Source organism: Enterobacter sp. KBR-315C3_2022, assembly GCF_041399425.1.
Taxonomy (GTDB): domain Bacteria; phylum Pseudomonadota; class Gammaproteobacteria; order Enterobacterales; family Enterobacteriaceae; genus Enterobacter.
This window is the reverse complement of record NZ_JBGKEB010000015.1, coordinates 1-56,318: the sequence shown is the minus strand read 5'-3', so window position 1 is coordinate 56,318 and position 56,318 is coordinate 1. Positions and strand designations below refer to the sequence as shown.

At 60.1% G+C, this 56,318-nt stretch carries 52 protein-coding genes and 4 tRNA genes (1 of these 56 running past the window's edge); 35 read left to right on the top strand and 21 right to left on the bottom strand.

Annotated elements, in window-relative coordinates; genetic code table 11:
• On the bottom strand, positions 1–185 hold the 5' end (the start) of the coding sequence (locus tag AB8804_RS16070; protein WP_371187872.1) for a MarR family winged helix-turn-helix transcriptional regulator. The gene continues 223 nt to the left of window position 1, outside the view; the window shows 185 of its 408 coding nt (coding positions 1–185); its start codon is at positions 183–185; the stop codon falls past the left edge of the window.
• A 172-nt stretch (positions 186–357) separates the two neighbouring features.
• Here AB8804_RS16070 and AB8804_RS16065 point away from each other — a divergent pair, with 172 nt between their 5' ends.
• From AB8804_RS16065 to AB8804_RS16055, 3 genes are read left to right on the top strand one after another with little or no spacing between them, the layout of a single operon-like run.
• Entirely contained in the window at positions 358–960 is a 603-nt protein-coding gene (locus tag AB8804_RS16065; protein WP_371187870.1) for a non-oxidative hydroxyarylic acid decarboxylases subunit B, read from the top strand.
• Complete coding sequence (locus tag AB8804_RS16060) at positions 950–2,377, top strand: non-oxidative hydroxyarylic acid decarboxylases subunit C (RefSeq protein ID WP_371187868.1); 1,428 nt, start codon at positions 950–952, stop codon at positions 2,375–2,377. The genes AB8804_RS16065 and AB8804_RS16060 overlap by 11 nt, the downstream gene beginning before the upstream one ends.
• Before the next feature lie 10 nt (positions 2,378–2,387).
• Positions 2,388–2,609, top strand: coding sequence for a non-oxidative hydroxyarylic acid decarboxylases subunit D (locus tag AB8804_RS16055; protein ID WP_003862116.1), 222 nt, complete (start codon positions 2,388–2,390; stop codon positions 2,607–2,609).
• A 121-nt stretch (positions 2,610–2,730) separates the two neighbouring features.
• Here the strand turns inward: AB8804_RS16055 and mutS are convergent, their stop codons facing one another.
• The gene (gene mutS, locus AB8804_RS16050) at positions 2,731–5,292 is read right to left on the bottom strand and encodes a DNA mismatch repair protein MutS (protein ID WP_371187863.1); all 2,562 of its coding nucleotides are present in this window, start codon (positions 5,290–5,292) and stop codon (positions 2,731–2,733) included.
• A gap of 113 nt (positions 5,293–5,405) precedes the next feature.
• The gene (locus AB8804_RS16045; protein ID WP_371187861.1) at positions 5,406–5,636 is read right to left on the bottom strand and encodes a SymE family type I addiction module toxin; all 231 of its coding nucleotides are present in this window, start codon (positions 5,634–5,636) and stop codon (positions 5,406–5,408) included.
• A 175-nt stretch (positions 5,637–5,811) separates the two neighbouring features.
• On the opposite strand from AB8804_RS16045, the gene AB8804_RS16040 reads away from it, so the two are divergent.
• A complete protein-coding gene (locus AB8804_RS16040; protein WP_371187859.1) occupies positions 5,812–6,156 on the top strand; it encodes a nitrous oxide-stimulated promoter family protein in 345 nt (114 codons plus the stop codon).
• 6 nt (positions 6,157–6,162) lie between these two features.
• On the opposite strand, the gene flhA is transcribed toward AB8804_RS16040, so the two are convergent.
• From flhA to hypA, 6 genes are all read right to left on the bottom strand, one after another.
• Positions 6,163–8,235 carry a formate hydrogenlyase transcriptional activator FlhA gene (flhA, locus tag AB8804_RS16035; protein WP_371187857.1) on the bottom strand — a complete coding sequence of 691 codons (2,073 nt, stop codon included), beginning with the start codon at positions 8,233–8,235 and terminating at the stop codon, positions 6,163–6,165.
• A gap of 61 nt (positions 8,236–8,296) precedes the next feature.
• Complete coding sequence (hypE, locus tag AB8804_RS16030; RefSeq protein WP_371187855.1) at positions 8,297–9,307, bottom strand: hydrogenase expression/formation protein HypE; 1,011 nt, start codon at positions 9,305–9,307, stop codon at positions 8,297–8,299.
• The gene (gene hypD / locus AB8804_RS16025; RefSeq protein ID WP_371187853.1) at positions 9,304–10,425 is read right to left on the bottom strand and encodes a hydrogenase formation protein HypD; all 1,122 of its coding nucleotides are present in this window, start codon (positions 10,423–10,425) and stop codon (positions 9,304–9,306) included. Before hypD ends, hypE begins: the two co-directional genes overlap by 4 nt.
• Positions 10,426–10,428: 3 nt before the next feature.
• Positions 10,429–10,701: a HypC/HybG/HupF family hydrogenase formation chaperone gene (locus AB8804_RS16020; RefSeq protein WP_371187851.1), complete on the bottom strand. Its 273-nt coding sequence runs from the start codon at positions 10,699–10,701 to the stop codon at positions 10,429–10,431.
• Entirely contained in the window at positions 10,692–11,555 is an 864-nt protein-coding gene (gene hypB / locus AB8804_RS16015) for a hydrogenase nickel incorporation protein HypB (protein WP_371187849.1), read from the bottom strand. Before hypB ends, AB8804_RS16020 begins: the two co-directional genes overlap by 10 nt.
• Positions 11,556–11,558: 3 nt before the next feature.
• Positions 11,559–11,909 (bottom strand): hydrogenase maturation nickel metallochaperone HypA, encoded by a 351-nt coding sequence (gene hypA, locus AB8804_RS16010; protein WP_371187847.1) that lies wholly within the window; start codon positions 11,907–11,909, stop codon positions 11,559–11,561.
• Between the two features lie 210 nt (positions 11,910–12,119).
• On the opposite strand from hypA, the gene hycA reads away from it, so the two are divergent.
• The 9 genes from hycA (at position 12,120) to hycI (ending at position 20,054) form a co-directional block, all read left to right on the top strand.
• On the top strand, positions 12,120–12,584 hold the full coding sequence (hycA, locus tag AB8804_RS16005) for a formate hydrogenlyase regulator HycA (RefSeq protein ID WP_371187845.1): 465 nt from the start codon (positions 12,120–12,122) through the stop codon (positions 12,582–12,584).
• Positions 12,585–12,656: 72 nt separating this feature from the next.
• Positions 12,657–13,265 (top strand): 4Fe-4S dicluster domain-containing protein, encoded by a 609-nt coding sequence (locus AB8804_RS16000; RefSeq protein ID WP_371187843.1) that lies wholly within the window; start codon positions 12,657–12,659, stop codon positions 13,263–13,265.
• On the top strand, positions 13,262–15,076 hold the full coding sequence (gene hycC / locus AB8804_RS15995) for a formate hydrogenlyase subunit 3 (RefSeq protein ID WP_371187841.1): 1,815 nt from the start codon (positions 13,262–13,264) through the stop codon (positions 15,074–15,076). Before AB8804_RS16000 ends, hycC begins: the two co-directional genes overlap by 4 nt.
• Before the next feature lies 1 nt (position 15,077).
• Positions 15,078–16,001 carry a respiratory chain complex I subunit 1 family protein gene (locus tag AB8804_RS15990; protein WP_371187839.1) on the top strand — a complete coding sequence of 308 codons (924 nt, stop codon included), beginning with the start codon at positions 15,078–15,080 and terminating at the stop codon, positions 15,999–16,001.
• A gap of 15 nt (positions 16,002–16,016) precedes the next feature.
• Positions 16,017–17,726 (top strand): formate hydrogenlyase subunit HycE, encoded by a 1,710-nt coding sequence (gene hycE, locus AB8804_RS15985; protein WP_371187837.1) that lies wholly within the window; start codon positions 16,017–16,019, stop codon positions 17,724–17,726.
• Positions 17,727–17,859: 133 nt separating this feature from the next.
• Entirely contained in the window at positions 17,860–18,402 is a 543-nt protein-coding gene (locus AB8804_RS15980) for a formate hydrogenlyase complex iron-sulfur subunit (protein ID WP_371187835.1), read from the top strand.
• Positions 18,402–19,169, top strand: a complete 768-nt coding sequence (locus AB8804_RS15975) for an NADH-quinone oxidoreductase subunit B family protein (RefSeq protein WP_276851643.1) — start codon at positions 18,402–18,404, stop codon at positions 19,167–19,169. Before AB8804_RS15980 ends, AB8804_RS15975 begins: the two co-directional genes overlap by 1 nt.
• Positions 19,166–19,576, top strand: coding sequence for a formate hydrogenlyase maturation HycH family protein (locus tag AB8804_RS15970; RefSeq protein ID WP_371187833.1), 411 nt, complete (start codon positions 19,166–19,168; stop codon positions 19,574–19,576). Before AB8804_RS15975 ends, AB8804_RS15970 begins: the two co-directional genes overlap by 4 nt.
• A complete protein-coding gene (hycI, locus tag AB8804_RS15965) occupies positions 19,569–20,054 on the top strand; it encodes a hydrogenase maturation peptidase HycI (RefSeq protein WP_371187831.1) in 486 nt (161 codons plus the stop codon). Before AB8804_RS15970 ends, hycI begins: the two co-directional genes overlap by 8 nt.
• A 92-nt stretch (positions 20,055–20,146) precedes the next feature.
• Here hycI and AB8804_RS15960 read toward each other — a convergent pair whose 3' ends face one another.
• Both AB8804_RS15960 and ascF read right to left on the bottom strand, forming a co-directional pair.
• Positions 20,147–21,571, bottom strand: coding sequence for a 6-phospho-beta-glucosidase (locus AB8804_RS15960; protein ID WP_371187829.1), 1,425 nt, complete (start codon positions 21,569–21,571; stop codon positions 20,147–20,149).
• A 16-nt stretch (positions 21,572–21,587) separates the two neighbouring features.
• On the bottom strand, positions 21,588–23,009 hold the full coding sequence (ascF, locus tag AB8804_RS15955) for a PTS cellobiose/arbutin/salicin transporter subunit IIBC (protein ID WP_371187827.1): 1,422 nt from the start codon (positions 23,007–23,009) through the stop codon (positions 21,588–21,590).
• 214 nt (positions 23,010–23,223) lie between these two features.
• Here ascF and AB8804_RS15950 point away from each other — a divergent pair, with 214 nt between their 5' ends.
• From AB8804_RS15950 to AB8804_RS15935, 4 genes are all read left to right on the top strand, one after another.
• Complete coding sequence (locus AB8804_RS15950; RefSeq protein WP_371187825.1) at positions 23,224–24,237, top strand: LacI family DNA-binding transcriptional regulator; 1,014 nt, start codon at positions 23,224–23,226, stop codon at positions 24,235–24,237.
• A 133-nt stretch (positions 24,238–24,370) separates the two neighbouring features.
• Entirely contained in the window at positions 24,371–24,916 is a 546-nt protein-coding gene (hydN, locus tag AB8804_RS15945; protein ID WP_371187823.1) for an electron transport protein HydN, read from the top strand.
• Between the two features lie 6 nt (positions 24,917–24,922).
• Positions 24,923–27,145, top strand: coding sequence for a carbamoyltransferase HypF (hypF, locus tag AB8804_RS15940; RefSeq protein WP_371187959.1), 2,223 nt, complete (start codon positions 24,923–24,925; stop codon positions 27,143–27,145).
• Position 27,146: 1 nt separating this feature from the next.
• Positions 27,147–28,169 carry a HoxN/HupN/NixA family nickel/cobalt transporter gene (locus AB8804_RS15935; protein ID WP_371187821.1) on the top strand — a complete coding sequence of 341 codons (1,023 nt, stop codon included), beginning with the start codon at positions 27,147–27,149 and terminating at the stop codon, positions 28,167–28,169.
• Between the two features lie 89 nt (positions 28,170–28,258).
• On the opposite strand, the gene norW is transcribed toward AB8804_RS15935, so the two are convergent.
• Positions 28,259–29,392, bottom strand: coding sequence for an NADH:flavorubredoxin reductase NorW (norW, locus tag AB8804_RS15930; protein ID WP_371187819.1), 1,134 nt, complete (start codon positions 29,390–29,392; stop codon positions 28,259–28,261).
• Complete coding sequence (gene norV / locus AB8804_RS15925) at positions 29,389–30,831, bottom strand: anaerobic nitric oxide reductase flavorubredoxin (protein WP_371187817.1); 1,443 nt, start codon at positions 30,829–30,831, stop codon at positions 29,389–29,391. Before norV ends, norW begins: the two co-directional genes overlap by 4 nt.
• A 187-nt stretch (positions 30,832–31,018) precedes the next feature.
• On the opposite strand from norV, the gene norR reads away from it, so the two are divergent.
• Complete coding sequence (gene norR, locus AB8804_RS15920; protein WP_371187815.1) at positions 31,019–32,530, top strand: nitric oxide reductase transcriptional regulator NorR; 1,512 nt, start codon at positions 31,019–31,021, stop codon at positions 32,528–32,530.
• On the opposite strand, the gene gutQ is transcribed toward norR, so the two are convergent.
• Positions 32,523–33,488, bottom strand: a complete 966-nt coding sequence (gene gutQ / locus AB8804_RS15915; protein ID WP_371187813.1) for an arabinose-5-phosphate isomerase GutQ — start codon at positions 33,486–33,488, stop codon at positions 32,523–32,525. The genes norR and gutQ overlap by 8 nt on opposite strands.
• A gap of 186 nt (positions 33,489–33,674) precedes the next feature.
• Here gutQ and mltB point away from each other — a divergent pair, with 186 nt between their 5' ends.
• From mltB to luxS, 17 genes are all read left to right on the top strand, one after another.
• The gene (mltB, locus tag AB8804_RS15910; RefSeq protein ID WP_371187811.1) at positions 33,675–34,775 is read left to right on the top strand and encodes a lytic murein transglycosylase B; all 1,101 of its coding nucleotides are present in this window, start codon (positions 33,675–33,677) and stop codon (positions 34,773–34,775) included.
• A 289-nt stretch (positions 34,776–35,064) separates the two neighbouring features.
• Complete coding sequence (locus AB8804_RS15905; RefSeq protein ID WP_371187809.1) at positions 35,065–35,718, top strand: metal ABC transporter ATP-binding protein; 654 nt, start codon at positions 35,065–35,067, stop codon at positions 35,716–35,718.
• Positions 35,715–36,575, top strand: coding sequence for a metal ABC transporter permease (locus AB8804_RS15900; RefSeq protein WP_371187807.1), 861 nt, complete (start codon positions 35,715–35,717; stop codon positions 36,573–36,575). The genes AB8804_RS15905 and AB8804_RS15900 overlap by 4 nt, the downstream gene beginning before the upstream one ends.
• Positions 36,576–36,589: 14 nt before the next feature.
• On the top strand, positions 36,590–37,468 hold the full coding sequence (locus tag AB8804_RS15895) for a metal ABC transporter substrate-binding protein (RefSeq protein WP_371187957.1): 879 nt from the start codon (positions 36,590–36,592) through the stop codon (positions 37,466–37,468).
• A 129-nt stretch (positions 37,469–37,597) separates the two neighbouring features.
• Entirely contained in the window at positions 37,598–38,095 is a 498-nt protein-coding gene (gene pncC / locus AB8804_RS15890) for a nicotinamide-nucleotide amidase (RefSeq protein WP_371187805.1), read from the top strand.
• A gap of 89 nt (positions 38,096–38,184) precedes the next feature.
• Positions 38,185–39,243, top strand: a complete 1,059-nt coding sequence (recA, locus tag AB8804_RS15885; RefSeq protein WP_112009664.1) for a recombinase RecA — start codon at positions 38,185–38,187, stop codon at positions 39,241–39,243.
• A gap of 68 nt (positions 39,244–39,311) precedes the next feature.
• The gene (recX, locus tag AB8804_RS15880) at positions 39,312–39,812 is read left to right on the top strand and encodes a recombination regulator RecX (protein ID WP_371187803.1); all 501 of its coding nucleotides are present in this window, start codon (positions 39,312–39,314) and stop codon (positions 39,810–39,812) included.
• Positions 39,813–39,943: 131 nt separating this feature from the next.
• Positions 39,944–42,571 carry an alanine--tRNA ligase gene (alaS, locus tag AB8804_RS15875; protein ID WP_371187801.1) on the top strand — a complete coding sequence of 876 codons (2,628 nt, stop codon included), beginning with the start codon at positions 39,944–39,946 and terminating at the stop codon, positions 42,569–42,571.
• A 241-nt stretch (positions 42,572–42,812) separates the two neighbouring features.
• The gene (gene csrA, locus AB8804_RS15870; protein ID WP_000906486.1) at positions 42,813–42,998 is read left to right on the top strand and encodes a carbon storage regulator CsrA; all 186 of its coding nucleotides are present in this window, start codon (positions 42,813–42,815) and stop codon (positions 42,996–42,998) included.
• 340 nt (positions 42,999–43,338) lie between these two features.
• A tRNA-Ser gene (locus tag AB8804_RS15865) sits at positions 43,339–43,431 on the top strand.
• A 4-nt stretch (positions 43,432–43,435) separates the two neighbouring features.
• Positions 43,436–43,512, top strand: a tRNA-Arg gene (locus tag AB8804_RS15860).
• A 64-nt stretch (positions 43,513–43,576) separates the two neighbouring features.
• Positions 43,577–43,653: transfer RNA gene (locus tag AB8804_RS15855), tRNA-Arg, on the top strand.
• 64 nt (positions 43,654–43,717) lie between these two features.
• Positions 43,718–43,794: transfer RNA gene (locus AB8804_RS15850), tRNA-Arg, on the top strand.
• A 250-nt stretch (positions 43,795–44,044) separates the two neighbouring features.
• Entirely contained in the window at positions 44,045–44,611 is a 567-nt protein-coding gene (yqaB, locus tag AB8804_RS15845) for a fructose-1-phosphate/6-phosphogluconate phosphatase (RefSeq protein ID WP_371187799.1), read from the top strand.
• Positions 44,608–45,036 carry a YqaA family protein gene (locus AB8804_RS15840; protein WP_371187797.1) on the top strand — a complete coding sequence of 143 codons (429 nt, stop codon included), beginning with the start codon at positions 44,608–44,610 and terminating at the stop codon, positions 45,034–45,036. The genes yqaB and AB8804_RS15840 overlap by 4 nt, the downstream gene beginning before the upstream one ends.
• A gap of 83 nt (positions 45,037–45,119) precedes the next feature.
• On the top strand, positions 45,120–46,664 hold the full coding sequence (gene gshA, locus AB8804_RS15835) for a glutamate--cysteine ligase (protein ID WP_371187795.1): 1,545 nt from the start codon (positions 45,120–45,122) through the stop codon (positions 46,662–46,664).
• A 152-nt stretch (positions 46,665–46,816) separates the two neighbouring features.
• Positions 46,817–47,332, top strand: a complete 516-nt coding sequence (gene luxS, locus AB8804_RS15830; RefSeq protein ID WP_006178155.1) for an S-ribosylhomocysteine lyase — start codon at positions 46,817–46,819, stop codon at positions 47,330–47,332.
• A 109-nt stretch (positions 47,333–47,441) separates the two neighbouring features.
• Here luxS and emrB read toward each other — a convergent pair whose 3' ends face one another.
• The 7 genes from emrB to proV all read right to left on the bottom strand — a co-directional run bounded on the left by emrB (position 47,442) and on the right by proV (position 55,820).
• Positions 47,442–48,989 carry a multidrug efflux MFS transporter permease subunit EmrB gene (gene emrB, locus AB8804_RS15825; RefSeq protein ID WP_371187793.1) on the bottom strand — a complete coding sequence of 516 codons (1,548 nt, stop codon included), beginning with the start codon at positions 48,987–48,989 and terminating at the stop codon, positions 47,442–47,444.
• A gap of 16 nt (positions 48,990–49,005) precedes the next feature.
• A complete protein-coding gene (gene emrA / locus AB8804_RS15820) occupies positions 49,006–50,178 on the bottom strand; it encodes a multidrug efflux MFS transporter periplasmic adaptor subunit EmrA (protein WP_371187791.1) in 1,173 nt (390 codons plus the stop codon).
• Positions 50,179–50,304: 126 nt separating this feature from the next.
• Positions 50,305–50,835, bottom strand: coding sequence for a transcriptional repressor MprA (gene mprA / locus AB8804_RS15815; RefSeq protein ID WP_371187789.1), 531 nt, complete (start codon positions 50,833–50,835; stop codon positions 50,305–50,307).
• Between the two features lie 313 nt (positions 50,836–51,148).
• Positions 51,149–52,333, bottom strand: coding sequence for an MFS transporter (locus AB8804_RS15810; protein WP_371187787.1), 1,185 nt, complete (start codon positions 52,331–52,333; stop codon positions 51,149–51,151).
• A 216-nt stretch (positions 52,334–52,549) separates the two neighbouring features.
• A complete protein-coding gene (gene proX / locus AB8804_RS15805; RefSeq protein ID WP_371187785.1) occupies positions 52,550–53,545 on the bottom strand; it encodes a glycine betaine/L-proline ABC transporter substrate-binding protein ProX in 996 nt (331 codons plus the stop codon).
• Between the two features lie 9 nt (positions 53,546–53,554).
• Positions 53,555–54,625: a glycine betaine/L-proline ABC transporter permease ProW gene (proW, locus tag AB8804_RS15800; protein ID WP_371187783.1), complete on the bottom strand. Its 1,071-nt coding sequence runs from the start codon at positions 54,623–54,625 to the stop codon at positions 53,555–53,557.
• Positions 54,618–55,820, bottom strand: coding sequence for a glycine betaine/L-proline ABC transporter ATP-binding protein ProV (proV, locus tag AB8804_RS15795; RefSeq protein WP_371187781.1), 1,203 nt, complete (start codon positions 55,818–55,820; stop codon positions 54,618–54,620). The genes proW and proV overlap by 8 nt, the downstream gene beginning before the upstream one ends.
• Positions 55,821–56,318 lie beyond the last annotated feature (498 nt).

The following is a 56,318-nucleotide window of genomic DNA, read 5'->3' as shown; positions in this document are numbered from 1 at the left end:
AGCGTCGCTTTGGTGCTTACCGCCACCTCGGTCAGCGCGACCTGCTCAATGCCCGGATGTTCGGCAATCGAGCGCATCACCGCGTACTGCGGCTTGGTCAGGTCCGGCAGGGCGTGCTGCCACCGCGCGGTATGCTGCTGAAAAAGCTGACGTAACAGGTGGAACGCTTCTTGTCTTAGCTCCATGACCACTCCGACGGAAAAATGTCCCTCTATGATAGCCGCTTATCGGCGGGAATTTAACGCGCCATTTTTTAACATTCCATGCGATCGTGTACGAACGATCTTGTCACCGCGCTCATCCGGGTATAGTTTACTCATTATGTTCGTATACGAACGAAATGTAATGAGGTACTGAATGAGATTGATCGTTGGGATGACGGGTGCCACGGGCGCACCGCTGGGCGTCGCGCTGCTGCAGGCGCTGCGTGAGATGCCGGACGTTGAGACGCATCTGGTGATGTCGAAGTGGGCGAAGACCACGATTGAGCTGGAAACGCCCTTTACCGCCCAGGACGTCGCCGCGCTGGCGGACGTCGTTCATAGCCCTGCCGATCAGGCCGCCACCATTTCATCCGGCTCGTTTCGCACCGACGGCATGATCGTCATTCCGTGCAGCATGAAAACGCTGTCGGGCATCCGCGCGGGATACGCCGAAGGGCTGGTGGGACGCGCGGCGGACGTGGTGCTGAAAGAGGGGCGCAGGCTGGTGCTGGTCCCGCGGGAGACGCCGCTGAGCACCATCCACCTCGAGAACATGCTCGCGCTTTCCCGCATGCGCGTGGCGATGGTGCCGCCCATGCCTGCCTACTACAACCACCCGCAAACCGCCGACGACATTACCCAGCATATCGTGACCCGCGTGCTTGACCAGTTTGGCCTGGAGCACAAAAAGGCGCGCCGCTGGAACGGCCTGCAGCAGGCGAAACAGTTTTCACAGGAGAATAAAAATGGCATTTGATGATTTGAGAAGCTTTCTTCAGGCGCTCGATGAGCAAGGGCAGCTGCTGAAAATCGAGGAAAAGGTGAACGCCGAGCCGGATTTAGCGGCGGCAGCGAACGCCACCGGCCGCATCGGGGACGGCGCGCCCGCGCTGTGGTTTGACAACATTCGCGGTTTTACCGATGCCCGCGTGGTGATGAACACCATCGGCTCCTGGCAGAACCACGCCATCTCGATGGGGCTGCCGCCCAACACGCCGGTGAAAAAGCAGATCGACGAGTTTATCCGCCGCTGGGATAAATTTCCCGTTGCGCCGGAGCGTCGCGCCAACCCGGCCTGGGCGCAGAACACGGTAGACGGTGAGGACATTAACCTGTTCGACATCCTGCCGCTGTTTCGCCTGAACGACGGAGACGGCGGTTTCTATCTTGATAAAGCCTGCGTCGTTTCGCGCGATCCGCTCGATCCCGATCACTTTGGCAAGCAGAACGTCGGCATCTACCGCATGGAAGTGAAGGGCAAGCGCAAGCTCGGCCTGCAGCCGGTACCAATGCACGACATCGCGCTGCACCTGCACAAGGCGGAGGAGCGCGGCGAGGATCTGCCGATTGCGATCACGCTCGGCAACGATCCGATCATTACCCTGATGGGCGCCACCCCGCTGAAATACGATCAGTCCGAGTATGAAATGGCCGGCGCGCTGCGCGAAAGCCCGTACCCGATTGCCACCGCGCCGCTCACCGGGTTTGACGTGCCGTGGGGTTCAGAAGTGATCCTGGAAGGGGTGATCGAGGGCCGCAAGCGCGAGATCGAAGGGCCGTTCGGCGAGTTCACCGGGCACTACTCCGGCGGGCGCAACATGACGGTGGTGCGCATCGATAAAGTTTCGTACCGCACTAAGCCGATTTTTGAATCGCTGTACCTCGGCATGCCGTGGACCGAAATCGACTACCTGATGGGTCCGGCGACCTGCGTGCCGCTCTATCAGCAGCTGAAGGCGGAGTTCCCGGAAGTGCAGGCGGTAAACGCGATGTACACCCACGGGCTGCTGGCGATTATCTCCACCAAAAAACGCTACGGCGGCTTTGCCCGCGCGGTAGGTTTACGCGCAATGACCACGCCGCACGGGCTGGGCTACGTGAAGATGGTCATCATGGTGGATGAAGACGTCGATCCGTTTAACCTGCCGCAGGTGATGTGGGCGCTGTCGTCGAAGGTGAATCCGGCGGGGGATCTGGTGCAACTGCCGAACATGTCGGTGCTGGAGCTTGACCCTGGCTCAAGCCCGGCGGGGATCACCGACAAGCTGATTATTGATGCCACCACGCCCGTCGCGCCGGATAACCGTGGCCACTACAGCCAGCCGGTGCAGGATCTGCCTGAAACCAAAGCCTGGGCCGAGAAACTGACCGCGATGCTGGCCGCACGCCAATAAGGAGGAAAAGATGATTTGTCCACGTTGTGCCGATGAGCATATTGAAGTGATGGCGACGTCGCCGGTGAAAGGCGTCTGGACCGTTTACCAGTGCCAGCACTGTTTGTATACCTGGCGCGATACCGAGCCGCTGCGCCGCACCAGCCGCGAGCACTATCCGGAGGCGTTCCGCATGACGCAGAAGGATATCGATGAGGCCCCGCAGGTGCCGACGATCCCACCGCTGCTGTAAAAAAAGCCTGGTAGATAATATCGTGCGCTTTGTTTTGCCGGGTGGCGGCTTCGCCTTACCCGGCCTACAAAACCCGTAGGCCCGGTAAGCGCAGCGCCACCGGGCAAAAGACCGCAGAGAACTAAACCAGACTCTTCAACCGATAAATCCACTCCAGCGCCTGACGCGGCGTAAGCGAATCCGGATCGAGATTTTCCAGCGCTTCCACCGCTGGCGACGTCTCCTCAGCAGGGGCCAGCAGCGACATCTGGGTTCCGTCGATCTGCGTTGCCGCCGCGTTCGGAGACAGGCTTTCCAGTTCGCGCAGCTTCTGACGCGCGCGCTTAATTACTTCCTTCGGCACGCCCGCCAGCGCGGCCACGGCCAGGCCGTAGCTCTTGCTTGCCGCACCGTCCTGCACCGTGTGCATAAAGGCGATGGTATCGCCGTGCTCCAGCGCGTCGAGGTGGACGTTCGCCACGCCCTCCATTTTCTCCGGCAGCTGCGTCAGCTCGAAGTAGTGCGTAGCAAACAGCGTCAGCGCCTTGATTTTGTTCGCCAGATTTTCCGCGCAGGCCCAGGCCAGCGACAGCCCGTCGTAGGTTGAGGTGCCGCGTCCGATCTCGTCCATCAGCACCAGGCTGTGCTCGGTCGCGTTATGCAGAATGTTGGCGGTTTCGGTCATCTCCACCATAAAGGTTGAGCGTCCGCTGGCCAGATCGTCCGCCGCGCCCACGCGCGTGAAGATGCGGTCGATGGGGCCAATCTCAACGTTTTGCGCCGGGACGTAGCTGCCGATATAGGCCAGCAGCGCAATCAGCGCCGTCTGGCGCATGTAGGTACTTTTACCGCCCATGTTGGGGCCGGTAATAATGAGCATTCTTCGCTGCGGCGACAGGCTTAGCGGGTTGGCAATGAAGGGCTCGTTCAGCACCCGTTCCACCACCGGGTGGCGGCCTTCGGTGATGCGAATACCGGGCTTATCGCTAAAGGTTGGGCAGGTGTAGTTCAGCGTGTCGGCGCGTTCCGCCAGGTTGACCAGCACGTCCAGCTCCGCCAGGGCGGCAGCGCTTGACTGCAGGTCGGCAAGATGCGGCATCAGCATATCGAACAGTTCGTCATACAGCTGTTTTTCCAGCGCCAGGGCTTTGCCCTTGGAGGTCAGGACTTTGTCCTCATACTCTTTCAGCTCCGGGATGATGTAGCGTTCGGCATTTTTCAGCGTCTGGCGGCGAACGTAGTGGATAGGAGCCAGATGGCTCTGGCCGCGGCTAATCTGAATGTAGTAGCCGTGCACCGCGTTATAGCCGACCTTCAGCGTATCCAGCCCGAGGCGCTCGCGCTCTCGGATTTCCAGCTTATCGAGATAGTCCGTTGCGCCGTCTGCCAGCGCGCGCCATTCGTCCAGCTCTTCGTTATAGCCCGGCGCGATCACGCCGCCGTCGCGTACCAGCACCGGCGGAGCGTCGATGATGGCGCGCTCAAGCAGCTCGCGCAGCTCGGTAAACTCGCCCATCGTTTCGCGCAGCGCCTGCACCGGCGCGCTGTCGACGTCGCCAAGCTGGGCGCGCAGCTCCGGCAGCTGCTGGAAGGCGTGGCGCATCCGCGCCAAGTCGCGCGGGCGCGCCGTGCGTAGCGCAAGCCGCGCCAGAATACGTTCCAGATCGCCCACCTGACGCAGCACCGGCTGCAGTTCGGTATAGCGCTCCTGCAGGGCAGCAATGGTCTGCTGGCGGCCGACCAGCGTGGCGGTGTTGCGGATGGGCATATGCAGCCAGCGCTTGAGCATGCGGCTGCCCATCGGGGTGACGGTGCTGTCCAGCACCGCGGCGAGGGTATTCTCCACGCCGCCGGCAAGGTTCTGGGTGATCTCCAGATTGCGGCGCGTAGCGGCATCCATGATGATGCTGTCCTGCTGGCGTTCCATCGTGATGGAGCGAATGTGCGGCAGGGTGGTGCGCTGGGTGTCTTTCACGTATTGCAGCAAACAGCCCGCGGCGCACAGGCCGCGCGGGGCGTTCTCAACGCCAAAGCCAATCAGATCGCGGGTGCCAAACTGCAGGTTCAGCTGCTGGCGCGCGGTGTCAATTTCAAACTCCCACAGCGGACGGCGGCGCAGGCCGCGACGCCCCTCAATGAGCGCCATTTCCGCGAAGTCTTCGGCATACAGCAGTTCCGCCGGGTTAGTGCGCTGCAGCTCGGCGGCCATCGTCTCGCGGTCGGCGGGTTCGCTCAGGCGAAAACGTCCGGAGCTGATGTCCAGCGTCGCGTAACCAAAGCCTTTGTTATCCTGCCACAGCGCAGCTAGCAGGTTATCCTGGCGCTCCTGGAGCAGGGCTTCGTCGCTGATGGTGCCCGGCGTAACGATGCGCACAACCTTGCGTTCAACCGGCCCTTTCGACGTGGCCGGGTCGCCAATCTGCTCGCAAATCGCAACGGACTCGCCCTGGTTCACCAGCTTCGCAAGGTAGTTTTCTACCGCGTGATGCGGGATACCGGCCATCGGAATCGGTTCACCAGCCGAGGCGCCGCGCTTGGTCAGGGAAATATCGAGCAGCTGCGATGCGCGTTTGGCATCGTCATAAAAGAGCTCGTAAAAATCGCCCATACGGTAAAACAGCAGAATTTCCGGATGCTGTGCTTTCAGCTTCAGGTACTGCTGCATCATCGGCGTATGTGCATCTAAATTGTCGATTGTGCTCATGGAGTTATGATATCCATTTCTTTGATAATGATGTTCTTTATGCGGCTCAGAGGCCGCTGGTTTCCTCTATTGTCGCATGAAAAAATAGCCCCGCGCAGAAAAAAGTCGCGACTTTACGAGACGCCTTCCGGCATCAGTTCAATGACGATTTTTCCGTGTTCAACGTCCACCCGAACCTGCGAATTTGTGGTAAATCCTGCCTTTTCAAGCCAGTCGCCTTTTAAGCTCAGCGCGGCGTGCACGCTGTAGCGGGTCGGGATTTTGGTTTTCCTGTCTTCATGGCGTTTTCGGAAGTAGCCGACCTTCAGGTGGCGATGGGGTTTGGCGATGACGATCTCTGGCATACGGCCTCCGGTTTATACGTGCGGCGTGGGTTCTTGATGCCTGTATAAAATACCAGTAATTTCCTCGTTGAGTCGGCCCAAAACTGGAAGGCGTCTTCAGAAAATAAAATGCAACGACTGAAAGCCGCTGCATAAAGAGGTATTATCTATGCATGTTTTGAAGGGGTAATGACCTATGTCCGGGAAACGCATCGCACGAGAAAAAGAGACGATCGCTAAAATGATCGCCCTGTATGAAAAGCAGTGCCCGCAGGCCGAGGAAGAAGAGGGACACTATCAGCAGTTGAATGCCTACGCCGACAAGCGTCTGGATAAATGCGTATTCGGTGAGGAAAAGCCCGCCTGTAAACAGTGCCCGGTTCACTGCTACCAGCCCGCAAAGCGGGAAGAGATGAAGCAGGTAATGCGCTGGGCGGGCCCGCGGATGCTGTGGCGGCACCCGATTTTGACACTACGTCATCTGATTGACGATCGCCGTCCGGTGCCGGAACTGCCGGAAAAATACCGTCCTAAAAAGTAGCGACGGCTACGCCAGGCTCTCTTTATCAATGCCCAGGCGCTTCATGCGCGACAGCAGCGTGGTGCGCTTTAGCCCAAGACGCTGCGCGGCCCCTTTCGGCCCTGCCACAACGCCGTTCGTCTCTTTGAGCACGCGCATAATCAGCTGATACTCGTCCTCGCCTTCCCGCGCCACGTCCGTTGCGGCCATTGGCGCCTCCGGCAGCGACACTTCAGGCAGCGAAAGCTGCAGCACGCTGCCGCGCGTCAACAGCACCGCGCGTTCGATAACGTTTTCCAGCTCGCGCACGTTGCCCGGCCACTCCATGGACGAGAGGATGCGCAGGGTTTCGGCGGGAATGCTGTCGATGTTGCGCCCCATGCGGCGGGCAATTTTGGCGGTAAACGCTTTGACCAGCAGCGGGATATCCTCCGGTCGCTCGCGCAGCGGCGGCAGGCAAATCGGAAAAACGTTCAGGCGGTAGTAGAGGTCGCTGCGAAACTCGCGGTCGGCGACCATTTTTTTCAGATCGCGATTGGTGGCGGCGATTAAGCGCACGTCCGTCTGGATCAGCTTATTGCTGCCGAGGCGCTCAAACTCCTGCTCCTGCAGGACGCGAAGCAGCTTCGGCTGCAGCTCCAGCGGCATATCGCCCACCTCGTCCAGGAACAGCGAGCTTTTATCCGCCAACTCAAAGCGCCCCAGCCGCTGGCTGCTGGCACCGGTAAACGCGCCGCGCTCGTGGCCGAAGAGATCGCTTTCCAGCAGGCCCGCAGGCATGGCCGCACAGTTCATCTTCACCATGCGGCGGCTGTTGCGGTTGCTTAAATTGTGGATGGCGCGGGCAATCAGCTCTTTACCCGTCCCGGTTTCGCCGAGGATCAGCACCGTGCTGTCGCTCTGCGCCACCATTTCCACCTGCTTCAGCACGCTGTACATCGCGTCGCTGCGCCCGATGATTTCGCCGAACTCGCTGTCCACGTTGTTCAGCTGTTCGGTCAGGGCCAGGTTCTCATCCACCAGCCGCTCCTTCAGGCGGTGGATCTCCTGATAGGCCAGCGCGTTATCCAGCGCGATAGAGATGCGTTCGGCAATCTGGCGCAGCAGCTTCAGGTTGGCGGTAGTGAATACGCCCTCATCGCACTGCGCCAGCTTCAGCACGCCGAGCATGGTATCGCCGGACATCAGCGGCAGCAGGCACAGCGTCTGGATTTTATTCCCCCAGGTGTTAAACAGCATCCGCTCGTAGGGGGCCAGCGCGTCGCGCTCGTTCAGGTTCAGCAGCAGGATCTCTTTGCTTTTAAAGACCCGCTCGGACAGGGTTCCCGCTTCGTCCACTTCGCTCTGCTCGTGCGCCGGGTTCTCTTCATCAAGATAGTGGGTGGAGTAAATATTCAGCTTGCCCTTGCGGTGGCCGCGCAGCGCGATGCTGATGGCGTCGATTTTGAAATAGTGGTGGATCTCTTTCGACACTTCGCTGACCAGCTCGTCCATGTCGAGACGGGACAGCACGGCGTTGGTGATGGCCACCAGGATGCGAAAATTATCGCGTTCGCGGCTCAGCAGATCGTAGTCGACGTTATTGCTGACGCGGCTCTGGATCTGCTCCGCGACCACGGCGACGATCTGGGTGAAGGTGTGCAGCCGCTCATACTCCGCCTCGGTCCACGGCTGATGGGTGGTGCGGATAAATTCGCAGCCGCCAAAAATTCGCCCATCCACCGCCAGCGGCAGCAGGCTGTAGTGGCCGAAAGGCTGATACAGGGCGCTGTCGGCAAGCATCGGCCAGGCCTGCTGAAATTCATCGAAGCTGCAGTGCAGCGCTTCCGGGCGCGAGAGAAGGCGACGTACCGGGCCGTGCGCCAGGTAGGTTTCATCCTCATATTCAAAGATTTTGCCGTTCTCACGCGTTGAGTAGTAGCTTGCGCGCTGCGTTCCGCCGTGCCACAGCACAATGGCGGCGCTGTCCGCCAGCGCGGACTGCCTGACCAGACGCGTCAGGGTATCGCTCAGCGAGCCGAGATCGGGCTGCTGTAAAAGTGTGCGCGTAATATCAAACAGGCCCTGCTGTCCAAGATCGCTCATCGGTGTATACGGCATATTGCTTTCCAATAGAAACTGGCAAAAAGAAAAAACAGCGCTGGCCGCTTATGGCGCGACTCTAGCAAATTCGCGGCAACGGCTCCGCGTGCGGCAGATCGAGCGTGCGCTTGACGCCGTAAAGCCCGGCCAGACGTACGCCTTTGCGTTCAACCACCTCACCAATTATCGCGGCCTCAGCCCCTAGAGGATGAGCGCGCAGCGCCGCAAGAACGGCGTCCGCCGCCTGGCGCTCTACGCCGATCAGCAGCTTGCCTTCGTTAGCAAAGTTTAGCGGATCGAGGCCAAGCAGCTCGCACAGCCCGCGCACTTCCTGCTTCACGGGCAGGCTGCGCTCGCTGAGCTCAATGCCAAAACCGCTGCTGGCGGCAAACTCGTGCGCCACGGCGTTGACGCCGCCGCGGGTGGCATCGCGCATCGCCTTCACGCCCGGCACCGCGCGCAGCGCCTGAACAAGCGGCGTCAGCACCGCGCAGTCGCTGCGAAGCTCGCCGTCCAGCCCAAGCCCTTCGCGCAGGTTCAGAATGGTCGCGCCGTGGCAGCCGAGCGTTCCGCTGACCAGCAGCACGTCTCCCGGCGACAGGTGCCTTGCGCCCCAGTGAACGTCGGCGGGGATCGCCCCCATTCCGGCGGTATTGATAAACAGCTTGTCCGCCGCGCCGCGCTGCACCACCTTGGTATCGCCGGTCACGATCGCGATGCCCGCCTCGCGCGCGGTACGCGCCATGCTGCCGACCACCGCTTTAAGCGTCTCCATCGGCAGGCCCTCTTCGAGGATAAATCCACACGAAAGATACTGAGGCACCGCGCCGCTGACGGCCACGTCGTTCGCCGTCCCGCAGACGGCCAGCTTGCCGATATCGCCTCCGGGGAAGAACAGCGGGTCAATGACGTAGCTGTCCGTAGAAAACGCCAGCCTGTCGCCGCGCGCGGTGAGCGTAGAGAGATCGATGCGCGCCTGGTCTTCCTGCTCCGCCAGCCACGGGTTGTTAAACGCCTCCATAAACAGCTTATCGATCAGCTGCTGCATCGCCTTACCGCCGCTGCCGTGCGCCATTTCCACCGTGTTCATGCTTCACACTCCTGATTGCGATACTGATACCACGCGGCGCAGGCCCCTTCGGAGGAGACCATCAGCGCGCCGAAGGCGGTTTGCGGGTTACAGGTTTTACCCAGTAACGGGCATTGATGGGGCTTGCATTTGCCGGTGAGCACCTCGCCGCAGCGCGCGCGGGGATCGTCGCACACCAGCTGCGGCCGCGGGCGAAAGTGCGCTTCGGCGTCAAACTGGCGGTACGCGGGCCTCAGGTGAACGCCGGATTCGGCAATCAGCCCCAGCCCGCGCCACTCGCTGTCGCCCTCTACCGTAAACACATCGGCAATCGCCCGGCGAGCGTGAATATTTCCGCCGTCCGGCACCACGCGCCGGTACTGGTTTTCCACCACGCTCAGGGCCGCTATTTTCTGCTCAACCAGCATCAGCACGCCTTGCAGTAGATCAAGTGGTTCGAATCCGGCAACCACTAACGGGCGATGGTAATCGTCAGCGATGAAGCCGTAGGCCTCGGTGCCGATGACCATGCTGACGTGGCCGGGGGCCAGAAAGGCGTCGATGCCGTTTCCCGGCTCCGCCAGCAGGCTGCGCAGCGTGGGTATCAGCGTAATGTGCTGGCAGAAAAAGAAAAAGTTTTTACTGTCGCGGGCTTTCGCTTGCTGGAGCGTGATCGCAGTTGCGGGCATGGTGGTTTCAAAACCGAGCCCAAAAAAGACCACCTTGCGCGTCGGGTTTGCCGCCGCCAGGTTAAGGGCGTCCATGGGCGAATACACGATGCGCACGTCCGCTCCGCGCGCTTTGGCCTGAAGCAGAGAGCCATTTTTGCCCGGCACGCGCATCGCGTCGCCAAAGGTGCAGAAGATGACGTCGGGCTGGCTGGCAATCTCAATGCAGCTGTCGATGCGCCCCATCGGCAGCACGCAGACCGGGCAGCCGGGGCCGTGGATGAACTCAATGTTTTCCGGCAGCAGCTGGTCGAGGCCAAACTTGAAGATGGCGTGGGTGTGCCCGCCGCAGACCTCCATAATTCGCAGCGGCCGCTGTGCGGTGTAGTCCAGCAGGGCGGCGCGTTTTTTTAGCCGTTCGATAAGCTGCATCACCCGCTCCGGCGCGCGGTATTCGTCAACGTAACGCATGGATCACCGCTCCTCGCCGTACAGCAGCGCGCCGACGTCAGGCTCGACGTCAAACATATTTTGCAGCGCTTCGAGGGTGTCGCGCGCTTCCGCTTCGTTAATCACGCTCATGGCAAAGCCCACGTGCACCAGCACCCACTGGCCCAGCCGCGGGGCGCCGGATTCATCCCGGTCGCCCACCAGCGTGAGATCGACATCGCGCAGCACGCCGCAGACGTCCACCTTTGCCTGGTTCCCCTCAATGGAACGTATTTGCCCCGGAACGCCTATGCACATCGTTCGTTCTCCAGCCAGCTCAGCCAGGCGTCCATGCCGTCGCCGCGGGTGGCGGACACCAGCAGGATGTGAATGTCGGGATTCACCTCGCGGGCGTACGCCAGGCACTTATCCACGTCGAAGTTGAGGTACGGCAGCAGGTCGATTTTGTTCAGCAGCATCAGCGAGGCGGCGGCAAACATGTGCGGATACTTGAGCGGTTTGTCTTCCCCTTCGGTCACCGAGAGCACCGCCACCTTATGCCGTTCGCCAAGGTCGAAGCTCGCCGGGCACACCAGGTTGCCGACGTTCTCAATAAAGAAAATGCCGTTATCCGCCAGCGGCAGGCGCGGCGCGGCATCGGCAATCATCTGCGCGTCGAGGTGGCAGCCTTTACCGGTGTTCACCTGAATGGCGGGCGTGCCGGTTTCACGGATGCGCGCGGCGTCGTTGACGGTTTGCTGGTCGCCCTCGATGACCGCGCAGGAGACGCGTGCGTTCAGCCGCTTCAGGGTCTCGGTCAGCAGCGTGGTTTTGCCGGAGCCGGGGCTGGAGACCAGGTTCAGCACCAGCTGCTGGCGGGCGGCGAAGCGGGCGCGGTTGCGGGCCGCCAGGCGGTTGTTCTTGTCGAGCACGTTGATTTCAACGTCCAGCATCTGGCGCTGGCTGATGCCCGGCGCGTGGGTTCCGGCTTCACCGTGGCCGTAGTGCAGATCGCCCGCAGCGGATTGCCGAGGCGTGAAGGTCAGGCCGGTCAATGCCGCAGCCGGACGCGGCGCGGGTGAAAAGGGCGCGGAGCGAAACGCGGAGTGGGGGCGATGTTCATCCCCTTCAATATACAGGTTGCCTTCAGCGCAACCGCAGGTACTGCACATAGGTTACTCCCTCTCGATTTCGAGACGTTGGATCTGCATGCCGTCATCCGCCACGATGCGCAGCCCGGCGCGTTGGCACCGGGGGCAGCGCTGGACCTTTGATGACAGCAGGGTGACGTACTGCTGGCACTCGCCGCACCAGCACTCCGCCTGCTGCTCTTCGATATGAAGTTCGCAGCCTTCCGCCAGCGTGCCGCGGCACACCAGCTCAAAGCAGAAGGTGAGGGCGCTGGTTTCGACGCAGGAAAACGCGCCGATTTTCAGCCATACCCCGGTAACGCGTTTCGCGTGATTTTGCACTGCCTGCTGTTCGATAAGCTCCAGTGCCCGCTGGCAGAGGGTGATTTCGTGCATGACGCCTCCTTAATAACGGGAAGCCTTAATGCAATAACGGTGCCAGCTTAATTTGCGGTAGGGCGTGACGATGACGTCGCTGTCGAAATGACACGTCGACATCACCGCTGTGACAGCGGAAGTTTTTAAAAATCAATTTTAATTCAATGAATTAAAAATTGGCATGGAATCTGCTTAATAGCCGCTATCTCCATTAACCGGATACCTTTTATGACGATTTGGGAAATTAGCGAAAAAGCGGATTACATCGCACAGCGCCACCATCAGCTTCAGGAGCAATGGCACCTTTACTGCAACGCGCTGGTTCAGGGGATCACCCTGTCAAAGGCTCGCCTGCACCACGCCGTGAGCTGCGCGGCGCAGGGCGACATGCGCTTTGTCCTGTTCGACCACTTCACGATCTACGTCACCCTGGCGGATACCTTCAACAGCCACACCATCGAGTACTACGTCGAGACGAAAGAGGGTGACAGGGAGCGCATTGCGCAGGCCGAGCTGATGGCAGACGGCATGGTCGACGGGCACGTCAGCAACCGCGACCGTCAGCAGGTGCTGGAACACTACCTGGAAAAAATCGCGCCGGTTTACAACGGCCTGTACGCCGCGGTTGAGCACGATCTTCCGGTCAACCTCAAGCAGCTGATGGCCGCCGGCGCATCGGCCAACGTGGCCTGATTATCCAGTGTCGAGAAGTGTCGATAAGACAGATTTTTTCGTCAAAAATGACTATCATCAGAGGATTGCCCGGTGAACCGTTTTGTAATTGCTGACTCGACGGTCTGTATTGGCTGTCGCACCTGTGAAGCGGCGTGTTCGGAGACGCACCGCCTGCACGGGCTGCAGTCGATGCCGCGCCTTCGCGTCATGCGTAATGAAAAAGAGTCTGCCCCGCAGCTCTGCCACCACTGTGAAGATGCCCCCTGCGCGGGCGTCTGCCCCGTTAACGCCATCACCCGGGTGGATGGCGCAGTCCAGCTCAATGAAAGCCTGTGCGTAAGCTGCAAGCTGTGCGGCATTGCCTGCCCGTTCGGGGCGATTGAGTTTTCCGGCAGCCGCCCGCTGCATATCCCGGCGAACGCCAACTCGCCAAAAGCTCCACCTGCGCCTCCGGCTCCCGCACGCGTCAGCACGCTGCTGGACTGGGTGCCCGGCGTGCGCGCCGTGGCGGTGAAATGCGACCTGTGCAGCTTTGATGAGCAAGGCCCGGCCTGCGTGCGCACCTGCCCGACGAGGGCGCTGATTCTGGTCAACATTCGCGACATCGCCCGCTCCAGCAGGCGCAAGCGTGAGCTAACGATCAATACCGACGTTGGCGATCTGTCACTGCTTCAGGCGCATCAGGAGGGGGCGAAATGAACGCGATATCCATGATTAACGGCGCGGTGGCGTGCTTTGCCGCTGCCGCCGTGCTGGCGCTGCTGTTCTCGTTTCATAAGGCCCTGAGCGGCTGGATTGCCGGAATCGGCGGTGCGGCAGGCAGCCTGATGACGCTGGTGGCGGGCAGCGTGGTGCTGCTCGGCGGAACCGCTGCCCAGGCGGTAATGCCGCTGATTCGCCATACGGTTCTGCTCACGCCGCTGAACGCCATCTGGCTGGTGACGTTTGGCCTCTGCGGGCTGTTTATCAGCCTGTTTAATATTGACTGGCATCGTCACCCGCACGCCAAAGCCAACGGCCTGCTGGTCAACCTGCTGATGGCGACGGCGGTATTAACCGTGATTGCCAGCAACCTCGGGGCGCTGGTGGTGATGGCCGAAATTATGGCCCTCTGCGGCGTGTTCCTGACGGGCTGCAGCGCTTCCGGCAAGCTCTGGTTTGCGCTGGGCCGCCTCGGCACGCTGCTGCTGGCGCTCGCCTGCTGGCTGGTGTGGCAGCGTTTCGGCACCCTGGATTTTGCCGTGCTGAGAGGCCAGCCGCTGGGCAATGAAGTCTGGCTGCTGGGCGTCGCGGGCTTTGGCCTGCTGGCCGGGATTATCCCGCTCCACGGCTGGGTGCCGCAGGCGCACGCCAATGCCTCCGCGCCCGCCGCCGCGCTGTTCTCGACGGTGGTGATGAAGGTTGGCCTGTTCGGCATTCTGACGCTGTCGCTGATGGGCGGTCAACCGCCGCTGTGGTGGGGCATCGCGCTGCTTGTCGCGGGGATGATCACCGCGTTCGTCGGCGGGCTGTACGCGCTGATGGAGCACAACATCCAGCGCCTGCTGGCGTACCACACGCTGGAAAACATCGGCATTATTCTGCTGGGCCTCGGCGCGGGCGTGGCCGGGCTGGCCCTCAGCCAGCCTGCGCTGATCGCCGCCGGGTTCATCGGCGGCCTGTATCACCTCATCAACCACAGCCTGTTTAAAAGCACGCTGTTCCTCGGCGCGGGGAGCGTCTGGTTCCGCACCGGCCATCGCGATATCGAAAAGCTCGGCGGCATCGGCAAGAAAATGCCGGTCATTTCGCTTGCGATGCTGGTGGGGCTGATGGCGATGGCGGCGCTGCCGCCGCTGAACGGCTTTGCCGGGGAGTGGGTGATTTACCAGTCCTTCTTCGCGCTGGGCCAGAGCGACGCGTTTATCGCCCGCCTGCTTGGCCCGCTGCTGGCCGTCGGGCTGGCGATCACCGGCGCGCTGGCGGTGATGTGCATGGCGAAAGTCTACGGCGTCACCTTCCTCGGCGCGCCGCGCACGCGGGAAGCGGAAAACGCCTGCTGCGCGCCGCTGCTGATGGCGATAAGCGTTGTCGCACTCGCCCTGTGCTGCATCGCGGGCGGCGTGGCCGCGCCGTGGCTGCTGCCGCTGTTGGGCAACGCGATTCCTCTGCCGCTTGCGACGGCGCATACCGCCGTTTCCCAGCCGATGATGGCGCTGCTGCTGATTGCCGCACCGCTGCTGCCGTTCGTGCTGATGCTGTTCTTCAGGCGCGATCGGCTTCCCGCGCGCTCGCGCGGCGCGGCGTGGGCCTGCGGCTACGAACACGAACAGTCGATGGTGATTACCGCCCACGGCTTTGCCATGCCGGTGAAGGAGAACTTTGCCGCCGTGCTGAAGCTGCGCCGCTGGCTTAACCCGGTCAGCCTGATCCCCGGCTGGCAGAGCGCCGCCGCGCCCGCGCTGTTCCGCCGCCTGGCGCTGATCGAGCTGGCGGTACTGGTGGTGATTGTGATTTCTCGAGGAGCCTGACATGAGTCTGTTACTGGCAATACTTCAGGCGCTGGTGCTCTTTGCCGCCGCGCCGCTGCTTTCCGGCATCACGCGCGTGGCGCGCGCCCGGATGCACAACCGCCGCGGACCCGGCGTGCTTCAGGAGTACCGCGATCTGTTCAAGCTGCTCTCGCGCCAGAGCGTGGCGCCGGACGCCGCGGGCTGGGTCTTCCGCCTGACGCCGTTTGTGATGGTCGGGGTGATGCTCACCATCGCCACCGCGCTGCCGGTGGTCACGGTGGGGTCGCCGCTGCCCGCGCTCGGCGATCTGATCACCCTTATCTACCTTTTCGCCATCGCGCGCTTCTTCTTTGCGATTGCGGGCCTCGACACCGGCAGCCCGTTTACCGGCATCGGCGCCAGCCGCGAGGCGATGCTCGGCGTGCTGGTTGAGCCAATTCTGCTTTTGGGGCTGTGGGTTGCCGCGCAGGTCGCGGGCTCAACGCATATCAGCCACATCGCCGATACCGTCTATCACTGGCCGCTCGCCCGCTCCATTCCGCTGGTGCTGGCGCTTTGCGCCTGCGCGTTTGCCACCTTTATTGAGATGGGCAAGCTGCCGTTTGACCTTGCGGAAGCGGAGCAGGAGCTGCAGGAAGGGCCGCTCACCGAATACAGCGGCTACGGCTTTGCGGTGCTCAAGTGGGGCATCAGCCTCAAGCAACTGGTGGTGCTGCAGATGTTTGTCGGCGTCTTCTTCCCGTGGGGGCAGATGATCCACTTCTCCGTCGCGGGGCTGGTGCTGGCGGTTGTGATTGCCGCGCTCAAGCTGGTGGTCGGCGTGCTGGTGATTGCCCTGTTTGAGAACAGCATGGCGCGCCTGCGCTTCAACGCCACCTCGCGCGTTACCTGGGCCGGTTTTGGCTTTGCATTTTTAGCGTTCGTCTCCTTGCTGGTGGCGTGATTAAAGAGAGTTGTTATGTCTGAAGAAAAGAAAGGTCAGCAGTATCTCGCCGCATTGCATCAGGCGTTCCCCGGCGTGGTGCTGGAGGAGTCCTGGCAGACCAAAGACCAGATAACGGTCACCATCAAGGTCAACTACCTGCCGGAAGTGGTGGAGTTTCTCTACTACCGCCAGGGCGGCTGGCTGTCGGTGCTGTTCGGCAACGACGAGCGCCAGCTGTGCGGCAGCTATGCGGTTTACTACGTGATGTCGATGGAGCAGGGCGAGAAGTGCTGGCTCACCGTGCGCGTTGAGGTTGATCCGAACAAGCCGGAGTACCCGTCCGTTACGCCGCGCGTGCCCGCCGCCGTGTGGGGCGAGCGCGAGGTGCGCGACATGTACGGTCTGGTGCCGGTCGGCCTGCCGGACGAGCGTCGCCTGGTGCTGCCGGACGACTGGCCGGACGAACTTTATCCGCTGCGTAAAGACAGCATGGACTACCGCCAGCGCCCGGCGCCGACCACCGACAGCGAAACCTACGAGTTCATCAACGAGCTCGGCAGCAAAAAGAACAACGTGGTGCCGATTGGCCCGCTGCACGTCACCTCCGACGAGCCGGGCCACTTCCGCCTGTTCGTCGACGGCGAGAACATTATCGACGCCGACTACCGCCTGTTCTACGTCCACCGCGGCATGGAAAAGCTGGCGGAAACCCGCATGGGCTACAACGAAGTGACCTTCCTTTCCGACCGCGTGTGCGGCATCTGCGGCTTCGCCCACAGCACCGCCTACACCACCTCGGTGGAAAACGGCATGGGGATCGTGGTGCCGGAGCGCGCGCAGATGATCCGCGCCATTCTGCTCGAGGTAGAACGCCTGCACTCGCATCTGCTGAACCTCGGCCTGGCCTGCCACTTTGTCGGCTTCGACTCCGGGTTTATGCAGTTCTTCCGCGTGCGCGAAGCGTCGATGAAGATGGCGGAGATCCTCACCGGGGCGCGTAAAACCTACGGCCTGAACCTGATCGGCGGGATCCGTCGAGACCTGCTGAAGGATGACATGATCCAGACCCGCCAACTGGCGCAGCAGATGCGCCGGGACGTGCAGGATCTGGTGGATATGCTCCTCAGCACGCCAAACATCGATCAGCGCACCGTGGGCATCGGCCGTCTCGACCCGGAAATCGCGCGGGACTTCAGCAACGTCGGCCCGATGGTGCGCGCCAGCGGCCACGCCCGCGACACCCGCGCCGATCACCCGTTCGTCGGATATGGTCTGCTGCCGATGGAGGTGCACAGCGAGCAGGGCTGCGACGTCATCTCTCGCCTGAAGGTGCGCATCAATGAGGTCTTCACCGCGCTGAACATGATCGACTTTGGCCTGGATAACCTGCCGGGCGGCCCGCTGATGGTTGAGGGCTTCACCTACATTCCGAATCGCTTCGCCCTCGGCTTTGCCGAAGCGCCGCGCGGGGACGATATCCACTGGAGCATGACCGGCGACAACCAGAAGCTGTACCGCTGGCGCTGCCGCGCGGCGACCTACGCCAACTGGCCGACGCTGCGCTACATGCTGCGCGGCAACACGGTGTCCGACGCGCCGCTGATTATCGGCAGCCTCGACCCGTGCTACTCCTGCACCGACCGCATGACGGTGGTGGACGTGCGCAAGAAGAAAAGCCAGGTGGTGCCGTACAAAGAGCTTGAGCGCTACAGCATCGAGCGCAAGAACTCGCCGCTGAAATAGTTGATGTAGTGCGGTCTGTACCCCCTCACCCCGGCCCTCTCCCCAAAGGGGCGAGGGGGCGAACGGTTCCCTCTCCCTTTCAGGGAGAGGGCTAGGGTGAGGGTCAGAAAACCGCACGAAAGCAGGAGCAAACATGTTTACCTTTATCAAAAAAGCGATCAAAACCGGCGTACAGACCAGCAGCTATCCGCTGGAGCCGATGCCGGTCGATAAAAACTTTCGCGGCAAGCCGGAGCACAACCCGCAGCAGTGCATCGGCTGCGCGGCCTGCGTCAACGCCTGTCCGTCCAACGCGCTCACGGTGGAAACCGATCTGAAAGGCGGCGAGCTGGCGTGGCAGTTCAACCTCGGGCGCTGCATCTTCTGCGGCCGCTGCGAGGAGGTCTGCCCGACGGTCGCCATACGGCTATCGCAGGAGTACGAGCTGGCGGTGTGGAAGAAAGAGGACTTTCTCCAGCAGTCGCGCTTCGCGCTGTGCAACTGCCGCGTGTGCGAACGCCCGTTCGCGGTGCAGAAAGAGATCGACTACGCCATCGCGCTGCTGCAGCACAACGGCGACGTTCGGGCGGAGCATCACCGCGAAAGCTTTGAAACCTGCCCGGAGTGCAAGCGTCAGAAGTGCCTGCTGCCGTCCGACCGCATTGATATCACCCGCCACATGAGGGAGGCCATCTGATGGAAAACCTGCTCGGTCCGCGCGACGATAACGGCATACCGGTGCCGATGACGGTGGACGAATCCATCGCCAGCATGAAGGCGTCGCTGCTGAAAAAAATCAAACGCTCGGCCTACGTCTACCGCGTGGACTGCGGCGGCTGCAACGGCTGCGAGATTGAGATCTTCGCCACGCTGTCGCCGCTGTTCGACGCCGAACGCTTCGGGATCAAAGTGGTGCCGTCACCGCGCCATGCGGACATCCTGCTGTTTACCGGCGCCGTGACTCGCGCCATGCGCTCGCCCGCGCTGCGCGCCTGGCAGTCTGCGCCCGATCCTAAAATCTGCATCTCGTACGGAGCCTGCGGCAACAGCGGCGGCATCTTCCACGACCTGTACTGCGTGTGGGGCGGGACCGACAAAATCGTGCCGGTGGACGTCTACATCCCCGGCTGCCCGCCGACGCCCGCCGCGACGCTGTACGGCTTCGCGATGGCGCTCGGGCTGCTGGAGCAGAAAATCCACGCCCGCGAGCCGGGCGAGCTGGACAACCAGCCCGCCGCGATCCTGCATCCGGACATGGTGCAGCCGCTGCGCGTGAAGGTTGACCGCACGGCGCGTCGGCTGGCGGGGTATCGTTACGGTCGTCAGATCGCCGACGACTATCTGCGCCTGCTGAGCCAGGGCGACCATCAGGTGGCGCGCTGGCTGGAGGCGGAGAACGATCCGCGTCTGAATGAGATCGTGGCGAACCTGAACAGCATCGTCGACGAGGCGCGCATCCGATGAGTGAGACGGTGGTGTTCAGCCAGCTGAGCCGAAAGTTTATTGATGAGAACGACGCCACGCCGGATGCGGCGCAGCAGGTGGTCTATTACAGCCTGGCGATTGGGCACCACCTCGGGGTGATCGACTGTCTGGAGGCGGCGCTGAGCTGCCCGTGGCCTGACTATCTGGCGTGGATCGCCACGCTGGAGGAGGGCAGCACCGCGCGGCGCAAGATGGAGGGCGTGCCGAAGTACGGTGAAATCGTTATCGACGCTAACCACATCGCGATGCTCGCCAACGCCTTCGACGCGGCGCTCGGCAGGCAAACTCCGCAGCAGCAGGCGTGGAGCAAAACGCTGCTTAGCATGCTGCACGATATTCATCAGGAGAGCGCCATCTATCTGATGGTGAGGAGATTACGTGACTGACGTTTTACTGTGCGTGGGCAACAGCATGATGGGCGACGACGGCGCGGGCCCGCTGCTGGCGGAGATGTGCGCCGCCAGCCCGCAGGGCAGCTGGGTGGTGATTGACGGCGGCAGCGCGCCGGAAAACGACGTGGTGGCGATCCGCGAGCTGCGCCCGGACAGGCTGCTGATCGTCGATGCCACCGATATGGGGCTAAACCCCGGTGAGATCCGCCTGATCGATCCGGACGACATCGCCGAGATGTTTATGATGACCACCCACAATATGCCGCTGAACTACCTTGTCGATCAGATTAAGGACGACGTGGGCGAAGTGCTGTTTTTGGGCATTCAACCGGACATCGTTGGGTTTTATTACCCGATGACGCCGCCGGTAAAAGCGGCGGTGGAAGAGGTTTATTCACGGCTTGCGGGGTGGGTTGGGGACGGAGGTTTTCAGCCCCTCACCCCGGCCCTCTCCCCGGAGGGGAGAGGGTGAAAACCGCACCGAACCTCAAGAGGGGAGATGTTGAAAACCGCACCGAACAGTTCCCTCTCCCCTCTGGGGAGAGGGTTAGGGTGAGGGGAAAACTACTCCAGATCCGCCCCATTACTCGCAATCACCTTCTTATACCACCCGAACGATTTCTTGCGCTTGCGGCTCAGCGTGCCGTTTCCGGTATCGTCGCGGTCTACGTGGACAAACCCGTAGCGCTTGCTCATCTCGCCCGTTGAGGCGGCCACCAGGTCAATGCAGCCCCAGGTGGTGTAGCCCAGCAGCGGCACGCCGTCCTCAATCGCGTCGCCCATCGCGCGGATATGCTCGCGCAGGTAGCTGATGCGGTAGTCGTCGTTAATCTCGCCGTTTTCATCAATGACGTCCTTCGCCCCGAGGCCGTTCTCCACCAGGAACAGCGGCTTCTGGTAGCGGTCGTACATCATGTTCATGGTGATGCGCAGGCCCAGCGGGTCGATGCCCCAGCCCCATTCGCTGACCTGAATATGCGGGTTGCGCAGGGACTTCACGATGTTCGCCGCGCTGGTGTTGCCCGCGTTCATGTCCGCCGACGCGCAGCGCGAGGCGTAATAGCTAAACGAGACAAAGTCGACGGTGTTCTTTAGCAGCTCGTCGTCGCCCGGATCTTTGATGATGGTGACGCCCTTGTCGCGGAACACCCGAGCGGAATAGGCCGGATAGCGGCCGCGCGCCTGCACGTCGATGAAAAACAGGTTCTCGCGGTCTTTCTCCAGCGCCATCCACACGTCTTCCGGCTTGCAGGAGTACGGGTAGAAGTTTCCGCCCGCCAGCATGCAGCCGACCTGATTATCCGGGTTCACCTCGTGGGCGATTTTGGTCGCCAGCGCGCTCGCCACCAGCTCGTGGTGCGCGGCCTGGTATTTCACCTGATCTTCGTTTTCGCCTTCCTCAAACACCAGCCCGGCGCCGGAGAACGGGCTGTGCAGCATGATGTTGATTTCGTTGAAGGTCAGCCAGTACTTCACCAGCCCGTTAAATTCCTCGAAGCAGGTGCGCGCGTAGCGGGCGAAGAAATCGACCATTCTGCGGCTGCGCCACGAGCCGTACTCGGTGACCAGATGCATCGGCACGTCGAAGTGGCACAGGGTCACCAGCGGCTCGATGCCGTACTTTTTGCACTCTTCAAACACCGCGCGGTAGAAGGCGATCCCCTCCTGGTTCGGCAGCGGCTCGTCGCCGTTCGGATAGAGGCGGCTCCAGGCAATCGAGGTGCGGAACACCGTAAAGCCCATCTCGGCCATCAGGGCGATGTCCTCTTTGTAGCGATGGTAAAAATCGATTGCCTCGTGGCTCGGGTAAAACTCGTCGTCGCGCAGCGCAAAGCGCTTTTCCTTGCCGAGCTTTACCGCCAGGCGGTTCGCGCCGTGGGGGATCATATCGACCGTCGTCAGCCCTTTGCCGCCCTCGCGGTAGGCCCCTTCACTCTGGTTGGCGGCAAGCGCGCCGCCCCATAAAAATCCTTGTGGAAAAACTGACATGTCTACCTCGTAAAATTTATGCTTGTGCCGCGCGGGCCTTTTCCGCTTCGTCTTCGACCGGGATATCCTCAAAGCCTAACAGCAGCGTCAGAACAAACGACAGCACCACCGCCAGCCCCATCACGCCGAATACCCAGACGATGGTCATCGGGTTGGCCGGATCGAAGAACTGCACGCTGGTGAACAGCCCCGGCGCCGCCATCGAGTGGCTGGCAAGGCCCGCCATGCCGGCCACCGCGCCGCAGATAAAGCCGCTGATCAGGCTCGCAATGAGCGGACGCTTCAGGCGCACGGCCACGCCGTACAGCGCCGGTTCGGAGATCCCGGCCATGATGGCCGAAGCCGCGGCCGCCAGCGCCGTCTGGCGCAGCTCCGGGTTTTTGGTTTTCCACGCCACCGCCAGCGACGAGCCGCCAAGCGACAGGTTCGCGCCGATTTCCGACGGCATCACCATGCCCTCTTTGCCCGTTTCGGCAATGGTTTGAATAATGGTAGGCGTAAAGACGCGGTGCATCCCGGTCATCACCAGCAGCGGCCACAGCGCGCCCATAATCGCCACGGAGAGCCAGCCGAGATAGCCGTGAATGGTGTACACCAGCGCGGAGATGGCGCTGCCGATCCAGATCCCCAGCGGCCCGATCAGCACGATGGCGAGCGGGGCGGCGATCAGCACGATCAGCATTGGCTTGAGGAAGTTTTTCGTCACCGCCGGGGTAATGCGATCGACCCAGCGTTCGATGTACGACAGGCACCAGGTCATCACCAGCGCCGGAATAACGGTGTAGGTGTATTTCACCGCCGTCACCGGAATAAAGGCGAACTCAACGTGCTCGCCCTGCGCGGCCTTTGCCATCAGCTCGATAAAGCTCGGATGGACCAGCACGCCCGCGATGGCTATCGCCAGCGACATATTGGTTTTGAACTTCACCGCCGCGGACGCGGCCACCATCAGCGGCAGGAAGAAGAACGCCCCGTCGCCAATCACCGTCAGGATGGTCAGCGTCGGCGCGCCTTTCTCCAGCACGCCGGTCATTTCGAGGATCATCGCCAGCAGCTTGACCATCGAGCCACCGATGATCGCCGGGATCAGCGGCGACATGGTGCCGATCAGCGCGTCGAGAATACCCGCGCCGATCCGGCGCAGCGTGAGCTTCTGCGGGCCTTCCGGGACGGCGGGCTGCAGGTCCGTGGGCAGCTGGCTCACCACGTCGCGATAGGCCTGAGAAACGGTGTTGCCGATAATCACCTGGCACTGGTTGTCGTTACGCACCACGCCGAGCACGCCGCTGATGCTTTTCAGGCGCGCCGCGTCGGTGAGGCTTTCATCCTTCAGGACGAAGCGCAGGCGCGTCATGCAGTGGGTGACGGCGACGATGTTCTCTTTGCCGCCCAGCGCGCTGATGACGTCGGTCGCCAGCGCGGTATAGTTTTTGGCCATCGGAGGTGGTCCTGTTGTCGTTATGAGAAAATGTAGGAAACCGGTTTCACATAATCATCATGAGTTTCCTTTAATCAAACAAGATCGCTTTTTAGGCATTTTTTTGTTTCGTGATGCAGATCACCAGGCTCCAATGCGCGCGCGTGATTGCCGCTGGGACAATTTTTCTGCGGTGCAGTACACTGCGCCTAATCAGTTTCAAAGGAATAACAACATGACCACGATGCTGGAAGTGGCAAAGCGAGCAGGCGTGTCGAAAGCGACGGTCTCGCGGGTGCTGTCGGGCAACGGCTACGTCAGCCAGGACACCAAAGACCGGGTTTTTCAGGCGATCGAACAGAGCGGGTATCGGCCTAATCTGCTGGCGCGAAACCTGGCGACCAAACGCACCCAGACGCTCGGGCTGGTGGTGACGAACACCCTGTATCATGGCGTCTACTTTAGCGAACTGCTGTTCCACGCCGCGCGGATGACGGAAGAGAAGGGGCGGCAGCTGATTCTGGCGGACGGCAAGCACAGCGCCGCCGAAGAGCGCGAGGCGATACAGTATCTGCTCGATATGCGCTGCGACGCGGTGATCGTCTATCCGCGCTTTCTGAGCGTGGACGAACTGGACGACATCGTCGAAAAATACGAGCAGCCGATTATGGTGCTCAACCGCCGCCTGCGCAAAAACAGCAGCCACTGCGTCTGGTCCGATCATAAGGCCTCGTGCCAGCAGGCGGTGGAGCAGCTTATTGAAAAAGGGCACCGTGATATCGCCTTTATCACCGGCTCGCTGGGTTCTCCGACCGGCGTTGAGCGCCTGTCCGGCTACAAAGCGGCGCTGGCGCAGCACGGTATTCCGCTGCGCGAAGCGCTGGTGGCGCAGGGAAGCTGGACCCCGGCCAGCGGCGCGGAGGCCGTCTCCGGGCTGGTCGCGCGCGGCGAGGCGTTTACCGCGCTGGTGGCCAGCAATGACGACATGGCGATTGGCGCCATGAAGCGGCTGCACGAGTGCGGTAAAGCCATGCCGGACGCGGTGTCCGTAATCGGTTTTGACGACGTGGCGATCGCGCCTTACCTCACGCCATCCCTGTCGAGCGTGCGCATTCCGGTAACGGAAATGATCAAGGAGACCGTCAGCCGCCTGATCTTTATGCTGGACGGCGGCGAGTTCAACTATCAGCAGTCCTTCCCCGGCGAGCTGCGCCTGCGCGACTCCGTCACCGACGGGCCGCACCGCTGACGTCGACATCTGTCATCGTCACTTCTGACGATGACAGTGCCGCTTTCTTTTTAAATTTCAATAAAATCAACACGCTAAAAACTGGCATGGTTTATGAATAGCTTCGCGCATGATAGTTATGCTGGAGAAGCAGATGAACCGTTTTATGATGGCCGATGCCAGTAAGTGCATTGGCTGCCGTACCTGTGAAGTGGCGTGCGTTGTATCCCATCAGGCGGAGCAGGACTGCGCCTCGCTGACCCCCGAATCGTTCCTGCCGCGCATTCACGTCATTAAGGGCGTGAATATTTCAACGGCGGCCATCTGCCGCCAGTGTGAAGATGCGCCGTGCGCCAACGTCTGCCCGAACGGGGCGATCAAGCGCGAAAAGGGCTTTGTCCACGTCATGCAGGAGCGCTGCATTGGCTGCAAAACCTGCGTGGTGGCCTGCCCGTACGGCGCGATGGAGGTGGTGGTTCGTCCCGTGGTGCGCAACAGCGGCATGGGGCTGAGCGTGCGCGCCGAGAAGGCCGAGGCCAACAAATGCGACCTCTGCTACCAGCGCGAGGCTGGCCCGGCCTGCATGGAAGCCTGCCCGACGCACGCGCTGGTCTGCGTGGATCGCGACAAGCTCGAGCAGATGAGCGCCGAGAAGCGCCGCCGCGCGGCGTTCGACACCTCATCATCCCTGCTTTTCTGACCGATGATGAGCAGCAGCGGCGTGCAGCTGCGGGTGCGCGGCAAGGTGCAGGGCGTGGGCTTCCGGCCCTTCGTCTGGCAGCTGGCGCATCGGCTTAACCTGGCGGGAGACGTCTGCAACGACGGCGAGGGCGTGCTGGTGCGTCTGGTCGGCGATGGAGCGGCCTTCACCGCCGGATTGCAGCAGGAATGCCCGCCGCTGGCGCGCATCGACAACGTTGACGCGCAGCCGTTTGCGTGGGCGTCCGCGCCCGAAGTTTTCACCATCCGCCACAGCGCGGGCGGGGCGATGGACACGCAGATCGTGCCGGACGCCGCCACCTGCCCGGCGTGCCTGGCCGAAATGACCGACCCCGGCGAGCGCCGCTACCGCTATCCGTTCATCAACTGCACCCACTGCGGCCCGCGCTTTACCATCATCCGCGCCATGCCCTATGACCGTCCGGCCACGTCGATGGCGCGGTTTCCGCTCTGCGCGCCGTGTGAAGCCGAGTACCTTAACCCTGCCGACAGGCGCTTTCACGCGCAGCCGGTGGCCTGCCCGACGTGCGGGCCCGAGCTTGAGTGGCGTGCGGGAGACGCGCGCGCCGCGCGCGACGCCGGCCTGCGAGAAGCGGTCGAGATGCTAAAGCGCGGCGGCATCGTCGCGATTAAGGGGCTGGGCGGCTTCCACCTGGCCTGCGACGCGCAAAACCCGCAGGCGGTGGCGACGCTGCGGGCGCGCAAGCGGCGGCCCGGCAAGCCGCTGGCAGTGATGATCGGCCAGGCGGACGGCCTGCCCGCGCCGGTGCAGGCGCTGCTGCAATCGCCCGCGGCTCCCATCGTTTTAACACCCAAAGCGTGGCTGCCCGCGCTGCCGGAGGCGATTGCCCCGGGGCTGGACGCCGTGGGCGTTATGCTGCCCGCCACTCCGCTGCAGCACCTTCTGCTGACCGACTGCGCCCGCCCGCTGGTGATGACCTCCGGCAACCTGAGCGGCAGGCCGCCCGCCGTCACCAATCAGCAGGCGCTGGACGCGCTGGGGGATGTTGCCGACGGCTTTCTGCTGCACAACCGCGACATCCTGCAAAGAATGGATGATTCGGTTGTCGATCGCGACGGCGCGGTGCTGCGCCGGGCGCGCGGCTTCGTGCCGGATGCCCTCGCGCTGCCCGCCGGTTTCGACAATATTCCCGCCATGCTCTGCACCGGCAGCGAGATGAAAAATACCTTCTGCCTGGTGCGCGGGAGCCAGGCGGTATTGAGCCAGCACTTTGGCGATCTGAGCGACGAAGGCGTCGAGGCCCAGTGGCGCTCGGCGCTGTCGGTGATGCAGCAGATCTACGCGTTCAACGCCGAGCGCGCGGTGTGCGATGCGCACCCGGGCTATCGCGCGCGGAAATGGGCGGAGGAGCAGGGGCTGCCCGTTGAGACGGTGCTGCACCACCACGCCCACGCGGCGGCGTGCCTGGCCGAAAACGGCTGGGCGCTGGATGCAGGCGACGCCATCGCCCTGACGCTGGACGGGATCGGCATGGGCGAGAACTGCGCGCTGTGGGGCGGCGAGTGCCTGCGGGTCAATTACCTCGAGTGCGAGCGCCTGGGCGGGCTGCCCGCCGTGGCGCTGCCGGGCGGCGATCTGGCCGCTATGCAGCCCTGGCGCAGCCTGCTCGCCCACTGCCTGGCGTTTGTGCCGGACTGGCAGCAGCGCCCCGAAACATGCGCGGTGCGCCAGCAGGGCTGGGCGCTGCTTGAGAGGGCGATAGCCCGCGGGATCAACGCGCCGCTGGCCTCTTCCTGCGGTCGGCTTTTCGACGCGGTGGCCTGCGCGCTGGGCATCGCGCCTGAAAGGCAGAGCTACGAAGGCGAGGCGGCCTGTCGTCTTGAAGCGCTGGCGGCGCGCTGCGCGGGCGTAGAACATCCGGTCACGCTGGCGGTGGAAAACCTCGCGCTTTTCTGGCAGCAGTGGCTGAACTGGCAGGCCGGGCCCAGCGAGCGCGCGTGGGCGTTTCACGACGCGCTGGCAAAAGGGCTGGCGGAATTAGCCGCGCGTCATGCCCGCCGCCTGTCGCTTTCGACAATCTGCCTGAGCGGCGGCGTGCTGCACAACCGCCTGCTGCGCGCGCGCCTGCGCCACTATCTTTCTGACTTCACGCTTCTTTTTCCTCATCGCCTGCCTTCAGGCGACGGGGCAATCTCGTTCGGACAGGCCGTTGTTGCCGCTGCCCGGACATGTTCACAAAGGACTTAAAATGTTACGACTTCTACGCAATGAACCTCGCGCGGCGGCGCTGCTGCTGGCGCTCATCATGGCTAACCTGCTGGCCTGGGGATGGGCATGGCATAGCTTCAGCGGCAGCACGGCGCTGATGGCGGCAAGCCTGCTGGCCTGGGGCTACGGGCTGCGCCACGCGGTGGATGCCGACCACATTGCGGCGATTGATACCGTCACGCGCAAGATGATGCAGCAGGGCAAGCGCCCTTCAGGCGTGGGGGCCTGGTTCTCGCTCGGCCACTCCACCATCGTGGTGCTGGCGTCGATTGCCATCGCGGCGACCGCCACGGCGTTTCAGAAAAACATGGCGTGGTTCCATGAGACGGGTAGCCTGATTGGCACGGCCGTTTCCGCCACCTTCCTGCTGGCGATGGCGCTGGTCAACATGGTGATTTTGCGCGGCGTCTGGCGCAGCTTCCAGGCGCTGAAAAACGGGCGCGAGGTCAGCGATGCGGTCGTCCCCGCGGCGCAGGGCGGGGCGATGAGCTGGCTGTTTGGCAAGACCTTCCGCCTGGTGAACAAAAGCTGGCAGATGTACCTCGTCGGCTTCCTGTTTGGCCTGGGCTTTGACACCGCGACGGAAATTGGCGTGCTCGGCATTTCTGCCGCCAGCGCCTCTCACGGCATGTCGATCTGGTCGATCATGGTCTTCCCGGCGCTTTTCGCCAGCGGCATGGCGCTGGTGGACACGCTCGACAACCTGCTGATGGTGGGCGCGTACGGCTGGGCGTTCAACAAGCCGCAGCGCAAGCTTTACTACAACATGACGATCACCGGCACCTCGGTGGTGGTGGCGCTGTTTATCGGCGGGCTGGAAGCGCTGGGGCTGCTGATGGATAAATTTGGCCTCAGCGGCGGGCTGTGGGACGCGGTGGCGGGGGTGAATGACAACCTCGGCAACGCCGGGTTTGTGGTGGTGGGGCTGTTCGTCGCCTGCTGGCTGATCTCGATGGTCAACTACCGCTGGCGCGGTTACGACGCGCTGGTGGTGCGCTCCTGAACCTCGCAGCCCTTTTTGTTGCCCGGCAGTACGAGGGTTAAGCTTTTAAGTAGGCCGGGTAAGCGAAGCGCCACCCGGCAATGCGAGGGTTAAGCAGGTAACAGTTTCAGCAGCGCGAACGCCTCCTTCATCCGCTCTTCGCTCACTACAAAGGCGCGCAGCTGGCCGCTTTCATCGACGCCGCGCGCCACCATTCCCTGTGGTTCAACGGCGATTTGCCAGCTGAGATCCTGTCGCTGCGTTTCGCCCGCGAGGTGCAGCGGCAGCTCCGGCGTTTTCACCTTCACCAGCATGGCGGGGAGCTTCAGCGGCGCGCTGCCGCCGAGCAGGTTTTTCGCCAGATACATCGCACTGAGCTGAATGGGCTGCAGGAACGGCAGAACCTGGCCGTTGATTTCCGCGCAGTCGCCCAGGGCGTAAATATCCGGCTGGGTGGTTTGCAGGCAGCTGTCGACCTTCACGCCGCGGTGCGTTTCCGCTCCGGCACGATGCGCCAGCGCGGTTTCCGGGCGTAACCCGGTGGCGGCGACCACCACGTCGACCTCCACGCTGCGGCTGCGGTCGAGCGTCGCGCGAATGCCGCCCTCGGTTTTCACCAGCCCCTGAAGCTGCGATTTCAGCAACAGGTGCACGCCCATATCGGTCAGGCGATGCTGTAAGCGACTGCTTACTTCTGCGGGCATCAGCGCCGAGAGTATGCTGGCCGCGTGGTCGACGAGAGTGACCGATTTTCCCGCCCGGCAGAAGTCCATCGCCAGCTCGGTGCCAATCAGGCCGCCGCCGACAATCATCACCCGCCGCGCGTCGCGGAGCACGGTTTCGCTGGCCTGGTACTCCTGCTGGCTGTTGAGCGTGATCATCAGCTCGCGGCCCTCAACCGGCGGCACGAAGGCGGTTGCCCCCGTTGCCAGCACCAGCCTGTCGTACTGCCACGTCCGATCTTTGGCTTTCACCACGCGGGCAGCGGCGTCGATGTCGGTAATCCGGGTGTAGGGGAACAGGCGCAGGTTAAACTGCTCGGCGAACTCCCCCGCCGTCTGGCGGGTGAGGTCTTCGGCGCGCAGGTTCTGGCTCATCACGTGGCTCAAATCCGGCTTGTTGTACTCGTCCATGCTGTCGGCGGCGATCACCGTCAGCGGCACGCTCGCGTCCTGCTTGCGGATATTTTTCACCAGCTGGCGGGCGGCAAAGCCCGAGCCGATGATAACGATCCCGTTGCTCATTTTGCCTCCGTCGCCAGTTCGTCAAAAACGTCTTTGCCGAGGGAACATTCCGGGCAGAGGAAGTTGTCCGGCACCTCGCTCCACGGCGTGCCCGGAGCGACGTCCTGCAGCGGCTCGCCCAGTTCCGGGTCGTAAATCCACTGGCAGACGCTGCACTGCATGCGCGGGCCGAGATCGGCGCTGGCTGCTGCGGCACAGGCTGGCGGCTGTTCGACGGTTTTTGCTGAAGCTTCAGGAAGCGGTGCAAGCGCCCACTGACGCGCAACGTCACGCCCGTGCTGGCGGCAGATTTCCAGCGCGTCGATATCCGGACGCCATTTTGCCTTCAGGCTCATCGACATCTCAAAGCCGGCATCCTGTAAACGCGTGGAGAGGCGGTCAACCGCGCCGCCGCTCCAGCCGTGGGAGCCAAAGGCGCTGGCGCGCTTGTTGCGAAAGCGCAGGCCGGTCATCTCCTCCACCAGCCCGGCAATTTTCGGCATCATCACGTTGTTCATCGTGGAGGTGCCCACCAGCACCCCCTTGGAGCGGAAGACGTTGGTCAGGATCTCGTTTTTATCGCTGCGCGCCACGTTGAAGATTTTCACCGCCACGTTCGGGTCGACTTCGTTAATGCCCTGAGCAATCGCGTCCGCCATCATGCGGGTGTTGTTGGACATGGTGTCGTAGAAAATGGTGATGCGGTCTTCCTGATAGTCCGCCGCCCACTTCAGGTACAGCTCGACGATCTGGGTTGGGTTTTCGCGCCACACCACGCCGTGGGAGGTGGCAATCATATCCACCGGCAGGTTGAAGCCGAGGATCTCGGTGATTTTCGGCGTCACCAGGCGGCTGAACGGCGTCAGGATGTTGGCGTAGTAGCGCTGGCACTGCTCGAACAGCTCGGTCTGGTCCACTTCGTCGTTAAACAGGCGCTCGTCGCAGTAGTGCTGGCCGAAGGCGTCGTTGCTGAACAGCACCGCGTCGCCGGTCATGTAGGTCATCATGCTGTCCGGCCAGTGGAGCATCGGCGTTTCAACGAAGATCAGCTGCTTGCCGTTGCCGATATCCAGCGCGTCGCCGGTTTTCACGGTGTGGAAGTTCCACTCCGGATGGTGGTGATGGCCGTTGATGGAATCGATGGCGTTGGTGGTGCAGTAGATTGGCGTGTCCGGAATGTGGGACATCAGCTCGGTCAGCGCCCCGGCGTGGTCCTCTTCCGCGTGGTTGATGATGATGTAGTCGATGTCGTTCAGGTCGATTTCGCCGCGCAGGTTCTGCACGAACTCGCGGCTGAATTTGTGATCGACGGTATCGATCAGCACGTTTTTGCCTTCGCGAATGAGATAGCTGTTATAGCTGCTGCCGCGCAGCGTTTTGTATTCCGTCCCGTGGAAATCACGCACTTCCCAGTCGCGTTGACCAACCCAATGAATGTTATTTTTAACCAGAATAGACATAGCAACCTCAGCGTTAATATCGCATGTTCAAAAAAGATGGGTTAGCTATATCAAGTTGCGTGCCAACTTTTATTTTATTGATTTTAAAGGTTTTTAATTTTTATTATCCGAAATGATTAGTCATTATGACTATGTGTTTTATTGTCAATATGACATGATGCATTGTCAAAATGACAGCGAGGCGCAGATGAGCTTTTCCGTAGACGTGCTGGCGAAGATCGCCATTGAATTGCAAACCGGTATCGGCCACCCGGATCGTTTTCAGCGGCTGATCTCCACGCTGCGCCACGTGCTGGGCTGCGACGCCTCGGCGCTGCTGCGCTACGAGGGGCGGCAGTTTATTCCGCTGGCGATCGACGGGCTGGCGCAGGACGTGCTGGGGCGGCGCTTTACGCTCGAAGGCCACCCGCGCCTCGTGACCATCGCCCGCGCCGGTGACGTGGTGCGCTTCCCGGCGGACAGCTCGCTGCCCGACCCGTATGACGGCCTTATTCCCGGTCAGGAAAGCCTGAAGGTTCACGCCTGCATCGGCCTGCCGCTGTTTGCCGGACAAAACCTGATTGGCGCGCTGACGCTGGACGGCATGTCCCCTGACCAGTTCGACACCTTCAGCGACGAAGAGCTTCGGCTGATCGCCGCCCTGGCCTCCGGGGCGCTCAACAACGCGCTGCTGATTGAACAGCTGGAGAGCCAGAACATTCTGCCGGGCAGCCCGGCGGCGTTTGAGCAGGTCGCGCACACGGAGATGATCGGCCTGTCGCCGGGCATGGTGCAGCTTAAGAAAGAGATCGAGATTGTGGCGGCGTCCGATCTTAACGTGCTGATTTTCGGCGAAACCGGGACCGGGAAAGAGCTGGTGGCGAAAGCCATCCACGAGGCCTCGCCGCGCGCGGTGAACCCGCTGGTCTATCTTAACTGCGCCGCGCTGCCGGAAAGCGTGGCGGAGAGCGAGCTGTTCGGCCACGTGAAGGGGGCGTTTACCGGGGCCATCAGCAACCGCAGCGGCAAGTTTGAGATGGCGGACAACGGCACGCTGTTCCTCGATGAAATCGGCGAACTTTCCCTGTCGTTACAGGCCAAGCTGCTGCGCGTGCTGCAGTACGGCGATATTCAGCGCGTCGGCGACGACCGCAGCTTGCGCGTTGACGTGCGCGTGCTGGCGGCCACCAACCGCGACCTGCGCGAGGCGGTGCTGGCCGGGGCGTTTCGCGCCGATCTGTTCCATCGCCTGAGCGTGTTCCCCCTCTCCGTGCCGCCGCTGCGCGAGCGCGGTGAAGACGTGGTGCTGCTGGCGGGGTATTTCTGCGAGCAGTGTCGGCTGAAAATGGGGCTGTCCCGCGTGGTGCTGAGCCCCGGCGCGCGAGCACACCTGCTGAGCTACGGCTGGCCGGGCAACGTGCGCGAGCTTGAGCACGCCATTCACCGCGCGGTGGTGCTGGCGCGGGCGACGCGTTCGGGCGACGAGGTGGTGATCCACGCTGGCCATTTTGCCCTGCATGACGAAGGCGTGACGGTCGTCACCCCTGAGGCGCCCGAGATTGCGCGCGAGAACCTGCGCGAGGCGACGGAAGCATTTCAGCGCCAGAGGATCGCCCGGGCGCTTGAGCAAAACAACCGCAGCTGGGCGGCGTGCGCGCGGGCGCTGGAGATGGACGTCGCCAACCTGCACCGGCTGGCGAAGCGTCTGGGCCTTAAATAATGCCGGCCTGGTAGAAATCCTGCAGGTTAATGGCGCCGCACAGCCTGCCATTTTCGTCGACCACCGGCGCGGCGGTGATTTTGCGCTTCATCAGCACCTCTTTGGCCTCGATGGCGCGGCTGTCGGCGTTTAGCGTCAGGCCACCGTGGGTCATCGCTTTTGCAACCTCTGATTCCAGCCTGCCGCCGCCCACCAGCCAGCGGCGCAGGTCGCCGTCGGTAAAGACTCCTTTCACGAAGCTGTCGCTGTCGCATACGGCCACCAGCCCCAGCCCGGTGCGGCTCAGTTCCAGCATTGCGTCCATCACGCTGGTCTCAAGCTTGACCTGCGGGATGGCGTCGTCGGTGCGCATCAGGTGATGCACCTTGTTGAGCAGGCGCGCGCCGAGCGCTCCCGCCGGATGCGAACGGGCAAAATCCTCTTCGTTGAAGCCGCGCGCCTGCATTACCGCCATCGCCAGCGCGTCGCCCATCATCAGCGTATTGACGGTGCTGGAGGTGGGCGCCAGGTGCATCGGGCAGGCCTCGCGCTCAACGGAGATATCCAGCACGGCCTTCGCGGCCAGCGCCAGCGGCGAGCGGGACTTGCCGGTCATCGCCAGCAGGGCGACCGATTTTTCCTGCAGGCGCGGAATGATGAGATCCAATTCTTTCGCCGAACCGGAGTAGGAGATGAACAGCAGCACGTCGCGGCTTTCGATCATCCCCAGATCGCCGTGCAGCGCTTCGGCCGGATGAACGAAGAACGCTGGCGTGCCGGTGCTGGCCAGCGTGGCGGCAATCTTTTTGCCGATATGGCCGGATTTACCGATGCCCGCCACAATCACTTTACCCTCGCACTGGATAATGGTGTTTGCCGCGCGGACAAAATCCTCACCCAGGCGCTCGGGCAGGCGGCTCGCCTCCTGCAGCTCCAGCATCAGGGTTTGACGGCCTGCGTTTAACAGAAAATCACTCATTTTTCTCTCCGGTTTCGATCGTCCTGTCCCCGGCTCAGCAGCGGGGGCGTTAATAGTAATGCATACCCTTCTGGCGATCATGGTTAAAGGTGAAAGATTTTGCTTACGGCCACATAACCGCTTCCTTGTGGTGTTGGGGATGCTTTACCATAATTGGCACTTATCGATTCGTTAAATGGATGTCACATGCTCAAGCGTCGTTATGCAGCGTTGTTACCCGCGCTGATTCTGCTTTCTGCCTGTAGTAGCAAACCGAAAACCGAAGCTGCCCAGCAAACGGCTGGCGCGCCCTCTGGGGGCTTTCTGCTGGAGCCGCAGCACAACGTGATGCAGATGGGCGGCGATTTCGCGAACAATCCGGCCGCCGAGCAGTTCATCGATAAGATGGTCAGCAAGCATGGCTTTGACCGCCAGCAGCTGCATGAAATTTTGTCCCAGGCGAAACGTCTGGACTACGTCCTGCGCCTGATGGACAGGCAGGCGCCGACGGCGCAGGTGCCAACCGGGCCAAACGGCGCATGGCTGCGCTATCGCAAGCAGTTTATTACCCCGGACAACGTGCAGAACGGCGTGGCGTTCTGGAATCAGTATGAAGATGCCCTGAACCGCGCGTGGCAGGTCTACGGCGTGCCGCCGGAAATCATCGTCGGCATTATCGGCGTGGAGACGCGCTGGGGCCGCGTGATGGGCAAAACCCGCATTCTCGACGCGCTGGCGACGCTGTCGTTTAACTATCCGCGCCGCGCTGAATACTTCTCGTCCGAGCTGGAGACCTTCCTGCTGATGGCGCGCGACGAGCAGGACGATCCGCTCGATCTGAAGGGCTCGTTTGCCGGTGCGATGGGCTACGGCCAGTTTATGCCGTCGTCCTATAAGCAATATGCCGTTGATTTCAATGGCGATGGTCACATCAACCTTTGGGACCCTGAGGATGCCATCGGCAGCGTCGCCAACTACTTTAAGGCACACGGCTGGACCCCGGGCGGGCAGGTTGCGGTGCAGGCCAACGGCGAGGCGTTCGGGCTGGATAACGGGTTTAAAACCAAATACAGCGTTTCGCAACTGACGGCGGCGGGCTTAACGCCAACGCAGCCGCTGGGCAACGTCGACCAGGTGAGCCTGCTGCGTCTGGACGTCGGGACCGGCTATCAGTACTGGTACGGAATGCCGAACTTCTACACCATTACCCGATATAACCACAGCACCCACTACGCCATGGCGGTGTGGCAGCTTGGGCTCGCGGTGTCCCAGGCGCGCGTCCCGGCGGCGTCGCCGTTCAGTCAGTAAGTCGCTCCGACGGTCAGGCCGGGTAGGGGAACGCCGCTACCCGGCACTATCGTGCGGCTGATGCTCTCTCCTGCGGGAGAGGGACATTTGCAGAAACATTTCGCCACACTCCCTTTCGCGTCGTCCGTTTACATCTGAGCTGCCACCGTTTATTGTTATGTTATAACATATTTAACGGTATCAATATGCCAACGTCCCTCTTTTCCCTTTCCGCGCCGGTCCGGCTTTCGCTCACGCTGGCGCTTATCGTGTTGCTCGCGCTGGCCGTGCGCTGGGCGGTGCTGTTGCCATGATTGTGATGAACGAGCTGACGGCCGGTTACGAACATCAGGCCGTGACGCGTCCTCTTTCGGGCGTGATTGAACCCGGGAGCATGACCGCTATCGTCGGGGCCAACGGGTGCGGAAAATCCACGCTGCTGAAAACGCTTGCCGGTTTTATTCCTCCCGTGAGCGGCAGCTTTCGCTGGCAGGGTAAACGCCCGGTTATCGGCTGGCTGGCGCAGCGCCATGCGCTGGAGACGAACTTCCCCATTACCGTTCAGGACGCGGTGAGCATGGGGTGCTGGCCCCGGGTTTCGCTTCTGTCGGGCCTGCGCCGCGACGCGCGCCTGCGCGTGGCCCGCGCCCTCGAGCGCGTTGGGCTTGAGCAGATGGCGCAGGTGACGATCGACGCGCTTTCGGGCGGCCAGTTCCAGCGCATGCTTTTCGCGCGCGTGCTGGTACAGGAGGCCCCGCTCGTCATGCTGGACGAACCGTTTACCGGCGTGGATGAGGCGACCTGCAACGCGCTGATGGCGCTCATGCTTGAGATGTACATGCAGGGGCAGACGCTGCTTGCGGTCCTTCACGACAGCGAACGCGTATCGCGGCATTTCCCGCAGACCCTGCGGCTGGACGCGGATAGCCCGTGCTGGAAAACGGAACGGGTGAGGGTGGCATGATCTGGCATCTCTTTTTTGAGCCGTTTATCGATTACGGCTTTATGCGCCGCGCGCTGGTGGTGTGCCTGGCGCTGTCCGTCAGCACGACCGCGCTGGGCGTATTTCTCCTGCTACGGCGGATGAGCCTGATGGGCGATGCGCTCTCCCACGCCATTTTACCCGGCGTGGCGGCGGGGTACCTGCTAAGCGGCATGTCGCTGATGGCGATGAGCGTCGGCGGGTTCATTGCTGGTATTACCGTTGCGCTGGTGGCCGGGCTGGTTAGCCGCCGGACGCCGCTAAAAGAAGACGCCAGCTTTGCCGGTTTATACCTGGGATCGCTGGCGCTGGGGGTGACGCTGGTGTCGCTGCGCGGCTCGAACGTCGATCTGCTGCATCTTCTGTTTGGCTCTATTCTGGCCGTAGACAAAGACGCCGCGCTGTTTGTGGCGGGCGTGTCTATTTTCACCATCATCACGTTGGCCGTTTTCTACCGCGGGCTGGTGACCGAGGCGTTTGATACCGCCTGGCTACAGGTCAATGCCTGCTGGCTGCCCGGGGCGCTGCACGCGCTGTTTCTTGCGCTGCTGGTGCTTAACCTGGTTGCCGGTTTTCAGGTGCTGGGCACGCTGATGGCGGTGGGTCTGATGATGCTTCCCGCTGTGGCGGCGCGGTGCTGGGCGCGCACGTTGCCCGGCCTGCTCATGCTGGCGGGTATCAGCGGTATTTTTTGCGCGTGGCTGGGGCTGAGCCTCTCCTGGGCGGTGAGTTTACCCGCCGGGCCGTCCATCGTGCTTACCGCCAGCGCGCTGTTCCTTTTTTCCATTTTATTCGGCTCGCGGAGCAGGCTGGCTGGCAGCCTGCGCGCGCGTATTTAACGCAAGGGGAAATGATGAAACGTACTGGGTTAATGCTGGCGCTTGCGCTGGGGATGATATCGCACGGGGCGATGGCGAAAACGCTTAACGTGGTGTCCAGCTTTTCCATACTGGGCGACATCGCGCAGGAGGTGGGCGGTGAACATGTGAAAGTGGTCACGCTGGTGGGGCCGGATGGCGATCCGCACACGTTTGAGCCGTCGCCGAAGGACAGCGCCGCACTGAGCAAGGCTGACGTGGTGGTGGTGAACGGTCTGGGGCTGGAAGGGTGGCTTGACCGCCTGGTTAAGGCCTCCGGCTTTAAGGGCCAGCTCGTGGTGGCGTCTGAAGGCGTCAAAACGCATACCCTCGAAGAAGACGGAAAAACCGTTACCGATCCTCACGCCTGGAACAGCGCGGCCAACGGGGCCATTTATGCACAAAACATTCTGCAGGGGCTGATAAAAGCCGACCCCGCAGATAAAGCCGCCCTTGAGGCCACCGGCAAGCCGTATATTGCTTCGCTGACCGGGCTGGATAGCTGGGCCAAAACGCGCTTCAGCCAGATCCCGCAGGAGAAGCGCAAGGTGCTGACCAGCCACGATGCTTTCGGCTATTTCAGCCGCGCGTATGGTGTAACGTTTATGGCACCGCAGGGGCTATCCTCAGAGAGCGAGGCGAATGCGGCGCAGGTGGCTGAAATTATCAACCAGATTAAGGCCGACGGGGTGAAAACCTGGTTTATGGAAAACCAGCTCGATCCGCGTCTGGTGAAACAAATCGCCAGCGCGACGGGAGCGCAGCCGGGAGGTGAACTGTATCCCGAAGCGTTATCCGCGAAAGGCGGCGTGGCGGATACCTACGTGAAGGCGTTTCGCCACAACGTCACTGTCCTCGCGGACAGCATGAAATAGCCTTTCCAGAGCCGGTGCGCGCGCATCGGCTTTTTTCTGAATCCCCCTCGTAAAACCGTAACCTCATCCCCATATCTCACCAGAAAGTGCTATCTTGTGCTGCACGTTTTTCCCAAGCCTGGAGCGAGAATGACTGACCATGAATTGATGCAACTGAGCGAGGTCGTTGGGCTGGCGCTAAAGCAGCGTGGCGCGACCGTCACCACCGCGGAGTCCTGCACTGGCGGCTGGGTTGCCAAAGTAATCACGGATATCGCGGGCAGTTCCGCCTGGTTTGAACGCGGCTTTGTGACCTACAGTAACGAGGCTAAGGCGCAGATGATTGGCGTGCGCGAAGCCACGCTTGAGCAGCACGGCGCGGTCAGCGAACCGGTAGTGATCGAAATGGCGATTGGCGCCCTCAAAGAGGCGCGCGCGGACTATGCCATTTCCATTAGCGGCATCGCGGGGCCTGACGGCGGCAGCGACGTGAAGCCGGTTGGTACCGTCTGGTTTGGTTTCGCCACCGCAAAAGGGGAAGGGATTACCCGCCGCGAATGCTTTAGCGGCGATCGTGAAAGCGTACGCCGTCAGGCAACGGAATATGCGTTGAAAACGCTCTGGCAACAATTTCTACAAAATACTTGATACTGTATGACCATACAGTATAATTGCACCAACAGAACAGAAATCCACGGTGAAGCGCAGCCGCTTCTCCCGGCATGACAGGAGTAATAATGGCTATCGACGAAAACAAACAGAAAGCGTTGGCGGCAGCACTGGGCCAGATCGAAAAGCAATTCGGTAAAGGCTCCATCATGCGCCTGGGTGAAGACCGTTCCATGGATGTGGAAACTATCTCCACTGGTTCGCTTTCTCTGGATATCGCTCTCGGCGCGGGCGGTTTACCGATGGGCCGTATCGTAGAAATCTACGGACCGGAATCCTCAGGTAAAACGACGCTGACGCTGCAGGTCGTTGCGGCGGCACAGCGCGAAGGTAAAACCTGTGCGTTTATCGATGCCGAGCATGCGCTTGACCCTGTCTATGCCCGTAAACTGGGCGTTGATATCGATAACCTGCTGTGTTCCCAGCCGGACACCGGCGAGCAGGCGCTGGAAATTTGTGACGCGCTGGCACGCTCCGGTGCGGTCGACGTGATCGTGGTCGACTCCGTTGCCGCGCTGACGCCAAAAGCGGAAATCGAAGGTGAAATCGGTGACTCTCACATGGGCCTCGCGGCACGTATGATGAGCCAGGCCATGCGTAAGCTGGCGGGTAACCTGAAGCAGTCCAACACGCTGCTGATCTTCATCAACCAGATCCGTATGAAAATTGGCGTGATGTTCGGTAACCCGGAAACCACCACCGGTGGTAACGCGCTGAAGTTCTATGCGTCTGTTCGTCTGGATATTCGCCGTATCGGTGCGGTGAAAGAGGGCGAAAACGTGGTGGGCAGCGAGACCCGCGTGAAGGTTGTGAAGAACAAAATCGCTGCGCCGTTCAAACAGGCTGAGTTCCAGATCCTCTACGGCGAAGGCATCAACTTCTACGGCGAGCTGGTTGACCTGGGCGTGAAAGAGAAGCTGATTGAAAAAGCGGGTGCCTGGTACAGCTACAACGGCGACAAGATCGGTCAGGGTAAAGCGAACGCCATTTCCTGGCTGAAAGATAACCCGGCTGCTGCAAAAGAGATTGAGAAGAAAGTGCGCGAGCTCCTGTTGAGCAACCAGGACTCCAAACCGGATTTCGTGGTTGATGCTGCGGATGCTGAAGAAACAAACGAAGACTTTTAAGTCTCTCGTGTAAAGATGAAGGGCTGCTGATGCGGCCCTTTTTGCATTTCTGAATCTGCAGGTTTTTTATGAGTGAACCGACATCCCGTCGCCCCGCCTATGCCCGATTATTGGATCGCGCGGTACGCATTCTGGCGGTGCGCGACCACAGCGAGCAAGAGCTGCGGCGTAAGCTCTCGGCTCCCGTGATGAGCAAGAACGGACCGGAAGAAATCGATGCCACGGCTGAAGATTACGATCGCGTCATCGCCTGGTGCTACGAGCAGCGCTACCTGGATGATGACCGCTTCGCCGGTCGGTTTCTGGCCAGCCGCGGCCGCAAAGGCTATGGCCCCGCCCGCATCCGACAGGAGCTGAACCAGAAGGGCGTTGCCCGTGAGTCCATTGAAAAAGCGATGCGCGAATGCGAAATCGACTGGTGCGAGCTGGCGCGCGAGCAGGCGGTACGTAAGTACGGTGAGCCGCTGGCGCGTGAATTTTCAGAAAAAGTCAAAATCCAGCGCTTTTTGCTCTATCGCGGCTTTCTCATGGAAGATATTCAGGATATCTGGCGTAATTTTACCGATTGAACGCATGCGGGATTTTACTTCCCTTTAAAGAAAACTTATCTTATTCCCACTTTTTCCAGTAGCTGGTCTGTCCAACTGTTTACAGATACAGGCTTGCTACGACATTTCGTTAGCTTGATTCCAGGATAATTATGAGCAAGAGCACCGCTGAGATCCGTCAGGCGTTTCTCGATTTTTTCCATAGTAAGGGACACCAGGTTGTTGCCAGCAGCTCCCTGGTACCGAATAACGACCCGACTTTACTGTTTACCAACGCCGGGATGAACCAGTTCAAGGATGTTTTCCTTGGTCTCGACAAGCGTAATTATTCCCGCGCCACAACCTCACAGCGTTGCGTGCGTGCGGGCGGTAAACATAACGATCTGGAAAACGTCGGCTACACCGCGCGTCACCATACTTTCTTCGAAATGCTGGGCAACTTCAGCTTCGGCGACTACTTCAAACACGATGCAATCCAGTACGCGTGGGAACTGCTGACCGGTGAAAACTGGTTCAACCTGCCGAAAGAGCGTCTGTGGGTTACCGTCTATGAAACCGATGACGAAGCCTATGAGATCTGGGAAAAAGAAGTCGGCATTCCGCGCGAGCGTATTATCCGCATCGGCGATAATAAGGGCGCGCCGTATGCGTCTGACAACTTCTGGCAGATGGGCGATACCGGTCCGTGCGGCCCGTGCACCGAGATCTTCTACGATCACGGCGACCACATTTGGGGCGGCCCTCCAGGCAGTGCGGAAGAAGATGGCGATCGCTATATCGAGATCTGGAACATCGTCTTCATGCAGTTTAACCGTCAGGCCGACGGCACCATGGAGCCGCTGCCAAAACCGTCCGTCGATACCGGCATGGGTCTGGAACGTATTGCGGCGGTTCTGCAGCACGTTAACTCCAACTATGAAATCGACCTGTTCAGCACGCTGATCAAGGCCGTTGCCGACGTGACCGGTGCGACCGATCTAAGCAACAAATCGCTGCGCGTTATCGCCGACCACATTCGTTCCTGTGCGTTCCTGATTGCCGACGGCGTGATCCCATCGAATGAAAACCGCGGCTACGTGCTGCGTCGTATCATTCGTCGCGCGATCCGTCACGGCAACATGCTGGGCGCGAAGGATACCTTCTTCTATAAGCTTGTTGCGCCGCTGATTGGCGTAATGGGCGCTGCCGGTGATGAGCTGAAACGCCAGCAGGCGCAGGTTGAGCAGGTTCTGAAAACTGAAGAAGAACAGTTTGCCCGCACGCTGGAGCGCGGACTGGCTCTGCTGGACGAAGAGCTGGCGAAGCTCAAGGGCGACACGCTGGACGGCGAAACCGCGTTCCGCCTGTACGACACCTACGGCTTCCCGGTTGACCTGACGGCAGACGTTTGTCGTGAACGCGACATCAAAGTTGATGAAGCGGGCTTCGAAGCGGCGATGGAAGAGCAGCGCCGTCGCGCGCGCGAATCCAGCGGCTTTGGTGCCGACTACAACGCGATGATCCGCGTTGACGGCGCCTCTGAATTTAAAGGCTATGACGCGCTGGAGCTGACCGGCAAAGTGACCGCTCTGTTTGTTGACGGTAAATCCGTGGACAGCATCAGCGCGGGTCAGGATGCGGTGGTCATTCTGGACAAAACGCCATTCTACGCTGAATCCGGCGGTCAGGTTGGCGATAAAGGCGAGCTGAAAGGCAACGGCTTTAGCTTTGCGGTTACCGATACGCAGAAATACGGCCAGGCCATTGGCCACCTCGGCAAGCTGGCATCCGGCTCGCTGAAAGTGGGCGAGGGCGTTCAGGCTAACGTTGATGAAGCTCGCCGCGCGCGTATTCGTTTGAACCACTCTGCAACGCACCTGATGCACGCCGCGCTTCGCGACGTGCTGGGTACCCACGTTGCGCAGAAAGGTTCTCTGGTTAACGACAAAGTGTTGCGTTTCGACTTCTCGCACTTTGAGGCGATGAAACCGTCCGAAATCCGTGCGGTTGAAGACCTGGTGAACGCGCAGATCCGCCGCAACCTGCCAATCGAAACCCATGTTATGGATCTCGAGGACGCGAAGAAAAAAGGCGCGATGGCGCTGTTTGGCGAGAAGTATGACGAGCGCGTTCGCGTGCTGAGCATGGGTGATTTCTCCACCGAACTGTGTGGCGGTACTCACGCCTCCCGCACCGGTGATATCGGCCTGTTCCGCATCGTTTCCGAATCAGGAACGGCAGCGGGCGTGCGTCGTATCGAGGCGGTGACCGGTGAAGGCGCAATTGCCAGCCTGCACGCGCAGAGCGATCAGCTGCACGATATTGCACAGCTGCTGAAAGGCGATAGCCAGAACCTGGGCGAGAAAGTGCGCGTTGCGCTGGATCGTACTCGTCAGCTGGAAAAAGAGCTGCAGCAGCTGAAAGAACAGGCCGCGGCGCAGGAGAGCGCAAGCCTCTCCAGCAAAGCGGTAGAAATTAAAGGCGTCAAACTGCTGGTCAGCGACCTGGCCAGCGTTGAGCCTAAAATGCTTCGCACTATGGTCGACGATCTGAAGAACCAGTTAGGTTCGACGGTTATCGTACTGGCGACGGTGGCAGAAGGTAAGGTTTCTCTGATTGCGGGGGTCTCTAAGGATGTGACCGACCGTGTTAAAGCAGGGGAACTGATCGGTATGGTCGCCCAGCAGGTGGGTGGCAAAGGTGGCGGTCGTCCTGACATGGCGCAAGCCGGCGGTACGGATGCGGCGGCGCTTCCAGCAGCATTAGCCAGCGTTGAAAGCTGGGTGAGTGCGAAACTGTAATAACTAAAAAGCACAAACAGACGCCATAGCGGCAACGTTATGGCGTCTTGTTCACTGCGCTATCGATAACGATAAAGTCAGGTTGAGTTTGTGTATATCGGCTAAACTTACGTTTAACAGAATGTGATGCCGTGACTGCTTACACATTACGTGTTTGTCATCGCTTACTTTTTGGCGTTATATGATGGATAATGCCGGGATACAAGAGACCCGACTCTTTTAATCTTTCAAGGAGCAAAGAATGCTGATTCTGACTCGTCGAGTTGGTGAGACCCTCATGATTGGGGATGAGGTCACCGTGACAGTTTTAGGGGTAAAGGGTAACCAGGTTCGTATTGGTGTTAACGCCCCTAAAGAAGTATCTGTCCACCGTGAAGAGATCTACCAGCGTATCCAGGCTGAAAAATCCCAGCAGTCCAGTTACTGATATTGTCGCGTCTCGCTGTCGGGCGAGACGCAACTCTCCCCATTTTTCTCTCTTAACGTTACCTTTCGATTTCAACCGCTCAAATTTTCATCTTTCTCGTTGCCTCAACACGCCCCACATCCTTTGAACGGCTTCACTAAAACGCGCTGTAAGCCGGTAAAATCCGCTTATAAAACACCCTCTTTGTGGCTTTTACATGCTAATTGCGTGTGATTTGTGCAAACGGTAAAAGCTTTTGGAAAATTGTTTGACTTATAAGTCCCAGAAAGTAATATATGCGCCACGCAGCGACGAGAAGCTCTTAACGAGTTACTCGAAGCACTTGAAAGAGGCGTTGTGTGGTGAGGTGGCCGAGAGGCTGAAGGCGCTCCCCTGCTAAGGGAGTATGCGGTCAAAAGCTGCATCCGGGGTTCGAATCCCCGCCTCACCGCCATTTTGCATCCGTAGCTCAGCTGGATAGAGTACTCGGCTACGAACCGAGCGGTCGGAGGTTCGAATCCTCCCGGATGCACCATCTATTACTTCATATTGCTTTAGAAGTGATATGAATATCGAGTAGTACAGTAGTAAATCTCGATGCATCCGTAGCTCAGCTGGATAGAGTACTCGGCTACGAACCGAGCGGTCGGAGGTTCGAATCCTCCCGGATGCACCATCTATTACTTCAAATTGCTTTAGAAGTGATATGAATATCGAGTAGTACAGTAGTAAATCCCGATGCATCCGTAGCTCAGCTGGATAGAGTACTCGGCTACGAACCGAGCGGTCGGAGGTTCGAATCCTCCCGGATGCACCATATTCTCCGAGATAACAGCGATGCTGTTGTTTCAAGGTCTGCGAGTCAATCGCGAGCACCAGGGAGGATAACGTTGCTTCAGCAACGGCCCGCAGGGCGAGGCGTAAGCCGAGTAATCCTCCCGGATGCACCATATTCTCCCTCTTTGTTTATTCCTTCGACGTTCCGTTAATCATCGCATCTGCAATCAGCGACAAAAACCCCCATTTACGATAAAGTAATGCTTTGTTAATCGGTTAGCGAGAGCACGATGTACGCAAAGTATGACGGTTTGATCTTCGATATGGACGGCACTCTCCTGGACACCGAGCCTACGCATCGTAAAGCCTGGGATGACGTCCTTGGGCGCTACGGCATGCGTTTCGATTTACGGGCGATGGTAGCCCTCAACGGATCGCCAACCTGGCGTATTGCTCAGGCCGTGATTGAGCTTAATCATGCCGATCTCGACCCCCACCAGCTCGCGCGCGAAAAAACCGATGCGGTAAAAGCCATGCTGTTAGACACCGTGCGCCCTTTGCCGCTCATCGACGTGGTCAAAGACTGGCACGGACGTCGACCGATGTCGGTTGGCACCGGCAGTGAAAGCGCGGTTGCCGAAGCGTTGCTCAATCATCTGGGCCTGCGCCACTATTTTTCTGCCGTGGTCGCGGCCGATCATGTTAAAAATCATAAACCTGCCCCGGATACCTTTCTGCTTTGCGCGGAACTGATGGGCGTGCCTGCCGAAAAATGCGTCGTTTTTGAAGATGCTGATTTTGGACTTCAGGCCGCGCGGGATGCGGGCATGGCCGCGGTGGACGTTCGCCTGCTGTGAGTGACGCGCTGTCACTCGCCTCATTATTCGCCAGCAGTTTTTTAAGCGCTACGCTCTTACCGGGTAATTCGGAAGTCGTGCTGGTGGCGATGCTGCTGTCCGGCGTCAGTCAGCCCTGGTTGCTGGTCTTAATAGCAACAATGGGTAATAGCTTTGGAGGGCTGACTAACGTTATTCTTGGGCGTTTCTTTCCGCTGCGTGAAAAATCGCGCTGGCAGGAAAAGGCAGTCGGCTGGCTAAAACGCTATGGCGCTGCCACGCTATTATTAAGCTGGATGCCTGTAATAGGCGATTTACTGTGTCTGCTGGCGGGATGGTTACGCATCTCCTGGGGACCGGTGCTCTTTTTTTTGTGCCTTGGCAAGGCGTTGCGCTATGTTCTCGTGGCATGGGTAACACTACAGGGTATGACGTGGTGGCACTAATTGGTGGAATGAATACGCGACCTTCAATCGTCAACCATTACAATTATGCTGGGTAACATTACTTTGACAGGCGGGAGGTCAACTTGATCCCGGACGTATCACAGGCGCTGGCCTGGCTGGAAAATCACCCTCAGGCACTGAAGGGGATTCAGCGTGGGCTTGAGCGCGAAACGCTGCGCGTTAACGCGGATGGAAGCTTAGCGACGACGGGTCACCCGAAGGCGTTAGGATCGGCGCTGACACATAAATGGATCACCACCGATTTCGCCGAAGCGCTGCTGGAGTTCATTACTCCCGTAGAGGGCGATATCGATCGCATGCTGAAAATCCTGCGCGATGTCCATCGCTTCACCGCCCGTAATCTGGGCGATGAGCGCATGTGGCCGCTGAGCATGCCATGCTATATCGAGCAGGGGCAGGATATTGAACTTGCGCAATACGGCACCTCGAACATTGGTCGTCTGAAAACGCTCTACCGCGAAGGCCTGAAGAACCGCTATGGCGCGCTGATGCAAACCATCTCTGGCGTTCATTACAACTTCTCGCTGCCGATGGCCTTCTGGCAGGCGAAGTGCGGTGAAAGCGATAAAGAGGCGATATCAGCGGGCTACCTCCGTCTGATTCGTAACTACTATCGTTTCGGCTGGGTTATCCCGTATCTCTTTGGCGCATCTCCTGCCATCTGCTCGTCGTTCCTGCAGGGAAAACCGACCACGCTGCCGTTCGAGAAAACCGATTGCGGCATGTACTACCTGCCGTACGCGACCTCGCTGCGCCTGAGCGACCTTGGCTATACCAATAAGTCGCAAAGCAATCTCGGAATTACGTTTAACGATTTGCACGAGTATGTGGCAGGATTGAAGCGGGCGATCAAAACGCCGTCGGAAGAGTACGAAAAAATCGGCCTTGAAAAAGACGGCAAGCGCCTGCAAATCAACAGCAACGTGCTGCAGATTGAAAACGAGCTGTACGCGCCGATTCGCCCTAAACGCGTCACGCGGAGCGGTGAAACGCCATCTGATGCGCTGCAGCGCGGCGGGATTGAGTACATTGAAGTACGCTCGCTGGACATCAACCCGTTCTCGCCGGTTGGCGTCGACGAGCAGCAGATCCGCTTCCTCGATCTGTTCATGGTCTGGTGCGTGCTGGCTGACGCGCCGGAAATGAGTTCTGACGAGCTGTCCTGCACGCGCACGAACTGGAACCGCGTGATCCTCGAAGGCCGCAAGCCGGGGCTGACGCTCGGCATCGGATGCGAAACGGCGCAGTTCCCGCTGACGAAAGTCGGTAAAGATCTGTTCCGCGACCTGAAGCGCGTTGCGCAGACGATGGACAGCATTGACGGCGGCGAGGCGTATCAAAACGTCTGTGACCAGCTGGTTGAAAGCTTTGATAATCCGGAACTGACGTTCTCGGCGCGCATTCTGCGTTCCATGATTGAGCAGGGCATTGGCGGCACCGGGCGTTCGCTCTCGGCGGAGTATCGTGAGATGCTGATGCATGAGCCGTTAGAGGTACTGAGTGAAGCCGACTTTGTGGCGGAGCGTGAGGCTTCCGTGATGCGCCAGAAAGAGGTTGAGGCGGCGGATACGGAGTCGTTTGAAGCGTTTCTGGCGAAGCAGGCTTGAACCAAAAGAAAAAGGCCACATCGCTGTGGCCAAAATATACATCTCTGAATTCAGGGATGATGATAACAAATGCGCGTCTTTCATATACTCAGACGCGCATTCTGTAGAAGAGTTCAGTTTATTTTAAAAAAAATCACTATCGGAGGTGACGTATGCCGTTATTAGATAGCTTTACCGTCGACCATACCCGTATGGAAGCACCTGCAGTACGCGTTGCGAAGACCATGCACACCCCGCACGGCGACACGATCACCGTCTTCGATCTGCGCTTCTGCGTGCCGAATAAAGAAGTGATGCCGGAAAAAGGCATTCACACCCTGGAGCACCTGTTTGCCGGATTCATGCGTGACCACCTGAACGGCAACGGCGTTGAGATCATCGATATCTCCCCGATGGGCTGCCGTACCGGCTTCTACATGAGCCTGATCGGTACGCCTGAGGAGAAGCGCGTCGCGGACGCGTGGAAAGCGGCGATGCAGGACGTGCTAAAGGTGAAAGAGCAAAACCAGATCCCTGAGCTGAACGTATACCAGTGCGGCACCTATCAGATGCACTCTCTGGAAGAAGCGCAGGAGATCGCCCGCCACATCATCGAGCGTGACGTTCGCGTCAACAGCAACGACGAGCTGGCTCTGCCGAAAGAAAAACTGCAGGAACTGCACATCTAGTCGTGTGCCTGTAGATGCCCGGTGGCGCTGCGCTTACCGGGCCTACGGATGTGTCGATTATCGTAGGCCGGGTAAGGCGCAGCCGCCACCCGGCAACCATCGCAGAGAACTAGTGCGCCCCGCCCCCGCCGCTACCAGCACCAAACGGTGGTTTAGCAAACCACACCAGTCCCAGCAGGACGATAAAGATCCCCGCCGATATCCAGAAAATCTCGTTCGCCGAGATAATCAGCCCCTGGTTGGTGATCTGCTGCGCTATCCAGCCGGACGCCTGCTGCTCCGTCATCCCCATGCCCTGAAGCTGGTTGTACATCTCACGGGAGTTCGGATTGAACGGGTTCACCGCTTCGGTTAATTGCGCGTGGTGCATCGACTCGCGGTTCGTCCACAGCGTGGTGGTGATCGACGTCCCGATAGAGCCGGCCAGCGTTCGGGTGAAGTTCGACAGGCTCGACGCCGCCGCCATGCGCTCAGGCGGCAGGCCGGAGAGCGTAATGGTCGTCAGTGGCATAAAGAAGCACGCCACGGCGAAGCCCTGGATGAACTGCGGCCACGCGGACGCGCCAAAGTCCATGCCCGGCTCGAACGTATACGCGCGCCAGTAGAAGCAAACCGCATACATGATGAAGCTGAACGTCACCAGCCTGCGCATGTCGAGCTTGTGGGCGAAGCGGCCGATAATCGGCGACAGCAGCACCGGGATCAGCCCAACCGGCGCAGAGGCCAGGCCCGCCCAGGTGGCGGTATAGCCGTAGACCTCCTGCAGCAGCTGCGGCAGCAACACAATTGCGCCGAAGTAGAGCATGTAGGCCAGGCTGATGCACAGGCAGCCTATGGTGAAGTTTCGCGACTTAAACAGCGACAGATCGACTATCGGGTTATCGTCCGTCAGCTCCCAGACGATCAGGAAGCTCAGCGATATCACCGCGACGACCGTCAGAACGATGATCTCTGTCGAGTTAAACCAGTCCAGCTCTTTGCCCTGATCGAGCATCACCTGCAGGCTACCGATCCCAATCACCAGCAGCGCCAGGCCAATGGCGTCAATGCGCCGCTGCTCCGTGCGGGTCTCGCGGCCGCGCAGCGTTTGCAGGGTCAGCATCACCACCAGCGCACCAATCGGCACGTTGATAAAGAAGATCCAGCCCCAGTGGTAGTTGTCGCTGATATAGCCGCCGAGGATAGGCCCGCAAATCGGCGCAACGATCACCGTCATCGACCACAGCGCCAGCGCGATGGAGCGCTTGGCGGGCGGGTAGTTGTTCAGCAGCAGGCTCTGCGACAGCGGAATCAGCGGCCCGGCGACAATCCCCTGGATGACGCGGAAGAAGATCAGCATCGTCAGGCTGGTGGACATGCCGCACGCCCAGGAGGCGACAACGAATAAGATCGTTGACCAGAGGAACAGCTTCACTTCACCAACGCGCTTCGCCAGCCAGCCGGTGATCGGAATGGAGATGGCGTTCGCCACCCCGAATGAGGTGATAACCCAGGTGCCCTGGCTCAGCGACGAGCCAAGGTTACCGGCGATGGTCGGGATCGCCACGTTTGCGATGGTGGAGTCCAGCACCTGCATGAATGTCGCCAGCGACAGCGCAATGGTCATAATGACCAGCTGCGCGCCCTCCAGCGGTTTTTGCGGCTTTTGCTGTTGCATAACGCTCACCTTCGGCTTAACCGGCGTTTGCCTTCACGATGTCATCGATCAGCTTATTGACCGGATCGAGGCTAATTTCACGGGCGTTACTTTCATAAGCCGGGCTGGTCCGCACCTGGCTTGCCAGGATTTGGCCGTCGCGGTTGGCGGTATCCACCGTCACCAGCGTCGAAAGGCCGATGCGCAGCGGGTGGTCGGCCAGCTGTTTCGAATCCAGCTCGATACGCACCGGCAGGCGCTGCACCACCTTGATCCAGTTCCCGGTGGCGTTCTGCGCGGGGAGCAGGGAGAAGGCGCTGCCCGTTCCCATATCCAGACCGACCACTTTACCGGTGTACTTCACGTCATCGCCATAAATGTCGCTGACGACCGTTGCGGTCTGGCCGATGCGCATGTGGGCAAGCTGCGTCTCTTTAAAGTTCGCATCCACCCACAGGTTGTTCGCCGGGACGACCGCCATCAGCGGCGTGGTAGGGCTGATCTGCGCGCCAGGCTGCACGGAGCGGCGAGAAACGTAGCCGGTCATCGGGCTGACGATTTTGGTACGCTGCAGGGCGAGCCAGGCGTTACGCACCTCGGTGGCAGACTGCTGCACCGCCGGCTGATTTTCCAGGCTTGTCCCCAGCACCATCGCCTGATTCGCGTTGTACTGCTGAATGGCGACATCCAGCTGGGCCTGCGCGCTGGCAACCGCATCGCGGGCGTGCTGCAGCTCTTCACGGCCAATCAGGTTGGCGCTGCCGAGCGGAACGCGGCGGTTCAGGTCGCTTTGCGCCTGCGCCAGCGCGGTTTTCTGCACGTCGATGCTGGCCTGCAGCTGCTTGCTGTTGATCATCAGCTGGCGGGTCTGACGCACGCTGGAGGCCAGCGCGGTCTGCGCCTTTTCAAACGCCTGCTGGGCGTCGGTCGGATCGAGCGTCACCAGCACATCGCCCTTTTGCACAAAGTCGGTATTGTCAGCCCAGACTTTCGTCACGCTGCCCGACACCTGCGCCATGATTTGTACCTGGTTCCCTGCCACGTATGCATCGTCTGTCTCTTCAGCGTGACGCAATACTAAAAACCAATAAATCCCATATGCCACGGCAATAATAATAAAGAGCAAGGTCAGCAGAAGAAGGGCGCTCTTGCGTTTGCCTTTCTTATTGACCGGTTGCTGCGGGGTAACGTTCTCCGCATTTGCGCTCATTGTAGTTCTCCACGATCTTCTTATTTTCACATCGGCTATGCCGACCTGCTGTCAGAAAGGCCAGCAGTGTGACGTGCTGGCCTGTCGGTAATCTTATAAATCTGGAATGTTGAGCGTGTCGTCGCGTTAGCGCAGCGCCTCAAGAACGGCGCCATCTTCATCCATCTGGTCCAGACGGGTGAGCAGCTTGCGGGTGATGTGCTCAAGCTGGTCGCGCTCGGCGGTGCTCAGGGCGGACCACAGTTTGTGCAGGCAGTTGTGCTGAGGTGGCAGCACCTCACGCAGGAATTCGTGACCCTTATCGGTCAGCTGCAGATGCAGGCAGCGGCGATCGTTATCGCTTTCACGGCGCTCAATCCAGCCGCGCTTTTCCAGCTCATCGGCAATGCGGGTAGCGTTGGTGCGGGATGAACCCAGCGCGCAGCTCAGCTCAGACGGCTGAATGCTGTGGTTTTCCTGAGACTCCAGCGTAATCAACGCCATAAATAACGTCTCGTTAATCCCTTGAGCTTTCAGCATCTTATTACGATTATCCAGCAGTTTACCCTGCATGTGCATGCACAGGCGGGTCAGCAGAATTTCCTGATACGGGAAGTCCTCGTGACGACTGGCGCGGAACTTAAGCATTTGTTCAATGGGCGTAAACGAACTATCCATTTGGGCATAACCTCATTAATTACAGCCGATATAGTAACGATAGTGACAAATAATGTAAATGAATTATTTGTGCGGTTATATCCGCTAAAGCAATGTCACTATCGGAAAGTGCCGGGTAAATCCGTGACCCGGTGAGCACAGAAAGCGTAGGTGTTGAACCCGTGGATGAGAGGATGTGAGGGCTGGGGTCTGAACTATTCATGCCGTTAGCTAATATATCACCCACGTTAAAATTTCTGGGATAAATGATTGCGTTAACCTTAACAGATGCAGGCCTCCTTTACACCCCGGGAGGCCTAAAGCATTGTAAAACTTAGTGAGCCGCTTCCTGGCGGTGATAGCCGCGCCACCAGACCAGCAGGTTCAGCGCCGCCACGATGGCCCCGATTGCGCAGACGCCCGTCCAGCCCGCGTGCTGCCACGCCGAGGCTGAAATGAGCGATCCCGCCGCGCCGCCAATGAAGTAGCTGGTCATGTATCCCGCCGTCAGGCGGTTACGCGCCTCGGGCTTCACGCGGTAGATGACGGTCTGGTTAGTGATATGAACGCCCTGCACGGTGAGGTCAAGCACCAGAATCCCGACGATCAGCGCCAGCACCGAGATATGCCCGTACCAGATTGCCGCCCAGGAGAGGAGCAGCAAAACCAGCCCGGCGGAGGTGGTCAGGTGCGATTTGCCCTTATCGGCGAGGCCGCCCGCGGGACGAGCGCCCAGCGCACCGGCGGCACCGGCAAGGCCAAACAGGCCAATCACCGCTTCGGAATAGTTAAACGGCGGCGCGGCCAGCAGAAACGCCATCGACGTCCACAGAATGCTGAAGTTCGCGAAGGTTAAACATCCAAGCAGGGCGCGGGTGCGCAGCAGCTTATCCTGCGTGAACAGGCTGAAAACGGAGGCGAGAAGCTGCGGATAGTTCAGGTGATTCTCCTGCTTGACCTTTGGCAGCCCGCGCCACAGCGCCAGCGCCATCACGGCCATCAGCGCGCTCGCAACCCAGTAAACGGTGCGCCAGCCGCCGAGGCTGGCCAGCAGGCCCGCAACGGTTCGCGCCAGCAGGATCCCCAGCAGCAGCCCGCTCATGATCGTCCCGACGACCTTGCCGCGTTTATCCGGCGAGGCAAGCGTGGCCGCCAGCGGCACCAGGATCTGCGCCACCACGGAGAACAGCCCCGTCAGCGCGGTGCCGATAATCATCATCGTCAGCGACTGGCTGCTGGCGGTGATCAGCATCCCTCCGGCGGCGAGCAGCGTCATGGAGACGATCAGCATCCGGCGCTCAAACATGTCGCCCAGCGGAACGAGGAACAGCAGTCCGGCGGCATAGCCGAGCTGAGCGGCCGTTACGATAAAGCCCGCCGAACTGGCGGAGAGGTCGAAGGCGCGGGCGATGGTATCGAGCAGAGGCTGCGCGTAATAGTTGCTGGCGACGGCAAGGCCGGTTGCCACAGACATTAAAAGGATCAGTGCCGGGCTAAGCCCTTGAGTTGATTTGGTCATCAGGTTTGCGGATCGTCAGTTGAGTGATTATTTTTCCGGAAACCATCATACCGAATGATTGTGAATGTTGGGGGATTGTTACGTGCTGGATTGTGCGGTTTAGGGGATTGTGCTGTTGATCCCCTCACCCCGGCCCTCTCCCCAAAGGGGAGAGGGTGGTCAATGTCCCCTCTCCCCTTTGGGGAGAGGGTTAGGGTGAGGGGTAAGGTTTTGTATTTACTTCTGCGCGTCAAGCGCCTCTTTCACCCAGCCGTCGAACTGCTGCTGGTGGGCCTTGATCCAGCCGTCAACGTGGCCTTTCACGTCCGCTTCAGAGGATTTACCCTCGTGCATCATCGCATTCTGAGCGTTGATGTCGGCCAGCGGCAGCTTCATTACCGAGAACAGCTTCGCGGCCGCCGGGTTTTTCTCCGCCCAGGCTTTGTTGGCAACGATATGCATGGTGTTCACCGGGAAGCCGTAGTTCATGCCGTTCGGCAGCTTGGTGTCGATATCCTTTTGCTCGCCCGGCAGGGAGGAGAACGGCACCTGCAGCCACACCACGTCTTTGCCCGGCTTCAGCACGTCGCTGACCCAGTACGGCGTCCAGGTGTAGTAGATAACCGGCTTGCCTTCCTTAAAGCGGGCGATGGTGTCGGCCATCATCGCCGAGTAGTTGCCGTGGCTCACGTCGACGGTCTTCGCCAGATCGAACGCTTTGTTCTGGTGGTTAATCACCGCCTCGCAGCCCCAGCCCGGTGAGCAGCCCATCATGTCGGCCTTGCCGTCGCCGTTGGTATCAAACAGCTTGGCAATCTTCGGATCTTTCAGCTGTTCAATGTTGGTGATGTGATACTTGTCGGCGGTTTTCTTGTCGATCAGGTATCCCTGCGCCGCGCCGGTCACGAAGGTCCCTTCGCGGTAGAACTTCTTGTCACCGCCCGCGGCGGCATACATGTCGTCGTGCAGCGGCTGCCAGTTAACGGCGGTGAACGTCGCATCGCCGGAGGCAATCGAGGTGTAGCCCACGTTGTAATCCACTTCGCTGGCGGTGTTAACCGTATAGCCCAGCTTTTCCAGCGCGCGGCTCACGATCTGAGTCTGGAAGGACTCTTCCGAAATGGTGCTCTGCACCGGCTGCACGGTAATGCCTTTGCCCGGCAGATCGGCCGCATAGGTGCCGGTGGAGACAAGGGTGGCAAACGCTGTGGCAAAAAGTACGCTATGTCGCATCGTTGTTCCTTATTTTGATTTCGTGAAAGGGCGGGTGAGTAACCCGACGGGGCCGGTGGTATACCAGCGACGGTTGCCGCGACTGCGTGAATCACGACCGACGGCCTGCGTGAGGCGGTCAAGAATAATGGCGAGGATCACAATCCCGACGCCGCCGACGGTCGCCAGCCCCATATCGAGGCGGCCAATCCCGCGCAGCACCATCTGACCCAGGCCGCCTACCGCGATCATCGAGGCGATCACCACCATCGACAGCGCCAGCATCAGCGTCTGGTTAACGCCCGCCATAATGGTCGGCATGGCCAGCGGCAGCTGAACCTTAAACAGCATCTGGCGCGGGCTGGCGCCGAACGAGCGCGAAGCCTCGATCAGATCCGCCGGCACCTGGTTAATACCCAGAATGGTCAGACGAATAATCGGCGGCAGGGCGAAGATAATGGTCACCACCACGCCCGGCACGTTGCCGATCCCGAACAGCATAACGATCGGCACCAGATACACGAACGCCGGGGTGGTCTGCATGGCATCCAGCAGCGGTCGAATGATCTTCGCCGCCCGCGGGCTGCGGGCCAGCCATATCCCCATCGGCAGGCCGATAACGATACAGAACAGCAGGGCAGTCAGCACCAGCGCCAGGGTGATCATCGCCTGCGACCACGCGCCAATCGCGCCGATGGCAATCAGCGAGACCAGCGTGGCGATCCCCATCCCCGCGCTGCCGAACTGCCAGGCAATCAGGGAGAACAGGATAATCGCCACCGGCGCTGGCATGCCCAGCATCAGCTGCTGGAAGCCGTTGAGGATGTAATCCACCGGCACGCGGATCCCCTGGAAAACGGGGCGGAAGTGGGTGACCACCCAGTCGATCCCTTCCGTGACCCAGCTGTCGAGCGGGATCAGCGTTTTATGGAACGGGTCCATAATATTGAAGTGCTCGGGCGCAGGGGCCGGAGCGCTGTTCAGCCAGTCTGCCGCGCCGCCATCGGTTGGCGCAGGCGTGGATGAGCCCCACGCGTCGGCGGATTGTGCAGCGCTGTCCGCTGCTTCGGTGGTGCCCCACGGGTTAGATTGATCAGCCATTGTTTGCCCCCTCGCGATCTAAAGCCTGCAGCAGCATCCGTTTTGAGATGATGCCGACGTACTGTTGTTCTTCACCGACGACCGGAACGGCACAGGGTGCCTGGCCAACGTGTGAGAGCAGTTCGCTAAGCGGCGTTTCGGCGTCCACGGCAAGCGGGGCGTCGATCAGTGCCGCATCAATGCCCTGATTTTCAGCCAGAGCGGTTTTCAGGGAGTCGATGGAGACCACGCCAACAAATTTGTTGCCGCGTTCAATCAGATAACCGTATTCCCGGTCCTCGTCCTGCAGCAGCTTGAGCGCGGAGCGCGGGCCGAATCCCGGCGTTTTACGAATAAGACCGTTCGGGGAACGACGGGCAATATCTTTGGCGCTAAACACCTGGCTAATATCCACGCCGCGGAAGAAGGTGCGGACGTAATCATTTGCCGGATTATTGAGAATTTCATCCGGCGTGCCGACCTGCACCACTTCGCCGTTTTGCATAATGGCAATACGATCGCCAATACGCATAGCCTCGTCCAGATCGTGGGAAATAAAGACAATAGTACGCTGATGTTTCGCCTGTAATTTTACCAGCTCATCCTGCATCTCGGTGCGAATTAATGGATCGAGCGCCGAGAAGGCTTCATCCATTAATAAAATGTCGGGATTAATCGCCAGCGCGCGGGCTAATCCAACGCGCTGACGCATGCCGCCAGAAAGTTCATCCGGATAGCCGTGAGCATAATTTTCCAGGCCAACCTGACGAAGGGCATCAAGCGCTTTTTCCTTGCGCTCTTCAGCCGCAACGCCCGCTAATTCCATACCAAAGGCGGTATTATCCAGTACCGTCATGTGCGGCATTAATGCGAATGACTGGAACACCATCGCAATCTTTTTTCTGCGCACCTCGCGAAGCTCTGCGTCCGATATTTTGGCAATATCCACGCCGTCAATCAGCACCTGTCCGCGGGTGGGTTCAATCAGGCGATTGAGAAGGCGAACCATAGTGGATTTACCCGAGCCGGATAACCCCATGATGACAAAAATCTCGCCTTCTTCAATGGCCAGACTGGCGTCTTTAACGCCAAGCGATAGCCCTGTTTTTTCCAGAATTTGCTCTTTCGAAAGTCCTTTCTCGATGTATTTGAATGCGCGCTGCGGATGCTCGCCAAATACCTTATAAAGATTCTTCACTTCTAATTTAATTGCCATGCAATAGAGAGTGTCCTGTTATTTGTTTATGTCGATATGATTACCATGGTAAATAGTTAACTGGCATTACCCTAACATACTGAGAATCTGAGACAACCCTGAGTGGGTACATGGCATGAATTTTGCCGCAAGCGAAACGGCTGAATTTCCCATGAGTAAAGGGCTGAGGGCGATTTGAATTTTTCTGATTTTTTTGCTGCTGCGTCGGGAAATTTCGCCTGATTCGGTATGAATCAGGCGAATATGACGGTGAAATTACAGTGTAGTTGTTGTGGAAATATTCGGCTGGAAAGAATGTGATTTATATTAAATTAATGAACGTTAATTTCCCCTCTCCCCAAAGGGCGAGGAAGAAAAGGGGGCTCCAAACAATCCCCTCTCCCCTTTGGGGCTGAGGGTTCCCCAGAAAAATGAAAAGCACGATGAAGTGTGATCTACTGATTGCGCCAACAAAACAGAAGAGACCTCATCGTGCCTTTACATACAGTCTGCCAGAGA

Coding starts and splice junctions, on each gene's coding strand:
- AB8804_RS16065 (WP_371187870.1), top strand. CDS start 358: ATGAGATTGATCGTTGGGATGACGGGTGCCACGGGCGCACCGCTGGGC.
- AB8804_RS16060 (WP_371187868.1), top strand. CDS start 950: ATGGCATTTGATGATTTGAGAAGCTTTCTTCAGGCGCTCGATGAGCAA.
- AB8804_RS16055 (WP_003862116.1), top strand. CDS start 2,388: ATGATTTGTCCACGTTGTGCCGATGAGCATATTGAAGTGATGGCGACG.
- mutS (WP_371187863.1), bottom strand. CDS start 5,292: ATGAGCACAATCGACAATTTAGATGCACATACGCCGATGATGCAGCAG.
- AB8804_RS16045 (WP_371187861.1), bottom strand. CDS start 5,636: ATGCCAGAGATCGTCATCGCCAAACCCCATCGCCACCTGAAGGTCGGC.
- AB8804_RS16040 (WP_371187859.1), top strand. CDS start 5,812: ATGTCCGGGAAACGCATCGCACGAGAAAAAGAGACGATCGCTAAAATG.
- flhA (WP_371187857.1), bottom strand. CDS start 8,235: ATGCCGTATACACCGATGAGCGATCTTGGACAGCAGGGCCTGTTTGAT.
- hypE (WP_371187855.1), bottom strand. CDS start 9,307: ATGAACACGGTGGAAATGGCGCACGGCAGCGGCGGTAAGGCGATGCAG.
- hypD (WP_371187853.1), bottom strand. CDS start 10,425: ATGCGTTACGTTGACGAATACCGCGCGCCGGAGCGGGTGATGCAGCTT.
- AB8804_RS16020 (WP_371187851.1), bottom strand. CDS start 10,701: ATGTGCATAGGCGTTCCGGGGCAAATACGTTCCATTGAGGGGAACCAG.
- hypB (WP_371187849.1), bottom strand. CDS start 11,555: ATGTGCAGTACCTGCGGTTGCGCTGAAGGCAACCTGTATATTGAAGGG.
- hypA (WP_371187847.1), bottom strand. CDS start 11,909: ATGCACGAAATCACCCTCTGCCAGCGGGCACTGGAGCTTATCGAACAG.
- hycA (WP_371187845.1), top strand. CDS start 12,120: ATGACGATTTGGGAAATTAGCGAAAAAGCGGATTACATCGCACAGCGC.
- hycC (WP_371187841.1), top strand. CDS start 13,262: ATGAACGCGATATCCATGATTAACGGCGCGGTGGCGTGCTTTGCCGCT.
- AB8804_RS15990 (WP_371187839.1), top strand. CDS start 15,078: ATGAGTCTGTTACTGGCAATACTTCAGGCGCTGGTGCTCTTTGCCGCC.
- hycE (WP_371187837.1), top strand. CDS start 16,017: ATGTCTGAAGAAAAGAAAGGTCAGCAGTATCTCGCCGCATTGCATCAG.
- AB8804_RS15980 (WP_371187835.1), top strand. CDS start 17,860: ATGTTTACCTTTATCAAAAAAGCGATCAAAACCGGCGTACAGACCAGC.
- AB8804_RS15975 (WP_276851643.1), top strand. CDS start 18,402: ATGGAAAACCTGCTCGGTCCGCGCGACGATAACGGCATACCGGTGCCG.
- AB8804_RS15970 (WP_371187833.1), top strand. CDS start 19,166: ATGAGTGAGACGGTGGTGTTCAGCCAGCTGAGCCGAAAGTTTATTGAT.
- AB8804_RS15960 (WP_371187829.1), bottom strand. CDS start 21,571: ATGTCAGTTTTTCCACAAGGATTTTTATGGGGCGGCGCGCTTGCCGCC.
- ascF (WP_371187827.1), bottom strand. CDS start 23,009: ATGGCCAAAAACTATACCGCGCTGGCGACCGACGTCATCAGCGCGCTG.
- AB8804_RS15950 (WP_371187825.1), top strand. CDS start 23,224: ATGACCACGATGCTGGAAGTGGCAAAGCGAGCAGGCGTGTCGAAAGCG.
- hydN (WP_371187823.1), top strand. CDS start 24,371: ATGAACCGTTTTATGATGGCCGATGCCAGTAAGTGCATTGGCTGCCGT.
- hypF (WP_371187959.1), top strand. CDS start 24,923: ATGAGCAGCAGCGGCGTGCAGCTGCGGGTGCGCGGCAAGGTGCAGGGC.
- AB8804_RS15935 (WP_371187821.1), top strand. CDS start 27,147: ATGTTACGACTTCTACGCAATGAACCTCGCGCGGCGGCGCTGCTGCTG.
- norW (WP_371187819.1), bottom strand. CDS start 29,392: ATGAGCAACGGGATCGTTATCATCGGCTCGGGCTTTGCCGCCCGCCAG.
- norV (WP_371187817.1), bottom strand. CDS start 30,831: ATGTCTATTCTGGTTAAAAATAACATTCATTGGGTTGGTCAACGCGAC.
- norR (WP_371187815.1), top strand. CDS start 31,019: ATGAGCTTTTCCGTAGACGTGCTGGCGAAGATCGCCATTGAATTGCAA.
- gutQ (WP_371187813.1), bottom strand. CDS start 33,488: ATGAGTGATTTTCTGTTAAACGCAGGCCGTCAAACCCTGATGCTGGAG.
- mltB (WP_371187811.1), top strand. CDS start 33,675: ATGCTCAAGCGTCGTTATGCAGCGTTGTTACCCGCGCTGATTCTGCTT.
- AB8804_RS15905 (WP_371187809.1), top strand. CDS start 35,065: ATGATTGTGATGAACGAGCTGACGGCCGGTTACGAACATCAGGCCGTG.
- AB8804_RS15900 (WP_371187807.1), top strand. CDS start 35,715: ATGATCTGGCATCTCTTTTTTGAGCCGTTTATCGATTACGGCTTTATG.
- AB8804_RS15895 (WP_371187957.1), top strand. CDS start 36,590: ATGAAACGTACTGGGTTAATGCTGGCGCTTGCGCTGGGGATGATATCG.
- pncC (WP_371187805.1), top strand. CDS start 37,598: ATGACTGACCATGAATTGATGCAACTGAGCGAGGTCGTTGGGCTGGCG.
- recA (WP_112009664.1), top strand. CDS start 38,185: ATGGCTATCGACGAAAACAAACAGAAAGCGTTGGCGGCAGCACTGGGC.
- recX (WP_371187803.1), top strand. CDS start 39,312: ATGAGTGAACCGACATCCCGTCGCCCCGCCTATGCCCGATTATTGGAT.
- alaS (WP_371187801.1), top strand. CDS start 39,944: ATGAGCAAGAGCACCGCTGAGATCCGTCAGGCGTTTCTCGATTTTTTC.
- csrA (WP_000906486.1), top strand. CDS start 42,813: ATGCTGATTCTGACTCGTCGAGTTGGTGAGACCCTCATGATTGGGGAT.
- yqaB (WP_371187799.1), top strand. CDS start 44,045: ATGTACGCAAAGTATGACGGTTTGATCTTCGATATGGACGGCACTCTC.
- luxS (WP_006178155.1), top strand. CDS start 46,817: ATGCCGTTATTAGATAGCTTTACCGTCGACCATACCCGTATGGAAGCA.
- emrB (WP_371187793.1), bottom strand. CDS start 48,989: ATGCAACAGCAAAAGCCGCAAAAACCGCTGGAGGGCGCGCAGCTGGTC.
- emrA (WP_371187791.1), bottom strand. CDS start 50,178: ATGAGCGCAAATGCGGAGAACGTTACCCCGCAGCAACCGGTCAATAAG.
- mprA (WP_371187789.1), bottom strand. CDS start 50,835: ATGGATAGTTCGTTTACGCCCATTGAACAAATGCTTAAGTTCCGCGCC.
- AB8804_RS15810 (WP_371187787.1), bottom strand. CDS start 52,333: ATGACCAAATCAACTCAAGGGCTTAGCCCGGCACTGATCCTTTTAATG.
- proX (WP_371187785.1), bottom strand. CDS start 53,545: ATGCGACATAGCGTACTTTTTGCCACAGCGTTTGCCACCCTTGTCTCC.
- proW (WP_371187783.1), bottom strand. CDS start 54,625: ATGGCTGATCAATCTAACCCGTGGGGCACCACCGAAGCAGCGGACAGC.
- proV (WP_371187781.1), bottom strand. CDS start 55,820: ATGGCAATTAAATTAGAAGTGAAGAATCTTTATAAGGTATTTGGCGAG.